Raw genomic sequence first — 57,281 nt, forward strand, 5'->3', positions numbered from 1 at the left:
CAAGCGTTCCATGCGGCTACTAACGTTGTAGATACAAGCGTCAGGAGCACGTCCGCTCGCTCAGTACCGGTTTGGCCATGACTCGCTCGCCTGCACGAGGACTGCGAACATAGATGTTGCAATCATCGGCGTACCTTGCGAACCGATGGCCGCGCCGTTCCAGTTCCTTGTCGAGCACGTCGAGCATCAGGTTTGAAAGCAGCGGCGAGAGCGGACCCCCTTGCGGGACTCCCTCATCCATCGGATCGACCATGCCGCCCACGAGCACACCTGCCGTCAGATAACGGCGGATAAGCCGGAGCAGAGATCGGTCCTGCACCCGTTTGGCCACCAGACCCATCAGAATGTCGTGGTTCACTCGATCGAAGAATTTCTCCAAATCAAGATCGACGACGATGCGGCAACCGTCAGCGATGAACTGCTGGGCGGCGGCCACGGCCTGATGCGCCGAGCGTCCGGGCCGGAACCCGTAACTCGACGGCGAGAAGGTCGAGTCCCAGTCCTCTTGCAGCACCTGCATCACCGCCTGCTGGAGGAAGCGGTCGAGCACCGTTGGAATCCCGAGGCCGCGAGTGCCTCCTGATGCCTTCGGAATCTCGACGCGCCGCACCGGCTGCGGCTGGTAGGTGCCGTTGAGAAGTTGAGCCCGGATCTCGGGCCAGTGGTCTTTCAGGTGGGCGGCCAGATCGTCGACGGTCATGCCATCGACGCCGGGCGCGCCTTTGTTGCGTCTGACCTGGGCCAGCGCCTTCTTCAGATTGTCGCGCGCGACAATCCTCTCCATCATCGGCCCAACCGGGGCCGCCGGGCTTTCGGGGGCGGGTGCCGCCGGCAGGACTTCGGCTCCTCCGGCGAGTGGGCTCGGGGCTTCACCCTCTGCCGCGCTGCCGAAAGCCAACTCGAGTTGGTGTTGCTGCCGCTTGGTCCGTCGAGACACCTGCTCTACTTGCCCTCTCTGACGTTCGGGCCTTCGGCCTTCTCGGCCTACTATGCCGTCTGCTGACTTCTCCACCACGATCACGGGTCTTGCGACCCGCTCAGTCCGGAAGCCCGGACATGGCGGAGATCTCCCGAGGTAAGTTCGACCGCCTTCCCCGCACACCTGCCGGATTTACCGTCTCGGTCCTTGATGACCGTGGACTTTGCAGCCTTTCGCCTGCTCGTCCGGCCGAGACGGCCTCATATCCGGTTCTTGTCCATCAGGTCGCGGTTTTGCTCCACGCTTCCTTCAGACCCCACCTCGCGGTGACGCCCTTGCGCTTCGCTAACCCTTCGCCGCCATCAGGCTGGGTAGAGGACTTGCACCTCCAAGCTGTCGAACATGCTCGGCACACGAAAAAAGCCGGGCCAAGGGCCCGGCATGAAGTTAAGGCCTGACAAAGTCAAAACCTTCCAGAGGGAACGGCCGACACGGCAGCGCGGGAGGAAAAAAGCGGTGCCGCGTTGAAATCAGCCGCTGCTCATATCGGCTGCATTCGACTTATTTGCAATGCAGCATGCCTCATAAGACCGCTGCGTCACATGCATGCGGCTGCTGTCGCAGCCAAAAAGGAGAAGAATTTTCTTCGTAGGCTTCACAACCCAATGCTGGCAGCACGCCGGCTACACGGGATGCCTATTGGAAACCACCCAAGCCGCAGCACGACGCAGACCTTCGAGCAAAGCGCCATCGGGTACCAGCGCGGCCATTTCATAAGACGCTGAAGAAAAGCCGCGATCCCGTTCCACTCCCTGCTTCTGCAGGCCAGGAGATGCGGGCATGCCGCTGTGCTGATCTATGGCAGTTGCGAGCATAAGTAGATAACGGCGAACGCAGACGAAGCGGTAGAGACAACGAGACAAAGATCAATGATCGTTCGCGGCCGATAGTTCGCAATGTGGTTCAACATGACATCGCTTCAAAGGTAAGGGTTCAACGGATACTCTCTCGGTAAAACTGCAGTTAAGCGCTGAAGCGCTCGCCTTCGGTGCCGCACGCTTCATGGTGCGGGTACGCTCTTACAAAAACAGCCCAGGGATAGGCTGTACGTCAGGCACGGTTCCGGTCTGCTTTCATCCGAGGTGCAGCCATGCGAGACGGGCCGATGAACTCCGCCGGTGACCTCATCTCTGAATGGGCAACTCCGACACTTCATGGCCTTTGCGGAGAAGCCGGACTGGAGCGCCTCCCAGCCACCGGCACACCTCCTCCAGAGTTTCGAATTCTTCCTCGACGGCTGTGAAGGGAGATGGACGTGGCACCTCCAGGCTATCCTCCAGAAGCTCAACGATCCACGTGGTGTTCTTGCTGCGGGAGCCGCTGCGGACCACGCTGCCGATGATCTCGTCGCCCAGCACGAGGTCATAGCTGCCGGGTGCCAGCTGCAGAAGATGATAGCCCCTCACCTCCTCCCCGCGATCCGCTGCTCGACCAGCTTGTGCGACTGCGCGAGCAGGGTTTCGCGATCCGTCGCGAGAACGATGGTCGGACCTTGGCCTTGACGCGCCACAAACGATATCCAACCGGTTTGCGTCGGGCCAAACCTGATCCGGTGATCCAGAAACTCAATCTCCTCGATCGCGTCAGGGTCCCGGAAGGCTTGTGACGTCAGGTCGGGTTGGACTGTCATCGGTCAAGTCCCCCAAGCAGCATTGCTGATCCTGCGCGCGATCTCTCATCGAGGGTTCCGCTCGAAGGTGACTGCGAGGTCGCAAACGAAATGAGACCGGAGGAAAACCTTTCCGTGACGAGCGCGAGCGCTGTCCCGGTAGCGCTGCAGATCACGGCTTTATGCTCCAGGATGATAGCAGGTTGCGACGGGCGCCCTGAGGCGCTGAGCTGCGACGGATCCTCGGAAGGATCAACGGTGAGAGGCTGAACACGGGCCATAAGGGTGCGGCGGGACGGATGAAGCGGCGCAATGACCGTTCCGAACGGGATCTCCGTCGTTTGCAGAAGGTCGTTCATCCCCGGAGCGAGGCGTTGCGGCACAAACCAGTTCTCGGCCATCGCGAGCGGCAGTGTGCCACGCATCAGGCGGACCCACCGGTAGTGAATGGCTTCACCGGAAGCGGGTTCTAGAGCGGTCAGGACGTCGTCAGGGACCACTGCAGGTGCGAACCTCTGACGGACCTCGGCCGTGACGGGTCCGTGCGAGAGCCCATGGTCCTCACACCAGGTCTGGAGGGTTTCCGTCGCGGTTGCGCCAGCGGCTAGCCGGGTGGTGAGATCCTGAACAAGGGCCTGAGGCCAGGATTGTGCCGTCATGACGATCGCGGCCCTTCCGCACCGGCCGTGGCCTGCCGGTCGATCGCATGCGAGACTACCTCCAACTCGTGATCGGACAGAGCTGTCGGCGGGGGGATCAGGAGCACATTGTCGATCAGGCGTGTGGCCCCGACAGTGGCGGCGACACACAGGGCGGCCGGCTGTTCGACCAGGCCTTGGATGGCCTCCAAGGTCCTGGCATCCCGCAGCTCGAGATACTGAAGCTGATCGACCTCGGTTATATGAGCCCGGGCGATCTCGATCAGCTGCTGGCTGTCTCGCTCGCCCTCGCGATATGCCGCCTGGGCAGCGAACAGGCCCCGGCTGAGGCAGCGGGCGCGCTCGCGATCGGCGGGGCTCAGGTAGCTGTTGCGGCTGCTCAGCGCCAGGCCGTCCGGCTCGCGCACGGTCGGCACCGTGACGATCTCAACGGCTAAGTTCAGGTCCTGCACCAGCTGCCGGATCACGGCGCATTGCTGGAAGTCTTTCTGGCCGAAGAAGGCGACATCCGGCTGGACGATGTTGAACAGCTTGGTCACCACGGTGGCCACCCCGCGGAAGTGCCCGGGCCGGACCGCGCCGCACAGCGGCTCGGCCACAGGCCCAGGCTCGATGGTGGTCTGGAAGCCCGGTGGGTAGATTTTGCTGGCATCCGGCACGAAGAGCAGGTTCACGCCGGCCGTGCGGCAGAGGTCGTGATCCTGTTCGAGCGCACGCGGGTAGCGGTCGAGATCCTCGTTCGGCCCGAACTGGGTTGGATTGACGAAGATGCTCACCACGGTGATGTCACAGCGGGCGACGCTCTCATCGATGAGCGCCCGATGGCCTTCGTGGAGGAAGCCCATGGTGGGCACGAAGCCGACCCGCAGACCTGAGGCGCGGTAGCCGCGCAGGCACTGGGTCAGCGACTTGATCGTGTGGAAGGTGAGCATCGGCGGGCCTCACGCGCTCGTGGAGGGGTGTGGTGCCCAGGCGGCAACCGCGGCCTGGGCCTCGGTTGGCAGGGCGTGGGCTTCGGCAGCAGACGGAAAAGCACCGCAGCGCACGTCCTCGACCCAGTGTGTGAGGGCCTGCTGCAGCAGATCGAAACCATCGACATAGGTGCGGACGAACTTGGGCCTGTGCCCCTGCGTCAGCCCGAGCACATCGTGCAGGACCAGCACCTGACCGGAGCAATGCGGCCCGGCGCCGATGCCGATGGTCGGAATGCTCAGGGTGGCGGTAATCTTTGCTGCGAGCTCGGTGGGGATGCCTTCGAGCACGAGCGCAAAGCAGCCGGCCTCCTGCAGCCGGTGCGCGTCCTCCAGGATCCGGATGGCATCCTGAGCTCCCCGGCCCTGCACCCTGAAGCCGCCCATGGCATGCACGCTCTGCGGCGTTAGACCGAGATGGCCCATGACCGGGATCTCGCACTCCACCAGAGCCCGGATCGTCTCGACACGCTTTTCTCCGCCTTCCAGTTTCACGGCCGCCGCTCCGCGCTGCAGGAAGCCGCCGGCATTGCACAAGGTGTCGTCGAGGCTGAGGTGATAGCTCAGGTACGGCATGTCGGCGACGAGCAGGGCACGTGGCCGTGTCCGTGCGACCGCTTCGAGATGATGGTTCATCATCGCCATGCTGACCGGCAAGGTGTTGTCGAAGCCGAGACAGACATTGCCGACGCTGTCACCGACCAGGATCATGTCCACGGCCGGATCAGCCAGGCGTGCCGTGACGGCATCATAGGCTGTGGTCATCACCAGCCGCTGGCCGTCACGCACCCGCTGCTGCAGCAACGGGATGCTGATCGGCGGCCTATCCGTTGAAGCGTGATGGCTCATGAGGGCTTGCTTTCCGCAACGGCTGAGCCGCTGAAAGGATAATCTCTGAACGTGAGATACTTCTTAGCCTGCGGGCGAAAGAACGCTTGATGCACCGACCGAGTATCAAAATTAACCTTGGTGCGTGGGCATGCTTCTAACTTGATCAATCGTCGTTGTTCAAGAGGACGAACTTCTATCTTCCAGCTGAAAGCGAGAAGATCGTTTTCCCTACAACATCCAAGCGACAGAAACCTCCTCATGAGAGACAAGAGCGTCTTGCGGGAGTGAGAATCATTTGCACACAATCATCCTTTAAGATGGAATAGAAGGTTTCGCTGCCCATCTGCCGAAAGTTCCAACGTTCTTCAAAGCAGACAAAATTTGTCACTCTGCCTACAGTAATCGGGCTGTCAGATATATCGCACTGGCTATACCGGCTAGTGCTATGACCAGATAAAGCAAGCGATACCCGATGGATGGTTTACGTCGGGCCCACTGATCTTCATCGACCTGCAGAAGATCGTCTTCGTCTGCTCTACGCATAATCAACCTCTGGGTTCTGTGCCGGTGAGAGTTGTTTTGACCGCTGACGCGCGATCTCATAACACCCGCACGTGATCTGTTCGAGACCAGAACGGTCGGTGACTGTGATTGCACCGCGGCCCTGGTGGATCAATCCGGATGCTTGAAGCCCACCCGTGACGAGACTGATCGTTGACCGTTGCACTCCTAACATTTGGGATAAATGCTCGTGCGTAAGTGGCAAGGTCGCCTGATTGGCGCGATCGAGCATGGTGAGGATCCAGCGGCAACAGCGAGCCTCGACACTGTGGACGGTGTTGCAGGCCATCGCTTGGAGAGTCTCCGCCAGCAGGACCTCCACATAGCGCAAGAAGGGTTCACGGAGCTTCGGCCGTTCCTCGAACGCGTGATGCAGGACATCAGTGTCAATGCGCGACGCAGTGCCCGTGACTTGCACCACAAAGCGCCCAAGCGATTGGCGGGTGGTCAGCGCACTGACGAGGCCAAACATGGCCTCACGCCCAAGCACCGCCATCTCGACAGTTCTGCCATCGGGGAGAACAGTCGTGAGCGAGACAATGGCGTCATGGGGGAAGTAAACGAACGGCATGCACTCGCTGGTCTCATAGATAACCATGCCCTTTTGCAGCTCGATTAGCTGGAGGTGTGGCTCAAGATGCGCGAAGTCTTCCGGCTGCAGTGCCGATAGCAACCGGTTCGTGCGATGGGATGGTTGGGGCGAGGACAGTGACATGGCAAGAACCCTTGGCCTATGGCCGCCTTATTGCCTGAGAGGCAGGCAGCGCTTGATGCCAAGAATTAGAACCCGCGCATTTACAGCTCGGAGGAATCGAGCCCTTCTCCCAACGTAGATTGAGCAGCTCCAATTTATGAGCAGGGTGGAAGGAAGAGATCAGCGTCTGGTCGGTCTTGAAACGTCTTTCCCCAGATGTAGAGCGCGGGCGCAACTCAGCGACGCCATCGCCCCCTCCGATCAGTTCGACTGAAGTATGGACGGGTGTCACGTCGAGCGTCTTATAGGCTGCATAGGAAGAACTGGCGACCGGATCCGCACCGGGCTCGATCGAGCACCCGTGTCCTTTCTGGTACAACTGCCATTGCGGTGCAGAATTCAGTGCTGTCGCAATGCGCGCTCCACCGTCGAACGCGTCTTTCGGAGCTCCAGTTTTCATTGTACTACCCCAATTCAATCAGCTGTGCCACTTCGCCTGGTCCTCGTACTATCGTGTTGGAACCGGCTTCTCGCCCCGGTAGTCGTAGAAGCCGCGCTTCGTCTTCCGGCCAAGCCAGCCGGCTTCCACGTATTTCACGAGAAGCGGGCAGGGGCGGTACTTGGAATCGGCCAAGCCCTCGTGCAGCACCTGCATGATCGAGAGGCAGGTATCGAGGCCGATGAAATCCGCGAGTTGGAGCGGACCCATGGGATGGTTCGCGCCGAGCCGCATGGCTGTGTCGATGTCTTCGACGGAGCCCACGCCCTCGTAGAGGGTGTAGATCGCCTCGTTGATCATCGGCAGCAGGATGCGGTTGACGATGAAGGCTGGGAAATCCTCGGACACGGTCGAGGTCTTGCCGAGCTTGCCGATGAATTCCTTGGCGGATTCGTAGGTCGGGTCCTCGGTGGCGATGCCGCGGATCAGCTCGACGAGCTGCATCACCGGCACCGGATTCATGAAGTGAATGCCGATGAACTTCTCCGGCCGGTCGGTGGCAGCGGCCAAGCGCGTGATCATGATCGACGACGTGTTGGTGGCGAGCATCGCATCGGGGCGCAGTGACGGGCTGAGATTGGTGAAGATCTTGCGCTTCACCTCCTCGTTTTCGGTCGCGGCCTCGATGACGAGGTCGCAAGCTGACAGATCGTCATAGGTGCGTGCCGGCTTGATCCGCTCGAGCGCCGCCTGCCGGTCGGCATCCGAGATGGCGCCCTTGGAGACCTGGCGCGCCATGTTGCCGTTGATCGTGGCAAGCCCGGCATTGATCCGATCTTCCGAGAGATCGTTGAGCCGGACATTGAACCCCGCGAGCGAGCAGACATGGGCAATGCCGCTGCCCATCTGCCCGGAGCCGACAACGCCAACCGTTTTGATAGGAACAGCCATTTTGACACCTAAGGTGTTTCGTTGCGTTTGAATGGCACGAGGGGGCAAAGCGGCGAACTCAGGCATCAGGCAAGCCCCTCCCGTCGGATGACGCAGTACGGCTTTTCAGGAGGATGGTGATCCACATCAGGCAGTCCTCTCAGGCGGCTTTTCCGGGCTTCGCAAATGAGGCTAACGGCGGTGGTCAGTTCGGACTCATCGAAGTCGAAGCAGCCGCAACTATCGAGGGTTGTGCCGGTGGCATGGGAGTAAACCTCCAGCCAAAATGGTGGAATACAACGCGACTTGTATCCCGGCTGGGTCAGCTCGGTGAGGCGCACCTCTACCGATCCGAACTTTGCCACCGTTGCAGTTCTCGCACCGTTGACCTGGTCCGGCATAACGGCTAGCTGCACGTAAGCGAGAATGATGTTTTGTTCGAGCTGATCTGGCTCAAGGAGCATGGCATCGGAGAGGCTTGGAGAGAATGATTTGCGCCGGGCCATCGGAATCTCCGTTACGCCACGTTCGACTGGGAGCCGCTCAGGGCGACCTTGAACTCGGCTTGGGTCTTGGCCTTGATCTCGTCGAAGGTGACGCCATCGGCGAGTTCGATCAGGGTCATGCCGGTGCTATCCTGCTTGTCGATGGCGAAGACGCCGAGATCCGTGATCACCAGGTTGCCTGTGCTGATGAGCGGCAGGGTGCAGGCTTTGAGCAGCTCTTCCGCGGCGAACCGGTCCAGGAACGCTGCCGCGTAAGAGATCCCGCCGAGGGCCTCGCTTGAGGGCTTGCCCTGCTGGGACGTCATGATAACAGCAAGATCCTCTGCTTGGGTGCGCATCAAAGCAGCCCATGAGCGGAGGATCGTGCCGCGAGCAACGGGTGTTTGGCCCCGCCAACGGAGGAATGCAGCGCGAGCTGATGTTACGGCTTGGTCCACGAGGTCTGTAGAGCAGACTGCGACATCCACGAGGTGCTCGCCCGTCGCCGGGTCAACACCCGGCAGAGTGGCTTCACAGTCGATCCACTCACCGGCGATGAACGCACGATGCTCTGGGGCGAATTTCAGCTCAGTGTCAGGTATAACCGCCATGCCGCAACAGCCTCTGGCTCTGTGCCGCATGCCCAATCAGCACACGGCCTTCCGATGGATTGGAACCCAGAATGAAATCGTTTGAATCTCCAGCAGCTGGATCCTGCTGCGACCCCTTATGCGGCAAGTCGCTCCTCGTCGCGTTCGGTGTGGCTCGGGATCTCCGACGCCTGGTTCTGGGCCATGATGCACCGCATGGTGTCGAGCACGGCAGCCGGTGACGGATCCTTGAGGGTGATATGCCCTTGGACCGAGACCCTCGCTTGCGAGGCGGCGATCACGGCCGCCCGATGGGGATGACTGTCATGATACTCATCGGCCAAAATCCAGCCATCGATCAGGCCAGGCAGAATGGCACGGGTGAAGAGCCAGTCGATGGGACGGTGCCCGTTCCTCAGGACGTGGAAGGCCTGCGCGCCGGACTCTGTCGCAACGACATCAAAGTTCCTGCCCCGTAGTTCCCATGCGAGTCTCTCCAGAAACAGCGGGTTGGCATCGACGACGAGGATGCGTTCCTGCTCAGTTGCACTCATAGCTACCTCCTGGCGCCAAGTCAGATGGCTGGCGCGCCCCGATAGAATTTCCGTAGAACCTGACAGTCATTGAAAATCGCCAATCCGGTTGTCAGATCTCCATTACACTTGCATACGCGTCGACACTCCGGAAGTTCAGGCGACCTATACTTTGAGTTACATTATTTAATACTATACAATGGCCAATGTGGCCTATGCTTGAGTCCTTGTTGATTAGCGGCGGTCCGCCCAACTTGGTTGGCCTCTACGAGGCCAACCAGTATCAGTGCCCGCCTGTCAATCACCCGCGAGTGCCCTTGGCGCAGCAGCAATCCGCTATCGCCGTGCGTTTGGTTCAAGCTCAGGCTAAAATCGCTTGAGTAGACTGGACCACTACAATTTAGCTGGGTACGGAGTACGAGTTATTGCAATATGAGGCGCCAACTGCTTCAAATCCTGCAATTCTAACCTCAATAACGCATAAAATGCGCATGTTGAGGATTGCGTACGTCGAATTCTGCAAAGCGGGGCAGCCGGTTCAGGCTGGCTAAGCGGCTTCGCGAAGCTGATCCCTTTTGTGCTCCTTCAGTTCCTCCATGTTGAGGTAGCGGTGCGCCTCAAGCCAGTTCTCATGGGTTTCGCCTTCCAGCGCTCGCACCAGCCGGCAGCAGGAGGCCGTATTGGGACTGACCTGCCATTGAAGTTTCATCCAGTGGCGTTTAGAGCCTCGGCCGGTGATACGCCATGTAGCGCGACAGGAGCAAGGGGCCAGCGCGCGGAGCCTGTCCGTTGCGCAGCGTGATGGTCCCTTGCGGTTCGTAGGGCGCTGGAGAACGCTTGCGGCGTCTGATAGCCCAAGGAAGAATGGGGCCTCGCCGTATTGTAATCCTCAACCCAGGACGCGATGAGCTCGCGGGCATGATCCAGTCCGAAGAACAGGCTCTCGTTCAACAGCTCATCGCGCATGCGGCCGTTGAACGACTCGATATAGCCGTTCTGCATCGGTTTGCCCGGAGCAATGTAATGCCACTCGATCCGGTGCTCGGCACACCAGGCGAGAATGGCATGCGAGGTGAGTTCGGTGCCGTTATCGGAAACAATCATTCCCGGCTTGCCGCGCCGCCCGATCAAGGCTGTCAGTTCCCTGGCAACCCGCTGGCCTGAGATCGAGGTGTCGGGGATCGCCGCCAGGCACTCCCGCGTCACGTCATCGACGATGTTCAGGATGCGGAAGCGCCGGCCATTGGCAAACTGGTCATGGACAAAGTCCAGCGACCAGCGCGCATTGGCCCTCGCCTCGACCAGGATCGGTGCCCGCGTGCCGACCGCCCGCCGGCGGGCCCGGCGCTTGCGCACGCTCAGGCCTTCCTCGCGATAGAGGCGGTAGACCCGGTTCAGCCCTGCTGTCTCGCCGTCCCGGCGCAAGAGTACGAACAGCCGCCGATAGCCAAAACGACGCCGCTCCTGCGCCAGCGCGCGCAGGCGGCTCCGCAAGGCGGCATCGTCCGGTCGGCAGGAGCGGTATCGGATCGTGCTCCGCTCGGCTCCGATGAGAGAACAGGCCCGCCGCTCCGACAGGCCGAAGCTGGCCTGCAGGTGCGCGACGGCTTCGCGCCGGGCGGCGGGCCCTACCACTTTTTTGAGAGCAACTCGCGCAGGGCCGAGGCATCGAGCATCGCCTCGGCCAGCAGCTTCTTCAGTTTGGCATTCTCGTCCTCCAGCGCCTTGAGGCGCCTGGCATCCGAGACCTCCATGCCGCCGTATTTGGCTTTCCAGTTGTAGAGGGTCGCTTCCGACATGCCGTACTTGCGGCACAAGTCGGCCGCCTTTGCCCCGGCCTCCTGCTCGCGCAGAATCCCGATGATCTGTTCTTCTGTGAAACGTGAACGCTTCATAGTCCGTCCTTGTGATGGGCCGGACTCTAACTCCAAATGGAGGGAAATCTCAGGGGCAGGTCAGGACAGTTCCGCGCCACGCAGGTGGGTCGGCTGAACTCCTCGTTGAGCCGCTCGAGCATGTTGGTAACCGGTATGAGATACGCGGTGCCAATATTCCGCCGTGGTCTCGATCATGGCGTATGCTGCGAGCATCCGGGACAGGGGCACCGGGAGCACGAAGGTACGGGCAGGCCGTTCGTATAAGCATGAGCTTCGAGCTCGGGTTAGTAGCTGGCCGCCTCTGCGACTCGCCCGGTTGCGCTGAGAGCGCGGATCCGTAGGTGTCGTGTTGCCCCACCGCTCCCGTCGACTTGGACGTCAGTGGAGGCTGGAATGCGACGCGTGATTGGCATCGACATCCACCGGACCTTCGGGGAGGTGGTGATCTGGGACAGCGGTGTGCTGCGGCACGCCGGCCGGATCGATATGACCCGGACTGGCCTGCATGGACTGGGCAAGGGACTGAAGCCAACGGATGAGGTGGTCATCGAAGCGACCGGGAACTGCATGGCGGTGGCGCGCGTGTTATCCCCCTTCGTCGCGCGGGTGGTGATCGCCAATCCGTTGCAGGTGAAGGCCATCGCCCATGCTCATGTGAAGACGGACAAGGTAGATGCCGGCACCCTTGCGAGCCTTCATGCTGCAGGCTTCCTTCCGGAGATCTGGACCCCGGACGAGGCGACCGAACGAATGCGCCGACTGGTTGCGCGGCGCTATCAGGTCGTGCGCCACCGGACCCGGATCAAGAACGAGGTGCATTCCATCCGTCATGCTCATCTGATCCCGAAGTGCCCCCATGCTGATCTGTTCAACACGCGCGGTCGGGACTGGCTGTCACGGCAACCGCTGCCGGACGACGAACGGGCTGCCATCGATCGGCATATCCGGGAGCTTGACAGATTGGAAGAAGACCTGGAGGGCCTCGACCGTGAGATCGCGCAGGGCTCTCTGGAAAGCCCCGAGGTGCACCGCCTTCTGACCATCACCGGCATCAATCTGGCCGTGGCGACTGGTCTCATGGCGGCGATCGGCGACATCCAACGGTTCAAGAGCCCGCAGAAACTGGTCAGCTACTTCGGGCTCAATCCCCGGGTTCGTCAGTCTGGCCTGGGCGCCGCCCACCATGGCCGCATCAGCAAGGCCGGGCGCAGCCATGCCCGGGCCATGCTGGTCGAGGCGGCTTGGGCCGCGGCGAAGGCTCCAGGACCGCTGCATGCCTTCTTCGTGCGCATCCGCGCCAAACGAGGGCATCAGATCGCTGCGGTCGCCCTGGCGCGGAAGCTGGTCGTGGCGTGTTAGACAATGGTGCAAAGTTTGCGATCAGCTTTGTCCATACAGTCGCTCGCGAGGCTCTCCGGCGTCACACAACAGGTCCTGCGTTAAACCCTTCAACGGCTCTGGACAAACCAGACCAATGACGGACGAGGACCGCCATGGCCAAGCTTTGCAAGCGGCGCCGCCCGCTGCGCCTTGAGGTCGGCTTCGAGGTCAGACGGGGCAGTCAGGAAGTTCTGAGCCGCGCCTATGAGCGCCTTCTGCCCCTGCGCACCTGTTCCCTGCCCTCAAGGGCACAGGCCGCCATTTCCGAGGGAGCATGCGATGAGAACTCAGCATCTGAGAGCCGTTTCGGCACCGCAGACCCTGCAGGTCGCCCTCTACGCCCGCGTCTCCTCCGACCAGCAGGCTGAGCATCACACCATCGACAGCCAGTTAGCGGAGTTGACCGCACGGGCGCAACAGGACGGCCATGGCATCCGGGACGATCTGCGGTTCATCGACAACGGCCACAGTGGCGCCAGTCTGATCCGCCCGGCCCTGGAGCGTCTGCGCGATCTCGTGGCGCTGTCGGCGATCGATCTCGTCTACGTCCAGTCCCCGGATCGTCTCGCCCGCAGCTACGCGCATCAGGTTCTGCTGCTCGAAGAATTTACCCACGCCGGCACGCAGGTGATCTTCCTCAATCGCCCGATCGGGACCACGCCCGAGGACAGCCTGCTGCTGCAGCTGCAGGGCATGTTCGCCGAGTACGAGAGAGCCAAGGTGCTGGAGCGCAGCCGGCGCGGCAAGCGCCACCGCGCCCAAATCGGAGCCGTCAGCGTCCTGTCCCGTGCGCCCTTCGGCTATCACTACATCACGCGCGAAGCTGGTGGGGGAGCCGCACGCTACGAGATCGACGAGGAGGCGGCGCGGATCGTGCGCCAGATCTTCACCTGGGTCGGGCACGAGCGCTTGACGCTGGCGGGGGTCTGCCGGCGCCTGCACGACAGCGGGCTTCCAAGTCCGACTGGACGGCCACACTGGAGCCGGGCGATGATCCACAGCATGCTGCTCAATCCTGCCTATGCGGGACAGGCCCTCTATGGTCGCCGCTTCACCCGCCGCGCGGCCACGATGGCCTGCCGCGGCGGCCGTGGCGGCAAGTGCTAGCCGCGCCCGAACGGCACATCAGCATCGCGGTCCCGGCTCTGATTGACGAAGACCTGTTTGTGAGTGTCGCCGAGCAGTTGGAGGAGAACCGCAGACGCAGTCGCGAGCGGCTTGCGGGCGTCCAGTATCTGCTGCGAGGCCTGCTCGTCTGCCAAAAGTGCGGCTATGGGTTCACGGGGTATCACCCGTACGGACCACAGCGGTATTATCGCTGTTGCGGCACCGATCGCAGCCGCTTCCATGGTGCGTTCCGGTGTGATGCCCGGCTGGTCGCCACGGAGTTGCTCGATGAGGCGGTGTGGAACGAGGTCTGCCGGCTGCTCGACGATCCGGCACGGGTTATCGCAGAGTATCAGCGGCGCCTGGACGCCGTGCAGACCACGCCGCATCGGCTCGAACTCGATGCCCTCGACCGTCAACTGGCCAAGGCCCGCCGCGCGATCGAGCGGCTGATCGACAGCTACACCGAGGGATTGATCGAAAAGCCTGAATTCGAGCCGCGCCTGGCCGAATTGCGCCGCCGGACAGCCCGGCTGGAAACTGAAGCCAAGGCTCATCAGGAAGCCGATAAACAAGTCCGCTCGCTGCACCTCATCATCGGGAAACTCGACCTGTTCGCCACGATGGTGCGCGAGCGGCTTGCGGGTGCGGATTGGACGACGAAGCGCGACATCATCTGTACTCTGGTCAAGCGCATTGAGGTTGCCGATGATGTTGTCCGGGTGATCTTCCGGGTCGATCCCGGCTTCTCAGGCCCACCTGAGACGGATCGAACTTTGCACCATTGTCCAACTCGCCGTTCTCTGCTGGCATCTGCTCACCAAGGAGGAGGACTATCTCTGGGCACGGCCTGCGCTGATCGCCAACAAGCGCCGGACCATGGAATTGCAGGCAGGCCTTCCGCAGAAGAAGGGAAACCAACGCGGTCCGGCCTATGCCTACAACGTCAAGGAACTACGCGATCAGGAACGGGCTGTGGCTGAGCAGGCCGAGCGGACCTACGAGCGCTTCGTGGAAAGCTGGAAGTTCCGGCGTCCTAAGGATGGGGTGCGCGAGCGCCTCAATCCGACAGGGCTCGAATGATCAGGCGGCCTGGCGAGGCTTGCAGTCGATGCCCCACTCTTTGCCACGAGGTCGCCCGCGCACAGAGAAACTACCACAATCGGCAGAAAGATGCTTGTCAATCCCATCCGTGCTCCTGAGGTGCTTATGATGCTGACGCGGCAAGCGTGAGACCAGTCAGCGTCTCCTCAACAACTCATCCAGCGTCCTCAGGCGTACCTCCACTTCGAACTTCTCAGCTATCTCGCGGAGCCAATCATATGGAATACGAGCCGGCGTTCCGCCGTAGAATTGTAGTTCGAGCTGACCAGCTTCACCGTGCTGCAGCCGAGCAACATCCTGGCCTTCCTCCAACAACTCAACGTCCAACTCATAATCCTTTCCAGGATCGTTGGTAATCTCTGCGCTCCCTCCCATTCGCATCACCCGCCGTATATCGTTCGAGGGACCCAATGAAGGAGCCATCCGCCTTCCACCAGTCCCCTGAGCCATCCGGGAACCGCCGCCGTACAACCGGCCCGTGTGTTGGATGCACAATCATCGTCTGCTGACCTCTGACAATGATTTCATCGATGATCTCTGCAGCGACCGCTGCGTTTTTCTGATGGTGTCCCCTGCGCCAGCCCCTCAAGCCAAGAGCCGGATCGGCTCGCATGGCGGCACCCGGTACCGCTGCTTGGGGATGCGGTGATGGCGAGCGACATTGGCCTTGAACGGCATGGCGGGATCTCTGCTCAGAAGCCAGACGGCCTCTACGTTATCCAGCCCTGGTTGCCAACTCGCTCATCCATACAACAAGGCGCCGCGCCGCCGCTGCCTTAGGTCCGGCTGCGGGCCGACGCCGGATAGCTGCGGGGCAGAAGATGCTCGAAGCTGCGGCGGATGCGGCCGTAGCACTCGCAGGCCCTCCGCTCGAGCCCGGCCCGATCGCGGACCGTGATCCCGCCCCGGCCCTGCGCAATCAGTCCGGCCGTATGGAGCGCCCGCGTGACGGTGCTCACGGTGGAGCGCTGCACGCCCAGCATCTCGGCCAGAACCTCGTGCGTCAGCGGCAGCCTGTCCCGGTCGACCCGGTCGTGCGTGCTCAGGAGCCAGCGGCAGCACCGGGCCTCGACGCCGTGAACCGCATTGCAGGCGACCGTCAGCAGCGTTTGGCTGATCAGCGCCTCGCTCGCGCACAGGAAGGTGTGCCGGAGGGTCGGACGGGTGGCGATCGCCGCGTGCATGCGCTCGTCGCGATCCGGGAGGCCGTGCCGGGCAGCTGGACGATGTAGCGCCCCAAGGCTTTGCGGGTGATCACCGCCGTCACGATGCCGACCAGGGCCTCGCGGCCGAACACCCCCATCTCGACCGAGTGGCCGTCGGCCATGACGGTGACCAGCGACACGATGCTGTCCTGCGGGAAATAGGTGTGGGTGAGCGGATCTCCCGTCTCGTAGAGAACGGTCCCGCGCGCGAGGTCGACGCTCTCGAGATGAGCCTCGAGCGCGGCATAGTCCGCGGGATCCAGGGCGGCGAGGAAGCGGTTGGCCCGGTGGTCGGAGGACGTCATGCCGGGGATCATCAGGGCCGCTTAGCGTGTCGTGGGATCGGAACCAGTCTGACGATGGTCGAGCTTAGCCGACAACTGTGACAGTTCTTCGAAATGATCCCAGTGAGAGATTGTCTGCCGTAAGGTGCCGAAGAGCCGGTGTCAATCGGCCTGGATCAGCTGAAACAGATAGAAGCCGTTGAACCGCACGCCGGCGGCGGCCGCTTTCGCGTGAAAGCCCGGCGGCGGAACATCTGTGGGACGGAGCGGCCACGCGAACAGCCAGCCCTCGTCGATGACGAAGCCGGGCACCGGATAATCCTCGGGGACGGCGCAGAGGAGCTCCGGCCGTTGCCTGTTGCGAAAGAGATTGTAGCCGCGATCTGGAGTGTCTCTCGGGGGTTGTGTCAGGCTGGGGGCGGTCATCGGGCGGTCTCTTAGTCTCGCTTGGTGTTCTAATCACGGCACGCATCTGATGCCTATCCTCAGCACAGGCCTGGCCGTCTGTGGCGTCGCGGATGGACCCTGGCATCACCCCTGCGGATGGTTCGGGGCGCACGGAGTGGTGGGGTCGGATCAAGCCGTGATGGAGACCAGTGCTTCACCCATTGGATTTCGGGCTCACCACCGATCACATCGGCCAGGCTGGCCCGGCTGTTGCTGAGCATGTTGGCGTGAGATTCCCGATTCTGGAGCAGCCATAGACATCTTAGCGTGAGATTCTGGGAGCGTGGAATCGCAAGTTAACCGCCCATGGAAGACGGCTTCGGGAATGCCCCTGCCCTGCTTCATTCCGGCTAACGCGATGCACTGCTTTGCAGTGATGCGCGATCAAACGCTGCGATTGGCTGTTGCCCCGCCAGGCTCACTCCCCTCCAAATCCAGACAACGTTCGTGAGCCGGAGTCCCAGGTTAACTGCTCAGTGACAGCGGGATTGCATGGTCGCGCGTCCCAATAACTGGGTATTTACCTGCCTCATCCAGAGTGTGAAGGTCCTAGATGGCCCCACCGCATTCATGAGTGTTGTTATTATTCATGCGTAAGATCTTCATGCCGAACGACTATCTTCCATCCACTATCCGGACTGAGGATGGCACCGTCAGGAGATCGCATGAGAGTGAGACCCTGCCGTTCCAGAGTTTGAACACCAGCCCCAGCACCAACTGGGAGGAGCCGTGGCTGGCCATGGGCCAAGCCGAACCCGGCTGGTGGCAGGCTTTCGCTCTTGATCACGGCGTGCGGTCCACGCGAACGCCTGACAAGTTCATCAGGAAGCCGCAGGACACGAACGTGTTCGACCTTCCAACGGGCGAACTGATGCGAGCGGATCGCTTGGCCGAGTTGGCGATGAACAAGCCCGAGGACGAGGTTCACAAGCGGATCGAGAGGCTCCGCGCCGCCATCGAGGCTCCCCCAACCAAGACATTTGCCCAGAAGGCCCAGAGCGCAGTTCAGCCGCCATCCACTCCCGTGGTGGAGCAGCCCAAGGCGGCAGATGTGCCAAGGAAAGCCGAGCCGCCTCCGGCAGCGCATGACGTTGAGATCCCGCTTTCCGAGGCCGTCGAAACGGTTTCCCAGCCCGTGCCGGAGACCCCGATAACTGCCCTCCCGATGCCATCTACGAAGTTCGTCCCGTCGGCCTTGCAATCGGCTCTGTACCGTATCGACGTCTCGCTGAAGCACTCCTTGCTCACACTCACTGACGCGGTCGCTGACGAACCAAAAGTCCCCGAAGCGCCCTTGCTGCAACTATCGGGGAGGCGTGCGGCTCCAAGTCCAGGGAGGCCGACGTCATCGTTCTCGACGGGTATTCGGAGCCGGAAGTGTTCGAGGGTGCCGCCGCCGAGTTCGTGGAGCTGCAATCCAGGGACGGAGCCATGGCCGCGTCACAGGAACTGGACCAGAAACCTGCGGAGGTTGATGATCGGGCCAACATAGGCATGGATGGCGAATCCGAGTTCGCGGAACCCGCAGGGATTGAGGATAGGATTCCGGAGGCTGTGATTCCAGCGGTCGCTATCGTTGCGCATGATGAGGATGGGACGGCAGAAATCATCCAGGTCGTCGCGGAGGTGAATCCCGAGAGGATGGATGGTCAGGAAGAGGATGTCGACCTTGGATACCTCGCCCTGTTCGGGGAGGACATCGCGCCTATCCAACCCCTATTGAGGATCAACGCGAAAATTGCCCCACAGTCGGTGCCGCACGCTCCCGCGGCCGAGAAAGCCGCCGTCATGGAGGAGCCAGCCTCCATGGAGAAGATCGCCTCGGCTGAGGATGAACTTGGCTCCTCAAGTGAGCTGTGGAAGCAGGTGCTGGAGGAAGAGCATCCTGGATTAGATGCTACCGCTGCTGTCGAGGTGATCGAAGCGACGCAAGAAATCCTGCATGGGGATGTGGTGCTTCCGGCCCAGGATGCGGAGATTGCCGCCCCGAGGGAGGAGACCATCATCGGGTCACAGGTCATTATGCTGCCCCCTCCCGCAACGCCCCAGCGCTCGAGGTTCGCCTTCTACCAGCTTCCTGACATCGAGCTGCTCGGGCGACCCCCCAAAAGCAGAGGCGCCATTCTCACCGAGGATATCCTCGAAGAGAGAGCCGGACGGGTCGAGAAGGTCATCCGCGACTTCGGTGTGAAGGGTCAGGTGATCCATGTTCATCCCGGACCGGTGGTCGCTCTCTACGAGCTTGAGCCTGCGCCGGGGACGAAGTCGTCGCGGGTGATCTCCTTGGCCGACGACATCGCGCGCTCGATGAGCGCGGTCTCGGCCCGCGTCGCCGTGGTCCAGGGCCGCAACGCCATCGGCATCGAGCTGCCCAACCACAAGCGCGAGACCGTGTTCCTGCGTGAATTGCTGGCCAGCCAGGACTTCGAGACCTCGAAGCAGAAGCTGGCGCTCTGCCTCGGCAAGACCATCGGCGGCGAGCCGGTGATCGCCGATCTCGCCCGCATGCCGCACCTCTTGGTCGCCGGCACCACCGGCTCGGGCAAGTCGGTGGCGATCAACACCATGATCCTGTCCCTGGTCTACCGGCTCTCGCCGGCCGAGTGCCGCCTGATCATGGTCGACCCGAAGATGCTCGAGCTCTCGGTCTATGACGGCATCCCGCACCTGCTCACCCCGGTGGTCACCGACCCGAAGAAGGCGGTGGTGGCGCTGAAATGGGCGGTGCGCGAGATGGAGGACCGCTACCGCAAGATGTCGAAGCTCGGTGTGCGCAACATCGACGGCTTCAACGCCCGCGTGGTCGAGGCGAAAGCCCGCGGCGAGACCATCACCCGCACGGTGCAGACCGGCTTCGACCGCGAGACCGGCGAGGCGGTGTACGAGGATGAGGTGATGGATCTCGATCCGCTGCCGTACATCGTGGTGATCGTCGACGAGATGGCCGACCTGATGATGGTGGCCGGCAAGGAGATCGAGGGCGCGATCCAGCGTCTGGCCCAGATGGCGCGCGCGGCCGGCATCCACGTGATCCTGGCGACGCAGCGGCCTTCCGTGGATGTGATCACCGGCACGATCAAGGCGAACTTCCCGACCCGGATCTCGTTCCAGGTCACCTCGAAGATCGACAGCCGCACGATCCTCGGCGAGATGGGCGCCGAGCAGCTCCTGGGGCAAGGCGACATGCTGTACATGGCCGGCGGCGGGCGGATCACGCGCGTGCACGGGCCGTTCTGCTCCGACGAGGAGGTCGAGAAGGTGGTGGCGCATCTCAAGCGCCAGGGCGAGCCAGTCTATCTCGATGAGGTGACAGCCGACGATGAGACGCCGGAGGATCTGGAAAAGCCCGAACTCCCCGCCGATGAGGACGATGTCGGCCTTGCATCGGCAGATGCCTACGAGCAGGCTGTCGGCATCGTCGTGAGACACAGGAAGGCCTCGACCTCCTATATCCAGCGTCGTTTGCAGGTCGGCTACAATCGGGCGGCGTCGATCATGGAGCGCATGGAGAAGGAAGGCATCGTCGGACCCGCCAACCATGCCGGCAAGCGGGAGATCCTGTGCGGGAGTTCGAGGATTAGGACAAATGAACGGTCTTGTCCCCGCACGATCAGGGTGCGAGGCTCCCTCTAGGACCTCAACTCCTCAGAGATGGCGGAGTGCAGGCCCTGGAGCCACCCGGCGATGTCGGATGAATAATGCGCCACCTCCATCACGAGCAGCGCAAGGTCCTCATCCGTCGGGGCTGGGGCACCCTTCAATCGCGAGAGGAGCTTCATGACCGCTTTATCACGCGTCGGTTCCGGCGGGTCTGCGGCCCAGCCGATACTGGCCTTGTTGATGGCGAGCTTGAAGCGCTCTCCGCTCTGGAAGCGGGCATCGACAAACCATCCGTTCCCGCTCGGGCTCAGGTCGACGACGGTAAACGATGGAGTTCTGATCCCGACCTCGGGCTCAGAGGGCTTGCCGGACACCTCCAGCACCTCCCGCAGCCCCGCGATGAAAAGTTCCACGCTCATCGCGGACCGGGCCAGTGTCTCCATTCCATAGATCATCTGGTTGAGGCTGGTGAACGGATAGCCCGGTTCGCCCACCCTGTCGGTGCTCCAATGGAAGATAGACGACAGCCTCTCGGCGATCTTCCCGTCGTTGGGAGCCACGCTGACGCTCTTGCCGTCCCTGCCGGCTGTCATCGTCGCCGTCCTGCCATCAGGGAACACGATCCGGAGCATGAGGAGGTCGCCATCGATGACCTTGGTTGTGAGTGCCACCGAATGCCTCCTTTCGCCTCAAGGTCCCGACAGCGACGGTTTAACAGGCAAGTGGGGCCTTGGACAACGCGGTTCATCTTGGGATTCGATGGCTTGCCCCCGATGCAAGCCGCGACAGAGCCATCCTCAGAATGACACCTGCTCAGAGCGGCCGCGGGCTCCGCTTTGGTGTGACAGGCCAAGTACGTCTCGATCGCCATGTGCCACGTGAGCTGCGCGTTCCAGGCGATACGTGAGCATGATGACCGATCCCATGCACCTGCCTGGGCGCCGTTTTGGACAGCGTACCAATCATAGGAGCGATCCGGCGCCGCCAGATCGAGACTGAGGAACCTCAGGGTCGAGACAGCTAGTTAGTCTGCCTTGCGCCTGAGGGCTTTACTCAGCAATTCCGTTGCGCAACAGGCGGTCGACCGCGTGGACGATCCGCTCGTGCTCCTCCTCGGAGAAGGGATTGAGGTCGTGCATCACCAGGCTGTTCAGGCCCTCAATGGCCAGCCAGCCCACCAGCGCCGCGTCCAGATCATCCGACGTGGCTTTCAGGGTCTCCAAGGTCGCCTTGATGACCGCGCGCACAGGCTCGAGCAGGCGCGGGTTCTCGGCCGAAGCGGCCAGCAGGCCACTGGCGACCTCCTTCGTCCGGCCCTGGCGCAGCTTGAGCAGCGCCGCCGTGCACAGGCGCGCTTCCAGGTTGCGCCCGGGCTCGGCTTGACCTCGGAGCGCCTCCCGCTCCGCCGAGACCTCGTCGACGAGGCGCTGGACCATGCCCTGAAGCAGCGCTTCCTTGGTGGGAAAGTTGTAGAGCAGACCGCCCTTGCTGAGACCTGCCCTTTCGGCGACGGCATCCAGCGTCAGCCGTCCCGAACCGATCCCGCTCACAAGCTCCGCAGCCGCGTCGAGAATTTTCTCGCGGGAACTCTTTCGGCCTCGACCACGTCCCACCATGCACCACTCTTGCGCTGACGCGTCCAGCCGAACATCCATTCGCCATATCAGCACCCGGGCTCCGTCGCAAATCCGGAGGAGGAACGAGGGAGTAGCAGGAGTTTTGTGAGGCGTTCATGCGGTGAGCAGGTGAAACCGCTCGGAGAGCGATAGCTGCCGATGGCAGGCAGACTTCTCCTGTTCTTTTCGCATCGTGTGAACCATTTTGATGCTGCCCCGCACGGCACGCGCACTGTCCATCGCCTTGAAGCTGAGCATGGGTCTGACCCGCCTCTTGATGGCGCGGTGGTCCTGCTCAATTCGGTTATTCAGATGGACCTTTGCAGGATGCGAATGGGTTGCAAACGACGTCTTGAGCGATCCTGCAAACGGCCCTCGGCATCGCAGGACAGGATCGCTTCCCGATTGGTCTGGCCGCCGTCGATCACAATCCGCTCGGGTCGGCCCTGCCGCTTGAGCGCGTTGCGCAGGAACCGTTTGGCGGCCGTGAGGTTGCGCCGCTCGCTGAACCAGAACTCAACCGGGTCGCTGTTTCCGGCATGCTGTGCGTAAGCATCCTTATGGAACTACCATTCCTCAGACCAGGTGCTGATGGGTTAGCCGGTGAGCTCGGAGATGGCCGTGGTGTCGCGGCAGTAGGTTATGCCGCTGGCTTGGCCGCCGACCGGCACTCTGCAATCTGGCGGTTGAGGGTAGCAAGAGCCGTGCCGGCACGGTCTCTGAAGCGCTCCCGCAGCCTTCCAGGAGCCTCGTGCCAATCGCCACGGTGCTCCGCCTCGTAGAACGTTCGCGCCACGTGCTCGACCTGCTCTCGGGTCATGCAAGTCCCCTGATTGCGCAACCTAAGATATCCAATTTAGGAGTTTTTCCACAATAGCCGCCGAGTTAAACCTTCGGAGAGCGAGATCGAATGGAGGCTGTGCCGAGGGTAGGGCACGAAGGGGTGAAGAGAGGGAGTCTCAGTCCACACGCCTCATTGACAGCGCCGAGACAAGAAAGGCCTCCTCACCCGCCGTTGCCCGGTCGATGAGGAGGCCCTGCGTGGACGGAAGCCGAGGATTCGCGGCCGGCTTCCATAGGATTAATGCCTCAAGCCGTTGCCGGTTTCAGCTTGGCTGGAAGGGGGTCATTGCGCCAAAAGAAAAGGCCCGGAGGTTTCAAAGGCCCAGTTGGAAGGTTGTAGGTGAATAAAGCCTTCAGGAAACTAGCCCTAAGAGGGGAGTGGCGTTCCAGCTTGGCGATATAAAAACCCCAGCTCGTGGCCGGGCTGCACGTGGGCGTAACCTATTTCGGTCGGACAGCGTCCGGAGCCCTTGCTCCTATGACGCCAGCATCAATCAGGCGGTTTCGCTGTCAGTGACCGATCATCGCATCGAGGCCAAGGTAAGCGACTATTACTGCGCAGACAGCAGTGAGAACGCCGGTGGCAGCCAGGAAGGGCCAACCAATTCCGGTTTCCGAGCCAAGCGCTGTCACCTCATGTCGCTTCTGATCTAGCGGTCACCCGGTCGGCAAAGGGCTTGCTGCCCGAGATTGAAATCACCAGAGGGCCGCTTCCTCAACATCCATGCCGGAATGAGTTCACAGGATCTTGGGGCAACACAAGATCCTGTGACGGATTGCTCGCCAGGGCCCGGAGTTTCATGGGCACACGATGAAGCTCCCCTCCCCTCTGAAGGCGTTCCAGATCTGTGGGTCCTTGTGCCGGGCCTTCAGGTCTGGGAGGCCACACCGGAGGATGATGCGGCCGCTCTGCGCGAACTGGCGCGCCGGGCGATCGGCTACTCGCCCGTGGTCGCGGTCGACCCACCCGACGGCTTGTGAATTGATATTGCCGGCTGAGCGCGCCTCTTCGGGGATGAGGAGACGCTGCTCGCCGACCTGCTCGGCCGCCTCACCCATCAGAGCATCGACGCCAAGGCGGTGATCGCGGACGCGTCCGGCACTGCCTGGGCCGTGGCCCGGTACCGCGGCGGCGTCATCCCGGTGGACCGCACTATCGAGGCCGTGGTGACGCTGCCGGTGGCGGCGCTGCGGCTTGTGCCGCACACGCTGTCCGCGCTGAACCAGCTTGGGGTGGAGCGGGTCGGACAGCTGGCGGCCATGCCGCGGGCACCGATGTCCGCTGTTTCGGCACGGAGGTGGCTGCGCCTCGACCGGGCGCTTGGCCATGCCTTCGAGCCGATCAGCCCGTTGATCCCCGAAGGGACGGCGATCGCGACAAGGGTGTTTGCGGAGCCGATCGGCCGCTTGGAGCATCTGCTGCATGTCGTCCGCCAGCTCGCGGAGGAGCTGTGCGCACAGCGCGCGCGGCGCGGCCAGGGCATTCGCCGGCTCGACCTGATCCTGCGCCGAGTGGACGAGAAAGGCACCAACCTGCGCGTGCGCACCGCGAAGGCGACGCGGGACGCTCCGCACTTGGCGCGCCTCTTCGACGAGCGCCTGCAAACCGTCAATCCCGGCTTCGGCATCGAGGAGATCGTGCTTGTCGCCAGCAAGGTCGAGCCGCTTGAGGAGGCGCAAACGGAGGTGCCCAGCACCGTAGGCGCTGACGCGGATGCCGCCGAGAGCCGCTTGGTCGACCGCTTGGCCGCCAAAGTCGGCACCGGCAACGTCTACCGCCTGGCGCCGGCCCAGCCCCTCATCCATGAGCGCATGACGCGCAAGGTGCCGGCGCTCGCCCCCCACGAACGCCAACTGGCCGAAGACGCTGCCGCGCCCGACGCGCCTGCTGAACCCGCCGGAGCCGATCGTGGCGATCGCGCTGCTGCCTGATCATCCCCCGGTCCAGATCGTCTGGCGCAACGTCCGTCGCAAGGTGATCAATGCCGACGGGCCGAAGCGCATCGCGCCGGAATGGTGGGCGGGCGATCAGGACGGCCCGCTGCGGGACTACTACCGCCTCGAGACTGATCATGCCGGCCGCTTCTGGGTCTTCCGAGACGCGCCAGCTGCTGACGGCGGACACTGGTGGCTGCATGGCTTCTTCGCATGACGAGAGGACATGTCCAGCCGATGTACGCCGAGTTCCAGGTCACAACGCACTTCTCCTTTCTGCATGGTGCGTCGAGCACAGAGGCGCTGTTCGTCCAAGCCAAGCTCCCTCGAATTGAGGCGATCGGCATGCGCGACCGGCTGCGCGAGGGATCGAAGGAGATTGTCGGCTCCGAGTCCGCGGAACTGCCAGAGAAGCGGGCAGAGACGCCCGTCCTCCGCGTCGCAACCCGAGACTTCCGTTGATTCAGCTAAACGTGCATCAGGTGTCCGTCATGCAACGGTCCGACCCCAAACAACACACAAAACTGCTCAAGATCGGATCGCGGCAGTGCCGCTACATTGTCTCCGACGATCCGCGCCGCGCCGTCTGCTGCGGGGCACCGACTCGTGAGGGCTCGAGCTGGTGCGATTGGCACCGGAGGCTCGTGTACGTCCCGACGCATCCCGTCAAAGTCCGCCCTGAGGCGCTGGCGTCGTGAGCGGGCCCTCGAAATACCCGCCTCATCGAGGAAGCAACGCACGAGGGACAGTTTACGCGCTGCACCCTCTCAATCGTCTCATTCTCCCGCTGTCGCTTTACTGGCTCCGCTTCCATTGCATCATCTTTTCGGCGGCCGCGGCCTTGCTCCGTCTCGGCTCGAGAAGCGATGATTTCAGGACATGGTCGCACTAACGAGTTTGACTTGTCTAAACTGCGCCTCACCCGCGTTGCGGATTGTGCATTTTCGTTGGCTTGGGTGATTGGGACTGATAGCCGGAAAGGCTCTTACTGGCTTGGTGTGACAACGCCCTCGTCGGCATAGACCACTGCTTGCGCGCAACTAAGGGCAGATCGGAACGAGAGGCCGAGCGAAAGTAGCGGCATCCATCGCATAGACACACATTGTTTACCGTGACCGCAACAAGATGCGTGTGCCGGGCGCGAGGTGTATCAGCCCGAACAGAGACTCTGGTGCCTTCGGATGGCATTGGGGCGGTTGGAGGGCCTCCTCTCCGCTGACGCCCTGGCTAAGGGATTCCAGACAGCACCCTTGGCCAGGGCACTTTGACGCGCAATCGGCGATGTCAGTTGACGGTCAAGACAGAACAGGGACTGGCCCAGAGGAGCGTGCCGTGGCCCGTTACTATTTCGATGTCCAGAATGGAAAGCCGCCCGTGCGCGATGACGAGGGCGCCGAGTTCGACAGCCTCGACGCTGCCGTGCAGGCGGCAGCCCGTTCGGCGGCTCAGATTGGAACAAGCCGGCTGGCAAGACGCGATACCAGCGATGTCGTCATCGAGGTGCGGGACGCGCAGAACCAGCGGGTCTGCACGGTAACCGCGTCGATGCGGATCGAGCGACACGGCCCATCGCATCAGGGGCCGCATTCCTGGAGCGCGTAAGCCCGAAAGGCCGTCATGGAAGGCTCTGATGAGGACTTCCACCAGAGGCTTTATTGATGAGCGCAGAAGGTAAGCCCGAACAGTGGCTCATGCGATCACGGGCATTGAGTATAGAACCCAGTGATCTGAGGAAAACTTGGCCGTATTGGCAACCAACTACGTTCTCTCGGATGTGTGACACACGGGGGTTCACTGGTGGCCCCGAAAGGATCGTGTTGCGCTTTGGGGACGCGTTGGACTTGTCCCGGTGTCTCTTGCCTTAATGGGTGGGATTTTGGCCGACCCGCTTCCCCGGCCAATGTGGCCTGCCCAGCGGTAGCGACAACCACCGATGAGAGACTCGGCGAGTTGAAGACGGATTCAACTGTTGTTGACGGTGCGGAGCCGTCGGTGAGCGTCTGGAAGACCGCCCTGCCCTGCGCGATCCTGGCCGAAATCGTCAGGGAAGACGATCAGGCCTAAGGACCAGTTACTGTGTCAGGTTGCTTTCACTGCGCGCTCAACCGTCTCCACCAGTTCTGTGAGGCGGTAAGGCTTGGCGAGAAAAGGCACTCCCACGGACTCGCACATACGATGGCAGATCCGCGACCGGCCTGAGGTGACGACAACGGACAAGAGCGGTTGGAGAGACAGGGCGGCCAGCGCCAGCGCAAAACCATCCTGACCGCCCAGATTGATGTCGGTGAACAAAACATCCACCGACACATCTCTCAGAATGATCTCGGCCTCCTCAGCGCTGGCTGCTGTGAATACCTCGTAGCCTGCATCCGTCAGGGCTTCAGCCGCAATCTCGCCGGTGATCAACTCGTCCTCAACGACGAGAACACGCTGGTGCAGGGATTTCGGGGCTGGCTTCTTCGCCGGCTCGCGGCGGGTCCACGGGGATAGGATCGGTGTCATATACGCAACCTCACTGAACGCATCCGTGTGCTTAACGGCCGATTGCGGCGAGCGTTCAAGGCACGATCCGGCAGGTATGGTTATGGTCAGCAAATCGTTAAGAGTCACTCCGGCGTTCTTGATCAGCGGGGCACCGGACAAACGACAACATGCTGCCCGAGACGGAAAGACTTTCCAGCCGTGTGAACAATGAAGCCATCTCTCACCGGGCTCTCAAGACCTCGATGGCCTCGCTGTGAGGCGCAGGGAGGCGTCAGCTCCTGTGACTTTCGGCTTGTCGAAGTTCAGGTTGCCGAGCTTCCACGATTGCAGCACGACAGCGGCTCCTCCAATCGATTTAGGCTTCACACCTCCCTCAGCCGCACGCTCAATAGTCAGAGCTTTCCCGCTCCAGTCGAGCAGCAGGCGGTCTTCCGGTCCAAAGCCAGTGCTGTCCCACAGCTCCCGTGGCAGGCGGATGGAGGTGTAGTACCGGTCCGAGCGCTTGGCGTCTGGAATAGACTTCACCACAATGGGCGCGGCTGCCGTCCTGCGAGCCTTCTCCCCGCTTCTCCTGGAGCGCAGCCCCTGCCTCACTGGCTCTTCTGCGCCCACTTCGACGTCAGGCTCTGCTTCCGCGCTGAGTGTCTGATCGTGAGCCTGAACAGGCTGTGACGTTGGCTGCTCTTTGTCATCGACAGGTTCTGCCGGCAGCAGTGGTGAACTCGGAATGGATCGGACAGCGCTGACAACGTCTCGCACGCTGCTACTGATCCCCTCTGCTGATTGGACCACCAGAGGTTCCAACCGTGCGATGGCGTCGATGTGCTGACCGCCAAGAGCGACCAGTTTGCCCACCTGCTCCGCCATGAGCTCCATGGCCGATCGGAGGCCCTTTAGATCTGCCGCCATTCCGGTGAGAGCCTCCTCCATCTCTGGAGGGAGTGCGGAGGCTGGTATGGGCTGCCACGGGGTGTCGACGGCAGATGGCCGAGCGGGCTGCACCTCTTTGGGGCGGAAGACCTCCGCGGCCAGAGCCTCGGGCTTGCCCAGGTGCCGGGCCAGGATATCGGCTGTATCCCGGTAGCGCTTGTTCGGTGTCACTGGACGATCCGACGGCCGTCCCGCCGCTTCAGGAGCAGTGCGGCGCGGTTGCTCACCGCTCCGTGGCTTGGCCAAGCAGGTTGAACACAGGTCATAGGAGCGCTCGCGTCCCAGCAGCCAGCCATGCTCCTTGAAGTAGCCTTTGACAACATCATCGTTGGTAGGCTTGCTGGCCTCGTAGGCGTCTGTCTTGTGGCACTGGGAGCACCGAACCGAGAACCGGTACTTCGAGGGTGTTCCACCGCTACGGGTGATCTGTGGCTCGAACTGACGTGCGATGCCGGGCATCCAGTTGTTCCTATGAATGTATGCGTGGTTCTCCCGCAGGACAGACCTCAGGCGGGCTTGACCTCAGGTACCTCGGGACAGTGGTGAGAATCGATTGACGAGCATGTAACGCCTGAGCCGGACAATTCCAAGCTTCGGCTGTTTCTGCCGCACTTGGGCTCGCTAAGATCATGTTGCTTCTCGGTTAGTCGGTGTCACGAAGGCCGGGAGGATCTGGGAATTCGACCGTCCATCAAGCCTGTGGGGACGCAGCGTCGACAGGCTTGATGGCGCTGAAGCCTCCTTGCAAGGGTTCATAGACCATCTCGCGGCACTCGCCTGAAATCGGGATTCGCAAGACGGTAAAACTCCGTTCTGTCCCCACGACCGAATAGGGTTTCGTTTGCCCAACAGCGTCTTAATGCTGCGGCATACCTCTTAAGAACGGTTCATTATCCTATGTTCTGGCCTCTAATCCTAACGGGAGAAGTGTAGCATAGGCGCTTGTACATCTGCGCAGTGTTGGATGACCGTCGGCTATCCTACAAACCGCCTTCTGGCGACCTTGAGTTCGGAAGACCTCGAGTGCTTGGAGCCTTATCTTGAACAGGTAGATCTGCCACGCGGGATGGAACTCGCCCATCAAGGTGAAACATTTCAGCATGTCTATTTTCCTCAGACGGCCGTTGTATCGCTCGTGCGGGACATGATTGATGGCCGAGTTGTCGAGATGGCAGCGTTCGGCCGTGAAGGAATGATCGGACTGTCGTTTGAGGGAATCCCGCTCGTCTCCTTTGGACGCTATTTGGTGCAGGTGCCTGGCGCAGCCTTGCGCATGGATGCCAGGATAATGCGCGAGGCAGTTGCTGTCCGGCCTGGCATTCAGCACATGATTCTAAAGTACACAGAGGTGTTGATGGCGCTTACCCTCCAGTCGGTGGCCTGCAATGCCGCTCACAGCGTCGAAGCTCGCTGTTGTCGCTGGATCATCGCCACAAGCGATAGAACAGGCCGCGAAGACGTACCGCTCACACATGAGTATCTGGCCGAGATGCTAGGCGTTCAACGGTCAACTGTGAGCGCGGTGACCAGGACTCTCCAGGAAAGTGGCTTGATCCAGCAAGGCCGAGGAAAAATCACGATTCTCGACCGTCGTCGCCTCGAAAAAGCGACGTGTGAGTGTTACGGCATCCTTCGCGCGAAGTACCTTCAGCTCTTGCCGCTCGCACAAACAGAGCCAGAGGAGTAAGCGCTTTGTATTCTATCTGATCAGGCCTCTTCTTGCTTGCCTTCTTAGTGGTGTGGCCTTGGCCTGTGGCGGCGGGGCCCACTTGCCAAGATGATTGGTTGTCAGGTTCTGAGTGTAGCTCCAGCCATTCGCCCGGCTTCGCTTTTCCCTCGCGAGGATGAAGCTCTCTATGGATCGCATGAGAGCGTCTTCCCTTTTGGACTTCCGACCCTTGGCGGCCGGATCGTCTGCCAAGGATTCTGCGAGGACTCGGACAGCATCCTTGAGGAGGGGCTTCCGCACATCCGAAAATGCACCGTCGAACTCCATGCACAGGCCTCGATCGAACAGGGCCCCCAGCTCCTCATGGTTGGTTGTCGCGGAATGCGTCGTGGTCTCGGCGGCATGGCGTAGGAACTCGTATAGGGCGTCAGCGACCCGCGAGCCTGCATCATCACCCGGGGGCGACCCCACAGAGCATCTCTACGGGGCCTGTGAATGCGTCACTGGCATGATGCTCCTGCCAGTCCTTGGACGCGGGGCCCTGCCCTCCTCCTTCGATCACCGTGAAATCAGGCATTGGACCCCCTGAGCGACGGGAATGACCACAGGCTAAGTCGGTCCGTGGGGACGTCAAGGAACCATCTGGACCACTCTCTCAAATAGAAAGGGCGGGGCTAATATCCGGCTCTGGCAAACCCATGGTCCGGCTTGATGATAATGCTAACCACATGGTCAGCCAGCATCCGCAGCTCAGCCCGCTCTCCCCGTGAGAATGAGCGCGGCTTCGTATCCAAGAGGCTCAAGGAGCCAAGGCGGACTTCCCCTCATAAATGAGTGGGGCCCCGGCGTAGAAGCGGAGGAAGGGATCGCCTGTCACAAGCGGGTTGTTTTTGAAGCGCTCATCAGCACGAGCGTCGGGGATGACGAGGATCTCGTCTTGAAGGATCGTGTAGGTACAAAAAACCAGATTGCGAGGGATCTCCGAAACATTGATATCCTGGCAGGACAGAACCAATGCGCGGTCAGCTTTGATGAGATTGACGAGACAGAATGCAACCCTGAAGTGGTCTCGGGCAAAGGCGGTAATCCGATCCACTGTCGCATCGGGGATGTACTTCTCAACATTCAGGTCCGCGAGAGCGTCGAGACGCAGCACCTCATTCGGATCAAGGATAAAATCCAATTCCACCTCCTGGGAACAGAGGCATCGTCCGAACCCATCGCTTCCACAAATAAGGAGATGCGCCAAATGTTCCGGATGGACATACCCGCGGCCCTCCTCCTTGCCCGCTGCCTCGCTCTGGGCTTGTTGACCATTGTGAACCTCCTAAGCCTCGCTGAAAGCTTCGACGGACACCCGCCAGTTGGATGAGCACCCACCTGCCCATCCAGCTGAGCTGGGTTCATGAAAGCTTGGCCAAAGCCGCTGAGACCCGTGGCAGCACTTGCGTCCACGGCATTTCACTAGGAACTTTCGACAATTGCTGTGAACCTATTCAGGCTCGCCGGGTTTATCCGTTCAGAGACCTTCGGGTGAATGGTTCTGTCATGTTGGCCAATGAGAGTATCTGGAGCAGAAGGGTTTATACCCCGGCGCCGATCGCCTATTCGGACCTCCTATCTCACCTTGGCCGAGAGCTCGCACTTTTGTACGGCGTCGCCTCGCAAGAGGCACTTCCGGAAGCCTGGTTTCCCCTGCTCCACCGGTTATCGCACCCTGAACCGTCAGCAGAATACGGCTAAGTTCTCCCGAGCTTCCTCTGGGTTCTTCGAAAAATATCATGCGCGAACTTATTCCTGCCCCAGTTGTAATAGATACGTAAGACAATATCCCTCGCAGGGATGATTCTACCGTATAGATGAAATGTACGTGCTGTCCAGCAGCGAGCAGCCAAGATTTGTATCGCTCTTGAGAAGAATAAAAAGAATTCCTATCTGCTTGAGATCAGCAAAATGAGCACACGTTATTCTCAAGCTGCCTCTGCGGAGGAGGCGTAGCGTGGCCGTTGCGCAAACTATTCTCGAATGAAACTGGATGGACTCATGCCTGCTGTTGTGACCTACAGCCCGACTGGCAACGCTTACATCGATGGCGTCCTGGGCGACCTGAAATGGGCGGTCAAGAGCTTCACCTACAGCTTTCCGGCCAGCGCCTCCTTTTATGGCAGCGCTTATGGAGCCGGCGAGCCCCTCAGTAACTTCGAGGCCCTGAACGCCGCGCAGCAGACGGCGACCCGCGCGGCCCTGAAGCTCTATGCCTCCGTTGCCAATCTCAGCTTCACGGAAGTTGCGGAGACTGCGATGCAGCATGCGGATTTGCGCTTTGCAATGTCCGATAAACCTGGCACCGCCTGGGCCTATTTCCCGACGACGAACGCTGCAGGCGGGGATGCATGGTTCAACAATTCCAGCGGCATTTATGACGCGCCGCAGAAGGGCAGCTACGCCAACCTGACCTTCATCCATGAGATCGGCCACGCGCTCGGGCTTGAGCACGCGCACGAGCATTTCGTCATGCCGCAGGATCGCGACTCGCTAGAGTACACGGTCATGAGCTACCGCTCCTATGTGGGCGCCTCGACGACTACCGGCTACGTGAACGAGAACGCCGGCTATGCCCAGTCGCTCATGATGTATGACATTGCCGCCCTGCAGCATATGTACGGTGCCAACTTTACCACCAACGGTTCCAACACCACCTACGCCTGGAGCCCGGCCACGGGCGAGATGTTTGTCAATGGCGTCGGCCAAGGCACAGCCGGGGCGAACCGGATCTTCCAGACACTCTGGGATGGTGGTGGCGCTGACACCTACGATTTCTCGCCGTATACGAGCGGCCTCAAAGTTGATCTTCGACCCGGGGAATGGACAACGACGTCGACAACCCAACTGGCCAAGCTCCATGACAACGGTTCGAAGGTCGCCACGGGCAACATTGCCAATGCGCTGCTCTACAACAACGACACGCGCTCCCTGATTGAGAATGCGGTCGGCGGATCCGGCAGCGACACCCTGATCGGCAATCAAGCCGCGAACACCCTGCAGGGTAGAACTGGTGCCGACATCCTGACCGGTGGCGCCGGAGACGACGTTCTGGATGGCGGTGTCGGCAGCGATACTGCGGTTTTCAGTGGCGAACGCGCGCACTACAGCGTCACGCAGCTCACAGATGGATCAACCCACGTTGTTGACCATCGGTCGGGTGCGCCAGATGGCAAAGACATGGTCTGGGGCACCGAATGGTTCCAGTTCGTGGACGGACGCTACTCTTTCGAGGAGCTTTTGTCCGGCACGACAATGGCCACTCTCAGCACCTTGACCGTCCCGGTCGAACCGACCGTCACTCCCCTGGTCGAACCAACAGTCACTCCTGCGGCGCTTATCACCCCGGATCTGAATGTATCGGGCGGAGCTGGCAACGATCGGTTGTATAGTGGGGTCGGGAATGACAAGCTCTATGGCCGCGGCGGGAACGACGTCCTGCAAGGTGGCGCCGGTGGAGACCGGCTCGACGGCGGAGCCGGCACCGACTACGCCAGCTACAGCGGAGCCGGTGCCGGAGTGCGGGCTGATCTTCTGTCGCGCTCGCTCAACACGGGCGAGGCAATGGGCGATATTTACGTGACCATCGAGAACCTGCTGGGGAGCACCCATGCCGACGCCTTGCGTGGCAACAATGCCGCCAACGTGATCAAGGGTGGCGCAGGAAACGACACACTTACCGGGCGGGGTGGTCATGACACCCTTGACGGAGGCGCCGGTGATGATCTCCTTCTCGGAGGAGCCGGGCGCGATAACCTCAGCGGCGGCACAGGGCGGGATACGTTTATCTTCAAATCGGCCAGTGAATCCCGTGGCCCCAGCATCGACACGATCAAAGGCTTCGTCCGAGGTCAGGATCACATCGACCTGCGTAGCATCGACGCCAACATTAAGATCGGCGGCAATCAGGCCTTCAAGTTCATCGGCAAGGCCGCATTCAGCGGAAAGGCTGGGGAACTCGAGTTTTCGGGCGGGGTGCTGTCCGGCGACATCAATGGCGACAAGGCTGCGGACTTCCAGGTCAAAGTGGTCGGACTCATCACGCTCGCCAAAGGCGATTTCTATCTCTGACCCCGCATCCGTGGCCGCAAAGAGGACGTGAAGATGAGCGACTGGATTGCATACGACCGCTGGCCGGAATGTTTCCGGATGGAGCGGCCGGGCTTCGTGTTTGAGGTCAAGAATGCCGAGGGGCAGAGCCTGTTCACGAACTGCACGGTTCCGTTGCAACTGCCGTTTGATTGGAAGTCGCCACCGCTTCACTTCCGTCTGGTTGCGGCTCCGCCGGCACGCCACTCTGGACCGATACCGAAGCCCCGTGAACAGCGTTAGACAGTGCGGACTGTTCTACTTTCAGGCTATCGAGCCCCGCATCCAGCGAACGGCATTGAGGCCAGGCGTAGGGCTCTAGCTGCATCGTTGTCGAGTCCTATGAGCGGATGCTGACGTTCTACGGCAGGGTCTGGCACAATGAGCTTACAGCTACGGGCCTATGCCATCGTCAGAAGACCACAGTCAATAAGGGTCAGCAGGTCGACGTGCGGGTGACCCAGCGCACCGTCGAGGCCTTCCACAAGGGCGGACGCGTCACGGCTCACGAGCGGCGCTATAAGGGCCGGGCCCACGGCACTCGGACCCAACACCGAGATGCTGATCGCGGCCATTCTGGCCGCGCGGCGCCATCCCGAGCAGGGCTTTCGCACCTGCATCGGGGTGCTCCAGCTCATGCGCGGGGTGCCCCGAGAACACGTCGAGGCGATCGCGGCAAAGGCTCTGGCGATTCGGGCGCTGACCTACAAGAGCATCGTCTCTGTTCTCGACACCCACCGCGACCGCGCTCCCGCCAAGGCCGCCGACAGTCTCGGCCATGCGGAGTGGCTCGGCTTGATCCTCAATCACGAGGTGACGCTGCGGCAGCAGAAGCGCTTCGAGGCCAGGGCCAAGGCGGCCAAACTGCGCCATCCCGCGTGAGGCCTTTCTTGTCTCAGTACTGTCATCAGATCTGGCTATCAGGCTTGTGCGGCTCGGTCCGCAAATCACACTCCAGACTTAGCCCCTCACATTGCGTTTGCGTGAGGGGCTTTTTCGTTGCGACTTCCGTAATTGAGCTGCTGCCTTTGCAGAACCTTCACCACACTTCTGTATCGGATGCCCCACCTGTGGCTCGTCGCATGATCGACGGAGATGCCCCGCTCGGCCATCATCTCTTCCAAATTCCGCAGACTCAGGCTGTAGGCGAGATACCACCGGACACACAGCAGGATCACCGAGCGGTCGAAATGGCGGCCTTTGAACATTATGAACCTCCGAAGCTTGCCGGAGACGTATGCCGAACTGAGTTACCGAAGGGTTTGCGACAGGTCCAGTTCAGGCGGCAGGCCTTGCATCTCGTAGAGGCGATTCACATACCCGGTACCGTCCGGGTCAACCCGCCGCGTTTTGAGAGGCGCCCTCCACGGCCTGCTGAATTCGATCACCTTGCTATCGGGGCCACGCCATCGGTTGAGATAGAATTTCGGGATGTAAGGGTGCTTTTTCGGCGTGCACAGGGATTTCAGAAACCTCATCCTTTGCAAGCCTCCTTGGCCCACCTCTCAACGCTGAATGGTGAACTCGCCCGGATTCGAATCGGGAACCAGACCGTAATGTGCGGCCGTCTCTAGCTATTGAGCGACAGGCCCCACCTACGACCCTTATGCCAATCTTGACGGAATTGGCAGTGCTTTTAGCAAATGCGCCGGAAGCCCTTGCCCTTGAGGGCGAGGATGGACAGGCGCACGCGGCGCCAGCCGCGTTTCCGGTTTGACAGGATTGGTCTTTGTTCCTAGTCTGTTCCCGTATGGATCCGGTCGCCCCAGCGCTCGCCTACAAGACGTTCAGCTTTCGTGTGAAGAACGTGACAAGCGGGAAGCACCTTGTTGCGTGGGGCAATGCGGTCAACCTCGTGTGGAATTTCTGCAACGACGTCAGCGCGAAATCGGCTCAGCGCGATCCCCGCTGGATCAGCAAGAAAGACCTTCGCGCCTTGACCAAGGGTGCCAGCCGGGAGCTTGGCCTGCCGTCGCAGGTGATCCAAGAGGTCATCGACGAGTTCCTGATCAAGCGCAAAGCCGTGGGACGGCCGAAGCTGCGCTGGCGGGTGAGCCGCGGTGCCAGGCGATCGCTCGGTTGGGTGCCCTTCACGAACCAGGATGTTGCGTTCAACGGATCGATTGTGTCGCTGCGGGGTCAGACGTTCCGGCTGTGGAAGCACCGGGAGATCCAAGGCAAGATCAAGTCTGGCAGCTTCTCGCAGGATGCGCGCGGGCGCTGGTACTGCAACATCGTCTGTGAGGTCGAGCGCGGCTCGACCAACCGCACGGCGGTGATCGGCATTGATCTCGGGCATAAGACAGCCGCCAAATGCTCCGACGCAGTGGAGCTAGAGCAGGCGCGGTTCTACCGTGACCTCGAGCCCAAGCTGGCCGAGGCGCAGCGGCGGGGGCGCAAGCGTCAAGTCCAGACGATCCATGCCAAGATCGGGAACCGCAGAAAGGACGCGCTTCACAAGTTTTCCCGCGCTGTGGTGAACCGCGCGGGCGCCGTGTTCATCGGCAATATCTCATCCATCTGGCAGATCGCATCCGGTGCTGCGAAAGCGACCCTGGATGTGAGCTGGTCGATGCTGCGCAACTTCCTTGAGTACAAGTGCGATCACGCAGGAGTTGCCTTTGCCCAGGTCGATGAGGCCTATTCAACGCAAACCTGTTCTGGGTGCGGTGCACGCAGCGGCCCACACGGTCGGGAAGGTCTTGCGGTCAGGCAATGGGTGTGCAGCGCGTGCAGGTCGGCCCACGACCGCGACCAGAACGCTGCCCTGAACATTGCCCGTCTCGGATGCGAGACGCTAGGCCTGAAGGGGCACGGAAGCCTCTGCCTTTAGGCAGAGGAGGCATCACCGTCACCCGCTCGAGGTGGGATTCTAGCCACCTGAAATCTTCAGGCTCTAATGAGGCCAACAGACGATTGGATTGGGCTGCTTCGTGGGGGGCATATACCAACCCACAACTGTCGGGTTCGGAAGAAGCGGCTGGTGCAGTCCTATTATGGAATGCATCTTCGCTCGAACATGAAGTAGAGGATGGGGCGCCTCTTCGGTAGATGCTATCTGAATTTGATCCATACACGAAGGCTGCAGGAAACCCAGCCCCGGGGCAGAGCTGAACGAGGTCCGTTGGAGCCTGATACGCAACGCACCCCGCATGTGTGTAGCAGCAGGAGAGACACGACCGGTTGCCCTCACCCACCTGATCACGCTTGCAGACCGCCCATAGTTCCCTAGCATCATGCCAAGGAAGGGCGAGGCCTTCAGCTATAACGATCTCGCACCATTGCGGGGGTCCCCGTTCGACCACGTCGGATCGTTTGTCCGTTCGGCTTCGATTCGTAAAGTTGGGCTTTCCCCGCTTCCTCGTCTGGAATGGAGCCGATGATGTCGGCAAAGGCTCTCAAATCGAGATTTGCCGCTTTGAGAACCTTGGTGAGAGACTCGGTCGATGGCCATCGCGCGCGGCCACTACGGTTAATCCGCTTCGAGGGATTGAATGAGGTCGCATCCAAGCCGGCGCTTTTGGCGAGAGCCGAGACTGATATCCCTTGCGAATCTGCAATTGCATCAAAGGCAGCCCAAATTTGGTTGTGAGTGAACATTCTTCTTTTCCTGCCAGGAGGAAAAAGAAACCCTACCCGGCCCGAGCAACTGTACGACGCTTCCTAGCGAATCTGCGCCGTGTCTTCCTAGTCACAGATTTCGCAGATATCAAAGACTAAATTCGCGTAATCGATTACATCATCCGAGACTTACTTCGATTTTCATCTGTAAATGTCAGGCATTTTTTTGAGTTGCACCTATCTCCGCGACGCACGAAAGAGGGCGATTGTGAGATATTAACTTAATTTATTGAAATGCACTGAGTGCATCACTGACAACACGGGCGTTGATGCAGCAAACCCTGAGGAGGCGGGCTCTCTTGCGTTAGAGGCGGTGAACGAGCTCTGGGAAGATGACCCCGAAGTCGCAATTGATTGGACAGGTTGGCAACTAGAAATAACAGATGAAACTGAGTGCGTTGTTGATGTGATTCACCTAAACGGTGGGCTTTCCTGATCTTTTCGCCGAATTTCCCTCTTTATCTCTCTTCCCTGATAACCTTCGCACCATGTCTTTGACATGTTGCTTAATCCGCTCCTTACGGAGCGCTACTTCCTGCTCACTGACTGGAGGCGGCCGTTCAACCATTGTAGGTTTCTCTCGGGACAGCCAGGAGCAGTGACCTGAAGTTACTGCAAACCAGAGCATTATCCATTGATGCAGGACGGGACCTAAGGTTTTCTCCAGATGGTTGCCTTCTTTTCTGCTTCCGACAGTCACACATTAGCAGAATCCATTTTCGGCATGGATAGAAACACCGCTAGCGTCCCGCGCCCCCTCGATCCAGTGACTTGAGGCAGCGCCTGTTCGCAAGGCGAACCGGAACCCCACCCGGCCTGAGCAACCGAATGGGTCTCTCTTCTTGGCGCAGGTAACGCAACACTTCCGCTCCTCAGGCAAACTGCACAACGGCGGTAAACGTACAGCTTACGCTGCCACCATCAGAGATTGGCGTTCATCAAGCCAAGCACCGATGTGGTCCGCCTCCTGAAAAGTGACCCTCCTTGAAGGATGGCGTTTGAGCCGAATGGAGGGCTGACGGATGAGCAAGAAGAGGCACACGGCGGAGGAAAATCGTTGCGAAGCTACGGCAGGTGGATGTGCTGACCGCACGGTCGGCCCGTCGCGCAAGCCATTCGGCCGATCGGCGTGACGGAGGTCACGTACGAGCGGTGGCATCACGAGTACGGCGGTCCCAAGAGCGATCAGGTCAAGCGGCTCAAAGAGGCGGAGATGGAGAATGCCAGATTGCGGCGGGCGGTGTCCGATCTCACCCTGGAGAAGCTGATCCTGAAGGAGGCGCCTCGGACCCGAAGGGCAGCGTCAGCAAAATTACTGAGCCCCGCCCGCCGTCGCGCCTGTGTGGATTACGTGACGAGTAAGTTTGGCATCTCGCAGCGGATTGCCTGCCGGGTTCTGGGCCAGCATCGCTCCACGTAAGCAAGACCCCCAGGCGGCCTGACGATGAGGTGGCTCTGACGGCCGACATCATCGCGCTGGCCGTCCCATATGGGAGCTCAGGCTATCGGCGGATCACCGCCTTGCTGCGCGAGGCTGGCTGGGTCGTGAACCTCAAGCGGGTCGAGCGGATCTGGCGACGAGAGGGGCTCAAGGTCCCACAGAAACAGCCGAAGAAAGGTCGCCTCTGGCTCAACGACGGATCCTGCATCCGGCTGCGGCCAGAGTATCCCAACCACGTCTGGTCGTATGACTTTGTCGTGGACCGCACCCATAATGGCCGCAAGTTCCGCATGCTCAACGGGATCGACGAGTACACCCGCGGGTGTCTGCCATCCGGGCGAGCCGGAAGCTCAAGGCCGTTGATGTAATTGACGTGCTCTCGGACTTGTTCATCCTGCGCGGCATCCCCGGCTATATTCGGTCCGACTACGGCCCGGACTTCGTGGCCAAAGCGGTTCGGGCTTGGATCAGCGCGGTCGGAGCAAAGACCGCCTACATTGAGCCGGGCAGCCCGTGGGAGAATGGCTCCTGTGAAAGCTTCAACTCAAAGCTTCGGGACGAACTGCTGAAAGGCGAGATCTTCTACACCCTGCCGGAGGCGCAGGTGATCATTGAGAGCTGGCGCCGACATGACAATACGGTGCGCCTACACTCATCCTTGGGCTACCGGCCACCTGCACCACAGGTCGTGATGCCAACTCACCCGCTGGCGCTCCGGCCCACCCTGAATGAACATCACATCCGGATCACCCACTCGGGGCAGACCAGCAAGGCTCAATGCGCAATAAACGAGATGTAAACGATTTCATTTGCGACATGATCTTGTGCAACCTCAGCCGCTCGTATAACGCCCGTGCTTGACGGTCAGGCAGCGTCTGGCCGTTCCCTGGAACAGAGCCGTTCTGCTCTGCGCCTTGGGCCGCTGTTCCCTGGCGGCTCCTTCCTTTTAAGGACAACCGGATTTTCCATGCCGCGTTACTACTTTGACGCTCATTATGGTGAGGAGGCGTGGTCGGTCGATCCCGACGGAACGGATCCGACCCATCCAACGGATACGGGCCGAGAGGCCCTCATGACCGCTGCTGAACTCGTAAAGGATGCAGTACGCCGACACCGTCGGATCTCTATAAGGGTAACAGACTCTCGTCCCGAACCACTCCTGACGGCGAACATTGCCGTGGCCGAGAAGAAGCGGGATCTTGGGACAGCATGAAAAAGGGGCCTGAATCGCATCCACCCAGCGTTGGCTTTTTCATGCTGACCGGGAGCGCTCTCGGTCTGATTGTTGGCACCCACTATCACCTTCATCATGGGTTCTCCCATCCAATTCCAGAGAACGTCGTCCATGTCCTCAGCGACCCCTTTCTCGGCGCATTTGGGGGCGCAGTCTTGGGCTATATCATCTCAGTCGTCTGCAAGTAACGTCGACAAGTCCGATCATTTCGGTTCCATTGAAAAGCTCCTTGGCGAGACGGATCGACGCTATAGAAGACCTGGACTCTCCTCCTTGAAGCAAAGCTCACCTGCTTCGGACGATCAATGCAGCTCGACTTCCCAACTCTTGGTGCTGTGTTCGTTCTGAACACGGCAATTCTCACGGCACTGCTTTTCTTCGCCTGGGCGCTCAATCGACAGGTCAAAGCCCTTGCTTGGTGGGGGCTTGCGTTCTTTCTCGTACTCATGGGGATGGGCCTTATGGTTGTTGCGCGGGGTACACTGACCCTCGCTATCCTGCTTATTGCGAACAGTCTCTTGATCGCGGCCTATAGTGTCCTCTACGGAGGCTGTCAGGCGTTCAATGCGCGACCGATAAGTCTGCCATCGCTCTTGGTGGGCGTGGTCCTGTGGTGGGTGGCATTCCCCTTCATCGCTGACAGCCCAACCATGAGATTGGTCCTTACCTCCGCAATCGGCGCTGGGTACGCGCTGATGTCGGCCTGGGAGCTCTGGTGGCATGCTCGTCATCGGCTGGCGTCGCAAGCCGCTGCCATCATTCTCCTGATTGGACTGGTGGGCTTTAACATCCTGCGAGGACTGCTTGGATTTTCGCTCGCGCAGTCTTTTTGGATCGCCGGCCCTGTCCCCCCATGGTCCGGTGCGATGGCAATCGGAATCGCGACCTTCATGCCGACCATAGCGTTCGTCTTTCTGTCCATGGCGAAAGAACAACTGGAGGATCAACACAAGCGGGCAGCCTTGATCGATCCGCTGACAAAGATCCCAAACCGCAGAGCCTTTCTCGAAGATGCCGCAGTGCTGATGTCACGGCAGCGCAATGCACCCACCAGTTGTTTGCTCTTCGACTTGGACAACTTCAAGCAGATCAACGATACCTATGGTCATGAGGTGGGAGATCATGTGTTGGAGATCTTCAGCTCTATCTTGTCCGACCACCTTCCGGGTGGTGTCTACGGCCGGTTGGGGGGCGAGGAGTTCAGCGCAATCGTTCCGCTCTCCGGGGAAGACGCCGGGAGACTGGCCGAGCAAATCCGGCATTCGTTTGCATCTGTTGCGAAGATTGTTCGCGGCCAGCGTGTGGATGTGACCGTCAGCGTCGGTTGTGCGACCAGTACAAGGTTAACCGTCAAAGACCTGCTCCGCCATGCAGACACCACCCTATACCGAGCCAAGGCTCAAGGTCGGAATGTGGTTGTCTCGGCATCGTCATTTGTGGACATCGGGTAATCGCAGGTGGCGCGGGAGCTCTGGCGGAAACGCTGATCAGGCGACAGTCTGATCAGCTTAACAGAGCTGGGGCTGACGATGCCTCACCATGCTCAGTGACACTCTCGCTCGCTCACTTTCTACCTCCCCTCACAGGTGCTGGCAAAGAATGCAGCATTGATGGTCATGTGGGCACGTCCTCACTTTTCACAGGGAACGGGATCACGACACATTTACTCCGAGATGGCGGCGCTATTGCCGAGCTTTCCCATTCTGCCCGTGCAGTCGACAGAGCCAGTGTCATTCCCTGTCCTATCGCCCTGGCGAGATCCTCATAGCCAGCCTGCACGGTGAAACCCCGCTCGTGAGACTCCTCGCCCTGAAGGACGAGGCATCTTGGGCTAGGCGGCAAGCCGCTTCATCCCTTGATCTTTTGTTCCTGCTTCACGGGCACGTCTCACACGGACGCCTCCACAGGCTGCCACCGGCGGTCGTCTTGGATGCCGACCAGTGATGGCGGCCCAGCGCGAGGATGTTCCTCGCGGCGTTGATGTCAGCATGGGCCTCATACCCGCACAACGGGCAAATGAAGCGGTCGCGTGTCACGCGCCCATGCGACAGGTGTTCGGTGCTTGCGTCGTCCTGCGGATGCCGGCCGCAATCCGAGCAACGCTGCGAGGTGTGGTGGGCGTCGACCTCGACGCATACCCCACCAGCCCACACTGTCTTGTACTTCGTCATCGACCGGATCTGGCCGGCTGACACATCCAGGATCGACCGGTTTAGGCCTGCCTTCGCGGCCACGTTCCGGCCTGGGTTCTCGACCGTGCCCCGGGCGCTCGCCGTCATGTTCGTCAGCCGCAAGTCCTCGAAGGCGATATGCGTGTGCCGCTTCGCGATCTGGCATGAGATCACGTGCGCCGCGTCCCTCCGGCGCCGGGCGAGCTTGGCCTGGAACCGGGCCAGAGCCCTGCGCGCCTTCGTCCTGTTACGCGAGCCCTTCTTCTTGCGGGCAAGGCTCTTCTGGCCCTCCCATCGTCTTCGCTGGGTAGTGTCTGAGATCATAATGAGCCCTACCAGCCTAAGCCAGTCGGGCACTAACCGCCGCCGAGCTCACCGGCGAGCCCGTCAGCGCTTGGTCTGAGGAATGGTAGGCCGATGCATGGCGCTCAGGAACTTCGGGCTGCCGCGCTCTGCCCGAAGTTGATCTTGACGTCTGTAGTGCCGAGCCACTCGCACAATCGCTGAAGTGTCGGGAAGGAATGCTCGATTTCGACGAAGGGAGCGGGCCGCTTGCCCTCGGGCAGATCCTCGATCAGTTCGGCCGTCCAGACCGTATCGCTGCCGCGCAATCCGCTACGCACAACGCTACCGATGATCTCGCCTTCGAGGAGAAGGTCATAGGCGCCAGGTGCGAGCTGGATGAGGCAGTAGGTCATGTGGAGCGCTCAGCGGACTGAAACTGGACCTCGATCCACGCGTGGGCTTTGACGAGCACAGCCTCACGGTGAGGAGCCATGATCAGGGTCGGGCGCTGCTTGGGCAATGCCACAAAGGCCATCCACTCCAGACCGGTCGGGCTCAGCCGGATCTGGTAACCGCAGTGCTCTAGGAGTTCAGTTTTCTGAAGTTGGATAGAATCAGACATAGGACAGTGTATCGCGATTGATCCTAAGGTCTTGATGATGCAACGCCGGGGCATTTCAGCCGCTGCTCTGCAACCTCTACCGGCTTCGCTCGGGTTCTGCTCTTGCAGGCCATTGACGGACTCCTGGCAGTTCGGAAAGGGTTGCCGACAACGGCAACCCAAGTTTGAGGGAGGAACGACACTCCTCAGAGTTGCGATCCATCAGGCACGGACCGCGCAAAGTTATTACCGCCGGCCGGAAGAAACGGAAATCCGATGTCGCCTATGTAATCGTTTACGCAGTTTTGTTTTTGACGTTGTGCCAGGAAAGCCACAGTAACCAGATGTTTAATACGTACTTGAATGCTTATTGATCGGCATTCGGCGCCTAATAGTGGTTGCGGAGATCACGGTGATCATGGATCGCCTCCAGAAGATCAGTGCTAACGCTCATGCCACCCAAATGGATCAAGAAGGAAGGGCTGAGGGTCGCCTCACCGACCAAAAGCCAGCGAGGCGACTGAAATATCTACGTACGATCAAAACGGTTTTCGTGATATTTTGTTACTCTACCGGAACGGCGCGAACCGTGACCATAAATCTTGGCAGGAAAGTGACGTTCTAAGTTCCTTGCCGGCGCCCTAGTCGTGAGCGCAGCCCCTCCGATCATGAAGACGGTGGAGAAGCTGATTTCCCAGTTGATTTCATGCTCAGGCACCCGCCTTCCTGCTGAATCGAGGTCTGAGCCCTGAAGCCAGCCGACCATAGACCGAGTAGGCCACACCGCCGATCGCGATGATCGCACCAAAGACCGAGACGATGGCGCCCCATCCATCAAGGATCTGCCGGCGGTCACATGAGCACGAAGCGCATTCGCGATCGAGAGCATTTCGCCAACAACCGGGTTCGTCGAGGGGCCGGTAGTGGAGAGGGGTCATTTCCGACGCCCTCTTGCCCCAATTTCATCGAGAAGTCGGTCGGATGCGTCCGCCGGACCGTTCCCCGCTTCTTCATCCCGCTGTCACAAACTGCTATGTCGGGCCTTAAGCGGACAACCAATTCCAGCCATCACGCCGGGGCGCAGGACCGGCGGGGTGCGATTGACATATCCGCGTCATCGACATCGACGCTCCTATCGTGATGCCGGGATTTGACGCACTTGGTCGGGAACAGGGCTAACCATCGCAGGGATATGGTCGATGGAACATCAATTCGCCCTCATCATTCATGCACCCTTCTCGGTTCGGTATGCCTTCGCCAGCTGTGTTCTGCAGGTCGTAGCTTGAACCGTTCTGGTCACGTGGGTTTCAGCAATTCACGTCTATTCGACTCCCCACAGCCAAGGCCCGACGCGGACCTTCGGGCGAGAAAGATGCCTCCGAGCTTCCGCTGACGACAGACTTTCCTTCGCGGGCAACTACGCCGTGTCGACATCGGCTGGTCGTTGGCGGCCTTGATCACCGAAACGCTCAACGCCGCGGATGGTGTATATCCGCCACGGTGCGCAATGTTCGACCCGCGGCTGGCCCGGAATACACATCAGCGTCCTGCACGACGTCCGCGAAGATGATGCCGGTGTCTTCGATAAGTTTCGCCACAGGTACTTGGAAATTCTGACCAGGTTTCGTGCTGTTCGGACCGACGGGTAGACGCTCGAAGGGGATGTCGAGCGCATAGTCCTGCTGACTGACCATGTAGGCGCTGGTATAAAGCTTGCCGTTCTTATCGGTGACAGCAATGACTTTCCAGAAAAACTGAGGAATCAGAATCCCCCGGTGCTCTTCATCGTCCGAACGGAAAAGCGGCCCCGAGAAGACGGACGCCTGAACATCCTCCTCGTCCGTGTTATAGAGCAGGAAGTTCTCCAGGCCCTGCCATAGATCGGCGCCTTGATTGAAACCCCAATATTGGGGCGAGCAATTTGTCCATTGGAAGGTGTCGTCATTGGCTTGCTTGGCGACACGGATGCCGCCCCAAACGGGATCGAGACGCCGAACGAGATGCCCTCGGTCGAAATAGTTCTTCGAGGGAACGGGTTCGTCGCCATAGAGCTCGTCGCCGTTTTGCAGCTCCTCGGGCACACGCGGGTCGTAAAACCACACATCGTTTCCCCGCTCCAGATTGGTCCAGCGGGCGCCATCGATGTTCACGGCGGTGTAAAACGCCATCTTGCGTTTAGGATTGGCGTTCAGAACCACCGAAAAATGCTGATAGCGCAGAACGTCATCACTTGCGCCGGCGACCTTCGCCGGCGAACCATGATGCAAAGCATTCGGCCCGAGTTCGGGCAGCGGAATTGCGACGGGCAGGAATGTTGGCAGATATCCTTCGCGTCCATCGAAGTAAGTGGCAGAGCGCGTGCGTCGCGTCGGCCGGCGTCTCGCTTCGGTGGCAGCAAGCCGCAGCGCTGGTGCAACGACGAGCGGCGGACCGATGATGCTCTCCCCTGGTGTCGTGCCGGCAAACGGCTTGACACCCGTGGCGTCGGCAACGAGATCCTCGACGAGGGTTGAGCGAGCGAAGCCCGGGACTGCAATCCGTTGTTCGACATCGGCGATAAGTTTGGAAATCCGAACGCCTTCGTTCGCGAGCCAACGCACTTTATCGACAGGGAGGTTGATGGCAATGTGGGCCGGCGCGGTTGTTTTGTCGGTCAGCATCCAGTGTTCCTCGCCGTCGATCATCCGGCGATCGGGAACGCCCGCGTGATGCAGGCAAACCACCTGCCAGGCATCCGTGAACACAGCCGCACCCGACGACCCATTGGCCGTATCGGATGAGTACCACAGGAAATGATCGCGCTCCGGGTCGGCATCATCCCCGTATTTGACGAACTTGTTTTCGCGCAGGGAGATCCGTTTGGTCTTCGCATCCGGATGTTGAATGATCGTCGCGTATTGACCGACTTCCGTCTTGCCCGTTCGTGCGTCGAGGCGGAGAAAGCCAAAGTCCGAAATCGGTGTGGCGCCGTCCTCGCTGCTTTCGGCAATCGCGACGATCGTGTAGTCGAGCGCGTCCTTGGGGCTCGTCACGAAACCGTCTTGAGGGGAAAGCCGGAAGCGCGTGGTGCGCTTGAGGCGCCCTTCGGCATCGAGTTCGTAGCCGAACTCGACTGTTGCCTTGAGAGCATCCTCAGGGGAGCGAATGACGTGATTGTTGGTCAACAACAGACGCGGCCCAACAAGAAAACCCGTGCCCCAATCGCTGCCATCGCCGACAGGCGCCGGAACAGTGATCCTGCACACGGCTTTGGCGGCCATCAAACCCCGTTCCAGATAGTTGATTTCAACGAGATCGTTTTCACCGATGAGGGATTCGAAGACATCGAAATCCACTCCTGCCCCGGCCCTGGCGCGGTGAACGACCTGCTCGATCAGGCGCACGGGGTCGACCTGGGGCGTGGCCTCACGGCCCGCTGCAATCTGACCAACAAGTTGTTCGTCAGCGAATTTCGAGATTTCCATGGCCAGCCCCTCCCCCCCAACGATGACGAGAGTGTATGGCGCAGAAAACAACAATACCGTGACAAGCTGGCACAATAGCGCAGGTGTCGATGCGCACGTCATGATGGGATCGGGCGATTTGGAGGCCAATGTGTGCACGTCATGTGAGACTGAGGAGGTTGTCGGTCTCACATGAAGTGCAAACCGTCACGAGAAGGCCGCCTCCTTGTCGACGGTTGGCCGGCAAGCCTCAACGGCCTCATCGGTGATCACTCTGCACCACTCCAAACGATTTCGTCGCAAACCCCTAGATCGGGTCGAAAACATGCCGGTGCGTGTTGCTTGACGCTTATGCCGCCAGCCGCTCAAACTGCTCGGCGAACGAGGGTTGAGACCTATGGACACCCTTCGCCTGCTGTTTGCGCATCATGTGTACCATCTCGACGCCACCAAGAATCGCCGAGCGCTGGGTATGGACTTGAACCCGAGCATTAGCCGTACCCGCTGCTTAATGGCCTGATGATCCTGCTCAATGCGATTGTTCAATATTGGCTTTGACGGATCCGGATCGGCTTCAGCTGACATCGTGATTGGTCTTATAGTTGGTCCGTCGAGTCGCAAGACAGGATCGCCTCACGATTGGTCTGGCTGCCATCGATCACGATCCGCTTGGGTCGGCCATGCCGATTGAGTGCCTTCACGAATCGTTTGGCAGCGGGCAGGTTTTGCCGCTCGCTGAACCAGAACTCAACCGTGTCGCCGTTGTGCTCGGAAACGGCGAAGGCCCCGGATGCCCGATATGGCTAAGGTCATCCGGGGCCTTGCCGGTGACAGGGCCAACGGGGGCGGTCGACCCTTCACAAGCTGCGGACCAATCCTTCATGAGTTGCGGAGCGAGATCTCTCGGAGGAGAGAAGCAAACCGCATCGAAGCGGTTTGCTGAAGTCAGGCCATGGAGGCTCGGACGGGCTCCGCGAAGTCGCCATACATCAAGCGACCTCACCCCATGAGGTCGGCCTTCGATTCGGGACGGGCGCCACGGCCGAGAGCTGTGACGCCCTTATGCCCTTAGTGGATTGAGAAATAGTCGCCCGGGTTGCTGTTCACGTCCTCAGCATCGACGTTGACAAGCGTGATCGTATCGCCGTGACCCAGGTCGATCACGGTGTTGTCGCCGACCTGCTGAACGCGACCGGCCAGATCGTCGGCCGTCGCGATATCGGTGCCGTTGATCCCCTTGGAGATCTGCAACAGATCCTGGCCCGGCTTGAAGTCCAGCACGACATCATTGCCGCCGCCGCCGGTGAAGATGAATGTGTCGCCGCCCGCCCCGCCGTCAAGGAGATCGGCTCCGGCGCCGCCGCGCAGGATGTCGTCCCCGCGCCGCCCTGCAACAGATCAGCGCCAGAACCGCCGTCAAGCGCGTCGTTGCGCCCCCTCCGAGGACGACGTCAGCGCCAGCGCCGCCGTCGAGATCATCATCGCCAGCGTCGCCGAGCAGGCTATCGGCTCCTGACCCGCCGATCAGGTAGTCGCCGCCCGCACCACCAGAGATCCAGTCCTCCCCGGCGCCGCCGTCAACAAGGTCCGCACCGGCCTCGCCGTACAGATCGTCGTCGCCGCTTCGGCCGAAGATCAGATCGTCCCCGCCATGGCCGAAGATAGCATCCGCCCCGGAGGCTCCCTGCAAGTGATCGATGCTCTCGCTACCGCCGATTGTTGCCATGTGTTTCTCCTGTGTTGTGCCTGCCCGGCGAGCGGGCGCGTACCGATGCGCCTGCTCGTGAGGATCAAACGGATTGAACAGTGAGAGCGCTCTGAGCGCGTGCCTGTGGAGCTGGATGCGATGTTTACTGCTTTTCGCGTCAACCAGCGGATCCTTGGATAGAAGAGATTCGGACCAGTGTAAATCCGCAGAGGGTAATTATTATTATTGCTTGCTAAGATCCATGAACTGGCCACACAAAAAACTCGAATAGTACAGAAGTAGTTCATGCAAAATAGAACGAATTTCGATATGAATTACTTGTAACATTTTCTGAATGGACGAGAAATTCTTACACTTTAACGATTTAGCATCGTGGTCGGAATGCGTCCCAGGTTACTGAGACAGCCAGAAGGGTCGGATCTGTCGCAACAATTTGTTTCAGAGTTTCAGCTAAGGGGACGGAACAAGGGTGCGCCGGGGCACTGGCAAGGAGTCGATGGTGCAAGTCCTTCACAATGAAGGCGTCGCGATCCACATCAGCCCCAAGTCATGCGCGGTCGGTCGTGAGGCCGCCCGTGAAGCGTTGATAGGGGGCACGTCGGCCAGCCATTGAGCCGCGAAACCGACGCTTCTCGGGTGCCCACGTTCGTCTTGTATGCGGAAGGCAACATGAACCGGCGCGGTCTTCGTCAAAGCTATGCAGTTTTCCTCGCACGAATAGCAGCCAAACTCAGCAGACATGGGAATGTGCGATGCATGATTGTCACAGGCTGCCGGTGAGCGGCCATAATCCAATCGAATGAAGCTCATCGGTTAAGCGGAAACACCTGCAAGCCTGCACAACAGTTCCTTTTCCAATCTGCACGAAATGTTCCGTGCGCGTTCCGCATAGGTCTTATTCCCCGACGGGTATACCGCGCTGCAGCAAACCCGCTCATTCTTCTCGCAACAACACGAACGGAAGCGCTCGGGATCATCCGTGTCTGACCGCACAGGAGATGGCCCATTGACGATCGCACTCTTCCAAACGGTGTATTCATACCCGCCGTGCTGGCAGGAGGCAGGTCGCGCAGCCGACCAGTCCAACCCCGGTCCGCCAAACCCGGATCAGACGACAGGAGGTCCGGCCTCGCGGCGAACGGGGGCCGGTCCGCGAGCCGACGCCTCGTGTGGAGCAACCCTCCTTTCCGAGCCAAGCTGATTAGGCATAGCCGTCCCCGTAGCCACTCCGTGGAGATCGTCGTGATTTTTCTCACGTTTTTCCGCCTGGCGACCCGCGTCTGGAGCAAGGCCACGCGGCCCAGGCGGAGGTGATGCCACACCATCAAACAATCTGGGCCCAGAGCCTGCCGTCTCTGAGATGCATTCGTTCAACTGAGCTTCTCTGCCCATGCTGATGTTGCTTGTTCTCAAGAGAGTTTATCAATGGCTCGGGTGCCATAGGACTGTTTGGGAGCTCGAAAGCCTCCCTGAGCGAACACTGACAGACCTTGGCATCAAGCGCGAGGACATCAGGCACTTCGCGCGCCAAGCAGCCCGATAATAGTCGACATCATGACCATCGCTCCCAGATACTGAAGCGCTCTGCCAATGGAGACTGCCGCATGACCCATGCTGTTCAAGAGCGGACTGCATTTTACGAACCACGGGGCCAACTGGCGTCCAGCACTCTGCCGATGCCGACTCACACCAATCCGCGGCGACCTGGCGAATACAGATGCGGTGCGTGGTTCACGCGCTGGTGAGGCAGTGAGATCCATCGCAAACTTGCCGACGGAACGTTGGTGCATGGAGATAGGAGGCGTCGCCCGCCATTGGCGCTTGCGCGCGAGGTCTCGGATTGTCGCCTGACATCAAAGATGCTTGCAATCCACGACGTGGCCAGAGCGCGACACAAATGTATCATGCCAACGCACTCGTCACCAGCACACGCCAGTCGGCACGCCGGCCCCTGCGTCTTCGTGGGGATCAACCGTCTCAGCCAGTTCGCGCGCGATCTCCGATCTATTTGATCCGAAGTATGCGTCAGTCCTTCGGTTGCCCATCCTATTTCGTATCGCAGAGCTCGCAGTGGAGAGCCGCTGCATTCCGCCGTGCCAAGACTAGCGGGGGCGGTCACCACTCCGTGATGACTGGCCTCCAAAAGGCTCTCTGAAGTGCGCAGGATTGCCCTAATCCAAGGCTCATCTTCCGCCTCCTTCCAAGCACGAAAGGGTTCGGGCATGGACACTGAGAAGGCGTTGCAGATCGCAAGCAAAACACCCATGGACGGAGCAACTCTGGCGGAGCTCAAAGAGGCGGTCAGTAACCTTCGAGCACTCGCACCAACCAGCGCGCTTGCAGATCTTGTCGAGGCTAAGATGGATGCGATCGAGCCCAAGATAGCGCGGTCTCGTGGATGTCGATCCGACCAGTAGGTCAATGTGTGGCAGTGACTTGAATGAGGCCATGGCAGACTCGCCGGAGGGCTGCTCATTCTGCATCAGGGTCAAACTGGTTGGGGGAGCGAGGTCGTGCAAAAGGTCCGCTTGCCGCTTGGAGCCTGTGTGGAAACTCAAACCAAGCTGATCGGGACGAACTATTTGTACACCTTCAATCCGCTGCACCGGGGATTTCCCGGCCAATCAATGATGACAAGACATAGAATCGCTTCAAGAAGTGGCCCGCCAGCGTTTTCACCCAGTCTCCGCCTGACGAGCGGATCCACGCGCTATCGCATCTCAGCCCCCAAGCGAGGAGCCAACAGTTGACCTCATTCCATACGTCGCAACTCGTCATTGAGGCTTTACCGATGGCGTTCTCATGACATGCGAGCCCATAGACTGGCGAAAGGACAGAAAGAGTTGCGACAAGGCCCGTCATCATGGTCTCCGAACCCGGTCATGGCCCAACCCTCTGGTGCAGGATTTCGGTTCTTGGCCATCTGTCTGAAGGTCAATCCCTCGCCGCCGCAGCTCTGTCGCGATCATCGACAGTTCGGGCCGCATCTCCGCGAGTTCCCTCTGAATATGCTCATGCTGATCGGCAAGACGATGGAACTTGGTCCGAAGCTCGGTGTCCGTCCATCGCTCCGCGCCATGTTCCTTGCGGGTGCCACGTGGGACGATGACTGCGTATATCCTGGCCAGCGTTTTCGGTCCCATCCCCGGAACCCTCAGCCACTCATGGTCAGGAATGCTGAGAACTTCCCTGGCGCTCGGGTTCCGACCGGAGAATTCGCCCAGGATCGCCTCCCTCACGGTCGTGGTGAATAAGTGTAACGGAAACGGGTCATCCAGCTCCATCGCGGTCCCTCATGGTTCTTGCTCCGACATGCTTGTTGGAGAACGGAACTCCCTGCGTGCCAGTTGAGCAGGGCCGACAGGGACTCCGCGTCCGGACCGAGCGAACTTCAACGCATCCCGCGACGATGCCACGGCCGGGATGGCCGCCCACGTGCGGCACATGCACTTGAAACTCGCCTCGTGCCCATGCCGCAGCTCCCGATCAAACCTCTCGGAAGCTGCGGCGGAAGGCGTCGAAGAATGGCTCGAACAGGTATTGGAACATCGTCCGCTCGCGGGTGACGATGAGGACCTCGGCAGGCATGCCGGGAACCAGCTCGAGATTCGGATCGATGCGCCGGAGCTGCTCGCGGTCCACCTCGACCCTCGCAAGGTAGTGGGCCTGACCCGTTTGCTCGTCGACGATCCGATCCGCCGACACGGAACGGACGGTTCCCTCGATGCGGGGCAACCCGCGGCTTGAGAAGGCCGACAGGTGGATCTGTGCCGATAGTCCCTCGTGCACGATGTCGATGTCCGTCGGGGTCACCCGCGCATCGATCAGCAACGCATCCTCGGATGGCACGATATCGAGGATCGCCTCTCCCTGGCGCACGATGCCGCCCTCGGTCGTGAACCGCATGTGCACCACGGTGCCCGAAACGGGTGCCGTCACCACGGTGCGCTTCAGGATGTCCTCGCTGGCCGCGAGGCGCTCGCGCACCGAGGCCAATTCCGCCCTGACCTGGACGAGCTGAGTTGCGATCTGGTCGGCCCGCTCCGCGTCGAGCGTCAGGGCTTCAAGCTGGGTTTCACCGATCTGCTGTCTCGCGCGTGCGATGCTGGCAAGGTACTCGCCGCGGCGCCCGTCGATCTCGGCCTGCATGCGCTGCAAGCGCAGGATCTCGGGCTTGGTGACGATCTGCTTGCGATGGAGCTGCTCCTTGCCCTCGAGTTCCTCGGCGATCAGCGCGAACTGGCGCGCTGCGCTTCCCGCCTGGGACTCGAAGCCCTTGATCTGCTCCTCGAGCTGCTCGATGCGCTGGGCCAAGACGCGCTTCCGTGCCAGGTGGGATTCCCTGCGCGCCAGGAACAGGTCAGTTTGCGCCCGAACCACCAGGGCCGTCCTCGCGTCCCTCATTTCGCCCTGGAATTCCGGCTGGATCACGAAAGTCTCGCTGCCGGCCTGTTCGGCCTCCAGCCGCAGGACGGTCGCCAGGAGTGTCCGGAATTGCGAGGCGAGCATGTCGTGCGTCGCCTTGGGCTGGATGTTCTCGAGCACGAGAAGCGGCCGGCCGGCCTTCACCTCGTCGCCGTCGCGGACGAGCAGCTTGCCGATGATGCCGCCTTCCAAATGCTGCACCGTCTTCCTGCTGCCGTCGGGGCTGATGACCCCCGGCGCCACCGATCCGCCCGCGATCGGCGCGACGGCACCCCAGGCCCCGAAGCCCGCGAAGTAGATCAGGCTTAGCGCGAAGGCGACCCTGATCGGTCGGCGGATGCTATCCCGCAACGATGCAGCATCGTCAGGGCGCGTGGACCGGAGCCACCTGACCTGCCGTCCGTCCGAGTTCGCAAGAAGCTGTCCTATGCTCATCCGTCATCTGCCTTGTACAACTCATTCTGCCATCCGATCCGTCTGCCGCCGCCTATGAGGCATCGCTGCGTACCGGGCCAGATTCATCCGGTGCCGATGGCAACGCGGCCGCCGCAGCCCCGCCGTGCCGGGCAACGACGGACGGCTTGTGCATCGGGACCGTCGACGACTTGCCGCCCGTGCTGGCCCCGCGCATGCGCTGAAGCACCTCGTCGCGGGGGCCGAAGAGCTCGACCCTTCCGTCGCGCAGCAACAGGACCTTGGTTGCCTGCGCCAGGGTGGAGGGCCGATGGCCGACGATGATCAGGGCTGCGCCCTGATCCTTCAGCTCGCTTACGGCCCCGGCGAGCGCGGATTCGCCAGCCTGGTCGAGGTTCGCGTTCGGCTCATCGAGGATGATCAGCCGCGGATTGCCGTAGATGGCGCGGGCGAGCCCGATGCGCTGGCGCTGCCCGCCCGAGAGCCGCGCGCCACCATCGCCGATCTGCGTCTTGTAGCCATCGGGAAGCTGCTGGATCAGCTCGTGGGCATGGGCCAGGGTCGTGGCGGCGATGATTGCCGCATCATCGGCCTCAGGATCGAAGCGCGCGATGTTCTCCGCCACCGTCCCGGCGAACAGCTCGACGTCCTGCGGCAGGTAGCCGATGTGCTGGCCGAGCTGGTCCGCGTCCCAGTGCCCGAGTTCGGAGCCGTCGAGGCGGATCTTGCCCGCGCTCGGCGGGGTGATCCCGACGAGCAGGCGGCACAACGTGCTCTTGCCGCTGGCCGAGGGACCGATCACGGCGATCGCCTCGCCGGGCTTGGCGCTGAACGAGACGCCTTGCAAGACCGGGGCCCTCGCGTTGCCGGCGCTGTAGCTGACGTGGTCGACGCTCAGGTGCCCGATCGGGGTCGGCAGGCGGATACGCTCGGTCTCGGGCGGCAGCGCCTGCAACCGCGCCTTGAGGCGGCCGTAGGAGATGCGCGCGCTGCCGAAGTGGCGCCACGAGGTCATCGCGAGCTCCACCGGGGCCAGGGCGCGCGAGAGCAGGATCGACGAGGCGATCATCGCACCGCCCGAGATCTCGTTCTTCAGGACCAGCATGGCACCAAGGCCGAGGATGGCCGTCTGCACGAAGTACCGAACGAACTTCGTCATCCCGAGCAGGATGCCGCCCCGCTCGGAGGCCCGCAGGGTCGCCGTCAACGCCGCCTGGTTGTTCTTGCGCCAGCGCTCCGTGAGCATCGGCAGCATGCCCATGGCGCGCACGACCTCGGCATTGCGGATCGCCGCCTCGGCCTGCTGCGATGCCACGATCTGCGCCGTGTTGCTGGTGAGGTTCGGCTTCCGGGTGACGTACTCGTTGGCGATGCTCAGGGCCAGGAGAACCACGGCCGAAGCTGCCGCCATGATCCCGAGCATCGGGTGCAGGGCCCATATGACGAGCAGGAAGACGGGCGTCCACGGGGCATCGAAGAAAACCGTCAGTCCCTGCGACGCGATGAAGGCCTGGATCTGGGAGACGTCGCGCAGTCCCTGCCCGCCCGACCCGTCGCCGAGCAGCTTGGCGCGGACGCCGTTCTCGAGGACCACTGGACCCAGGCGGTCGTTGAACCAGATGCTCATCCGTGACGTCACGCTCGACCGCAGCGTGTCGATGGTGGCGAGCAGCATCAGGGAAGCCGCCGCGAGCATGGTGATCATGGCCAGCGTCTCGAGCTTGCCCGACGTCAGCACCCGGTCGTAGACCTGGATCATGTAGAGCGGGGACGTCAGCATGAGCAGGTTGATGACGAGGCTGAAGCCCGCCAATACCCACACAGTGGATCGGCAGGCGGCGAGCGCCTGCTGTAGGTCGGTCGCGCGGCGACGCTGCGCTGCAGGTCGTTTCATCGCCATGTGGTCGTCTCCAGAACCATTCCGCTTTGGCCTCAGGCGATGAAGTCCGGATCGACGAAGACATCGTTGTTCAGGATGAAGTTCGCATATGCCGAGGCGCTCGCCTGGTTGGCTTGGCTGACGGCGATGCCCAGGTTGACCAAGGCGACAAAGTCCGGTCCCGACAGCCTGAGCGCGTAAACTCCGCTGACTGAGGCAAGCCCAGCACTGAAAGCGGCATCCACCACGATGTTCTCGCCCTGCTGGTAGTCGACGATGTAGCTAGTGCCAGCAAGAATCGCGAACGTGTCCATGGCTGGAGTTCCGTTGCCGTCGATCCCATCCCCGTGCAGAGACCTGAGTCCGGTACCAGTCGTTTGACCGTTCGCGACGAGAAGGTCCGACCCGCCGCCGCCCCGCATAACGTCGTTGCCGGCCCCGCTGACGAGCCTGTTGCCAAGATGGTTGCCATGCAGCGTATCCGCATGGGCGGATCCGATGACGTTCTCGATCGTGTTCGAGATGAAATCGTTCGCGGCATCCCCGCCGGATGCCCGTACTCCGACGCCTTGGTTCATGTTGCTCGTGAGTCGGACGTCGACGGCGGCTGTGGATGTCGAGTAGTCGACCGTGTCAATGTTGTTGCCTCCGACCAGGGTGTCGGCACCCGCACCGCCCACCAGGATGTCGTTGCCATCTCCACCCTCGAGTCGATTGTCGCCTGCGTTTCCGATGAGAAGGTCGTTGTAGACCGACCCGATCAGGCTCTCGATCGTGCTGAGCATGTCACCCGCGGCATCCCCGCCGCTGACCTGTGGCCCCGCGAGGCTCAGGTCGACGGTAACCCCAGCCCCGGACTGGGCATAGCTCGCGGTATCAACCCCGTCCCCGCCGTCGAGGGAATCCGCCCCGCCGCCGCCATGGAGCAGGTCGTTGCCGCCTCCACCATCAAGTCGGTTAGCGGCTTCCGTCCCGGACAGGAGGTCGCCGAAGGCCGTACCGATCACGTGATCGACCCCGCTGAGGATGTCGATCACGACGTTGCCAGGCCCCACCCTCGCCAACGTCGCCGGTCCCGCCGAAAGCACGTTGATACCGCTTCCGAATCCGGAGTAGTCGGCCGTGTCGATACCCTCACCGCCGATCAAGGTATCCCCGCCGAGGCTTCCGATCAGGAGGTCGTCGCCCTTGCCGCCGTCCAGTCGGTTTGCGGCAGTGCTGCCGCCCAGCGTGTCGTGGTGGTCCGACCCGATCAGGCTCTCGATCCCGGTCACCTGGTCCCCCTCCGCATCCCCGCCGATGCCGACGGTCGTTCCGGCGGCATCCAGGGTGACATCGACGCCCTCTGACGAGGTGGAATACTCCGCCGTGTCGCGCCCGCCGTTGCCGTTGATGACGTCCGCCCCCGCGCCGCCGACGAGGGTGTCGTTGAGTTCGCTGCCGAGCAGGGTATCCGCGAAGGCGGACCCCACCACGCGCTCGATGAGCTGCAACCGATCCCCTTCCGCGTCCCCTCCGTGGCCGGTCCCGACGGCGGTCGGATCCGCCGCCGTGCCGTTCAACTGGATCATCACGGCCGCCTCGGATCGCAAGTAGTCCGCGGTGTCCAGGCCGCCTTGGCCGATCAGTTGGTCCGCCCCGGCCCGTCCGGTGAGGAGGTTGGCATTGGAGTCTCCGACCAGGATGTCGGCACCGGCACTCCCGATCAGGTTCTCGATGCCGCTCAGCACGTCGCCGGCCGCTGCCCCAGACGTGGTCCCGCTCGTCAGGTCGATCCCGACGGCCCCGCCTGCCGAATAGTCGGCCGTGTCGATTCCGGCGCCGCCGTTGAGGGTGTCGGCACCCGAACCGCCGTCCAGGATGTCGTCCCCGTCGCCGCCGTCCACGCTGTCATTGCCCGATCCGGCGGCAATCGTGTCGTTGCCGGCCCCGCCGATCGCGGTGTCGTCGCCGTCGCCGCTGTTGAGGTCATCGGTTCCCTCGCCGCCGTCGAGGCTGTCGTTGCCCCCGGCACCGTTGAGGGTGTCATGGCCCTCGCCGCCGATCAGCGTGTCGTGGCCGGTGCCGCCGAAGAGCTGGTCGTTCCCGGTGCCGCCATCGAGCAGGTCGTTCTCGTTCGCGCCGTTGAGCAAGTCGTCCCCGGCTCCGCCATGGAGCCGATCGTCC

At 61.1% G+C, this 57,281-nt stretch carries 48 protein-coding genes and 11 pseudogenes (1 of these 59 only partly in view); 23 read left to right on the plus strand and 36 right to left on the minus strand.

Translation table 11 applies throughout. The annotated features are described in order from the left end of the window. Positions 1-40: 40 nt before the first annotated feature. Positions 41-775 carry a group II intron reverse transcriptase/maturase gene (gene ltrA, locus ACS5Q1_RS02770; protein WP_473096823.1) on the minus strand — a complete coding sequence of 245 codons (735 nt, stop codon included), beginning with the start codon at positions 773-775 and terminating at the stop codon, positions 41-43. On the opposite strand from ltrA, the gene ACS5Q1_RS02775 reads away from it, so the two are divergent. Further along, the gene (locus tag ACS5Q1_RS02775; RefSeq protein ID WP_473096828.1) at positions 662-1,003 is read left to right on the plus strand and encodes a hypothetical protein; all 342 of its coding nucleotides are present in this window, start codon (positions 662-664) and stop codon (positions 1,001-1,003) included. The two genes, ltrA and ACS5Q1_RS02775, sit on opposite strands and share 114 nt — an antisense overlap. A gap of 1,100 nt (positions 1,004-2,103) precedes the next feature. Here the strand turns inward: ACS5Q1_RS02775 and ACS5Q1_RS02780 are convergent. From ACS5Q1_RS02780 to ACS5Q1_RS02835, 12 genes and pseudogenes are all read right to left on the minus strand, one after another. Next, complete coding sequence (locus ACS5Q1_RS02780; protein WP_473096766.1) at positions 2,104-2,385, minus strand: hypothetical protein; 282 nt, start codon at positions 2,383-2,385, stop codon at positions 2,104-2,106. Next, positions 2,382-2,609 carry a hypothetical protein gene (locus ACS5Q1_RS02785; protein WP_473096767.1) on the minus strand — a complete coding sequence of 76 codons (228 nt, stop codon included), beginning with the start codon at positions 2,607-2,609 and terminating at the stop codon, positions 2,382-2,384. The genes ACS5Q1_RS02780 and ACS5Q1_RS02785 overlap by 4 nt, the downstream gene beginning before the upstream one ends. Further along, a complete protein-coding gene (locus ACS5Q1_RS02790) occupies positions 2,606-3,247 on the minus strand; it encodes a hypothetical protein (protein ID WP_473096768.1) in 642 nt (213 codons plus the stop codon). Before ACS5Q1_RS02790 ends, ACS5Q1_RS02785 begins: the two co-directional genes overlap by 4 nt. Further along, positions 3,244-4,179: a pantoate--beta-alanine ligase gene (panC, locus tag ACS5Q1_RS02795; RefSeq protein ID WP_473096769.1), complete on the minus strand. Its 936-nt coding sequence runs from the start codon at positions 4,177-4,179 to the stop codon at positions 3,244-3,246. The genes ACS5Q1_RS02790 and panC overlap by 4 nt, the downstream gene beginning before the upstream one ends. A 9-nt stretch (positions 4,180-4,188) precedes the next feature. After that, the gene (gene panB, locus ACS5Q1_RS02800) at positions 4,189-5,067 is read right to left on the minus strand and encodes a 3-methyl-2-oxobutanoate hydroxymethyltransferase (RefSeq protein WP_473096770.1); all 879 of its coding nucleotides are present in this window, start codon (positions 5,065-5,067) and stop codon (positions 4,189-4,191) included. Positions 5,068-5,584: 517 nt separating this feature from the next. Continuing rightward, positions 5,585-6,325: a Crp/Fnr family transcriptional regulator gene (locus tag ACS5Q1_RS02805; protein ID WP_473096771.1), complete on the minus strand. Its 741-nt coding sequence runs from the start codon at positions 6,323-6,325 to the stop codon at positions 5,585-5,587. A gap of 487 nt (positions 6,326-6,812) precedes the next feature. After that, the gene (locus ACS5Q1_RS02810) at positions 6,813-7,694 is read right to left on the minus strand and encodes a 3-hydroxybutyryl-CoA dehydrogenase (RefSeq protein ID WP_473096772.1); all 882 of its coding nucleotides are present in this window, start codon (positions 7,692-7,694) and stop codon (positions 6,813-6,815) included. A 65-nt stretch (positions 7,695-7,759) separates the two neighbouring features. Then, positions 7,760-8,179, minus strand: coding sequence for a hypothetical protein (locus tag ACS5Q1_RS02815; protein WP_473096773.1), 420 nt, complete (start codon positions 8,177-8,179; stop codon positions 7,760-7,762). 11 nt (positions 8,180-8,190) lie between these two features. Then, the gene (locus tag ACS5Q1_RS02820; RefSeq protein WP_473096774.1) at positions 8,191-8,769 is read right to left on the minus strand and encodes an aldehyde dehydrogenase family protein; all 579 of its coding nucleotides are present in this window, start codon (positions 8,767-8,769) and stop codon (positions 8,191-8,193) included. Between the two features lie 116 nt (positions 8,770-8,885). Further along, on the minus strand, positions 8,886-9,302 hold the full coding sequence (locus ACS5Q1_RS02825; RefSeq protein ID WP_473096775.1) for a response regulator: 417 nt from the start codon (positions 9,300-9,302) through the stop codon (positions 8,886-8,888). 526 nt (positions 9,303-9,828) lie between these two features. Then, positions 9,829-9,975: pseudogene (locus ACS5Q1_RS02830) on the minus strand (IS256 family transposase); the annotation flags it as partial. Positions 9,976-9,986: 11 nt separating this feature from the next. Continuing rightward, positions 9,987-11,176, minus strand: a protein-coding gene (locus tag ACS5Q1_RS02835; RefSeq protein WP_473096776.1) for an IS3 family transposase whose coding sequence is annotated in 2 segments (ribosomal slippage) — positions 9,987-10,924 and positions 10,924-11,176 — 1,191 coding nt in all. Because the reading frame shifts where the segments join, the coding sequence is not laid out codon by codon here. Positions 11,177-11,551: 375 nt separating this feature from the next. Between ACS5Q1_RS02835 and ACS5Q1_RS02840 the strand changes: the two are divergent. The 4 genes and pseudogenes from ACS5Q1_RS02840 to ACS5Q1_RS02855 all read left to right on the plus strand — a co-directional run. Beyond that, positions 11,552-12,514 (plus strand): annotated as a pseudogene (locus tag ACS5Q1_RS02840) (IS110 family RNA-guided transposase); the annotation flags it as partial. Positions 12,515-12,817: 303 nt separating this feature from the next. Then, positions 12,818-13,645, plus strand: coding sequence for a recombinase family protein (locus ACS5Q1_RS02845; RefSeq protein WP_473096777.1), 828 nt, complete (start codon positions 12,818-12,820; stop codon positions 13,643-13,645). A gap of 59 nt (positions 13,646-13,704) precedes the next feature. Next, positions 13,705-13,896: pseudogene (locus ACS5Q1_RS02850) on the plus strand (recombinase zinc ribbon domain-containing protein); the annotation flags it as partial. A gap of 628 nt (positions 13,897-14,524) precedes the next feature. Next, positions 14,525-14,728: a hypothetical protein gene (locus tag ACS5Q1_RS02855; protein ID WP_473096829.1), complete on the plus strand. Its 204-nt coding sequence runs from the start codon at positions 14,525-14,527 to the stop codon at positions 14,726-14,728. Positions 14,729-14,884: 156 nt separating this feature from the next. Here ACS5Q1_RS02855 and ACS5Q1_RS02860 read toward each other — a convergent pair whose 3' ends face one another. From ACS5Q1_RS02860 to ACS5Q1_RS02875, 4 genes are all read right to left on the minus strand, one after another. Beyond that, positions 14,885-15,124: a hypothetical protein gene (locus ACS5Q1_RS02860; protein WP_473096778.1), complete on the minus strand. Its 240-nt coding sequence runs from the start codon at positions 15,122-15,124 to the stop codon at positions 14,885-14,887. Between the two features lie 401 nt (positions 15,125-15,525). After that, complete coding sequence (locus ACS5Q1_RS02865) at positions 15,526-15,933, minus strand: Crp/Fnr family transcriptional regulator (RefSeq protein WP_473096779.1); 408 nt, start codon at positions 15,931-15,933, stop codon at positions 15,526-15,528. Then, positions 15,867-16,259 carry a Crp/Fnr family transcriptional regulator gene (locus ACS5Q1_RS02870; protein WP_473096780.1) on the minus strand — a complete coding sequence of 131 codons (393 nt, stop codon included), beginning with the start codon at positions 16,257-16,259 and terminating at the stop codon, positions 15,867-15,869. The genes ACS5Q1_RS02865 and ACS5Q1_RS02870 overlap by 67 nt, the downstream gene beginning before the upstream one ends. A gap of 141 nt (positions 16,260-16,400) precedes the next feature. Continuing rightward, positions 16,401-16,664 (minus strand): hypothetical protein, encoded by a 264-nt coding sequence (locus ACS5Q1_RS02875; protein WP_473096781.1) that lies wholly within the window; start codon positions 16,662-16,664, stop codon positions 16,401-16,403. 610 nt (positions 16,665-17,274) lie between these two features. On the opposite strand from ACS5Q1_RS02875, the gene ACS5Q1_RS02880 reads away from it, so the two are divergent. Continuing rightward, complete coding sequence (locus tag ACS5Q1_RS02880) at positions 17,275-18,177, plus strand: hypothetical protein (protein ID WP_473096782.1); 903 nt, start codon at positions 17,275-17,277, stop codon at positions 18,175-18,177. A 575-nt stretch (positions 18,178-18,752) separates the two neighbouring features. After that, positions 18,753-20,318: pseudogene (locus ACS5Q1_RS02885) on the plus strand (DNA translocase FtsK); the annotation flags it as partial. Here ACS5Q1_RS02885 and ACS5Q1_RS02890 read toward each other — a convergent pair. From ACS5Q1_RS02890 to ACS5Q1_RS02905, 4 genes and pseudogenes are all read right to left on the minus strand, one after another. Beyond that, positions 20,315-20,956: a hypothetical protein gene (locus ACS5Q1_RS02890; protein WP_473096783.1), complete on the minus strand. Its 642-nt coding sequence runs from the start codon at positions 20,954-20,956 to the stop codon at positions 20,315-20,317. The pseudogene ACS5Q1_RS02885 and the gene ACS5Q1_RS02890 overlap by 4 nt on opposite strands. Before the next feature lie 378 nt (positions 20,957-21,334). After that, complete coding sequence (locus ACS5Q1_RS02895) at positions 21,335-21,901, minus strand: TetR/AcrR family transcriptional regulator (protein ID WP_473096784.1); 567 nt, start codon at positions 21,899-21,901, stop codon at positions 21,335-21,337. 114 nt (positions 21,902-22,015) lie between these two features. Then, positions 22,016-22,434 (minus strand): annotated as a pseudogene (locus tag ACS5Q1_RS02900) (DDE-type integrase/transposase/recombinase); the annotation flags it as partial. 107 nt (positions 22,435-22,541) lie between these two features. Continuing rightward, positions 22,542-22,721 (minus strand): hypothetical protein, encoded by a 180-nt coding sequence (locus ACS5Q1_RS02905; RefSeq protein WP_473096785.1) that lies wholly within the window; start codon positions 22,719-22,721, stop codon positions 22,542-22,544. 881 nt (positions 22,722-23,602) lie between these two features. Here ACS5Q1_RS02905 and ACS5Q1_RS02910 point away from each other — a divergent pair. The 6 genes and pseudogenes from ACS5Q1_RS02910 to ACS5Q1_RS02935 all read left to right on the plus strand — a co-directional run bounded on the left by ACS5Q1_RS02910 (position 23,603) and on the right by ACS5Q1_RS02935 (position 26,281). Continuing rightward, entirely contained in the window at positions 23,603-23,725 is a 123-nt protein-coding gene (locus ACS5Q1_RS02910; protein ID WP_473096786.1) for a hypothetical protein, read from the plus strand. 99 nt (positions 23,726-23,824) lie between these two features. Further along, complete coding sequence (locus tag ACS5Q1_RS02915) at positions 23,825-24,676, plus strand: DinB/UmuC family translesion DNA polymerase (RefSeq protein ID WP_473096787.1); 852 nt, start codon at positions 23,825-23,827, stop codon at positions 24,674-24,676. Beyond that, positions 24,654-24,896: a hypothetical protein gene (locus ACS5Q1_RS02920; protein WP_473096788.1), complete on the plus strand. Its 243-nt coding sequence runs from the start codon at positions 24,654-24,656 to the stop codon at positions 24,894-24,896. Before ACS5Q1_RS02915 ends, ACS5Q1_RS02920 begins: the two co-directional genes overlap by 23 nt. Before the next feature lie 20 nt (positions 24,897-24,916). After that, positions 24,917-25,036 (plus strand): annotated as a pseudogene (locus ACS5Q1_RS02925) (DNA polymerase III subunit alpha); the annotation flags it as partial. 116 nt (positions 25,037-25,152) lie between these two features. Continuing rightward, on the plus strand, positions 25,153-25,377 hold the full coding sequence (locus ACS5Q1_RS02930) for a GcrA family cell cycle regulator (RefSeq protein WP_473096824.1): 225 nt from the start codon (positions 25,153-25,155) through the stop codon (positions 25,375-25,377). 634 nt (positions 25,378-26,011) lie between these two features. Next, entirely contained in the window at positions 26,012-26,281 is a 270-nt protein-coding gene (locus ACS5Q1_RS02935; protein ID WP_473096789.1) for a DUF6894 family protein, read from the plus strand. 477 nt (positions 26,282-26,758) lie between these two features. Here ACS5Q1_RS02935 and ACS5Q1_RS02940 read toward each other — a convergent pair whose 3' ends face one another. Continuing rightward, the gene (locus ACS5Q1_RS02940; RefSeq protein WP_473096790.1) at positions 26,759-27,181 is read right to left on the minus strand and encodes a response regulator; all 423 of its coding nucleotides are present in this window, start codon (positions 27,179-27,181) and stop codon (positions 26,759-26,761) included. Positions 27,182-27,394: 213 nt separating this feature from the next. Further along, a complete protein-coding gene (locus ACS5Q1_RS02945; protein ID WP_473096791.1) occupies positions 27,395-28,552 on the minus strand; it encodes a hypothetical protein in 1,158 nt (385 codons plus the stop codon). A gap of 505 nt (positions 28,553-29,057) precedes the next feature. Here ACS5Q1_RS02945 and ACS5Q1_RS02950 point away from each other — a divergent pair. Next, a complete protein-coding gene (locus ACS5Q1_RS02950; RefSeq protein ID WP_473096792.1) occupies positions 29,058-29,780 on the plus strand; it encodes a Crp/Fnr family transcriptional regulator in 723 nt (240 codons plus the stop codon). Positions 29,781-30,561: 781 nt separating this feature from the next. On the opposite strand, the gene ACS5Q1_RS02955 is transcribed toward ACS5Q1_RS02950, so the two are convergent. Next, positions 30,562-30,945 (minus strand): GAF domain-containing protein, encoded by a 384-nt coding sequence (locus ACS5Q1_RS02955; protein ID WP_473096793.1) that lies wholly within the window; start codon positions 30,943-30,945, stop codon positions 30,562-30,564. 860 nt (positions 30,946-31,805) lie between these two features. On the opposite strand from ACS5Q1_RS02955, the gene ACS5Q1_RS02960 reads away from it, so the two are divergent. From ACS5Q1_RS02960 to ACS5Q1_RS02970, 3 genes and pseudogenes are all read left to right on the plus strand, one after another. Next, positions 31,806-33,875 (plus strand): M10 family metallopeptidase C-terminal domain-containing protein, encoded by a 2,070-nt coding sequence (locus ACS5Q1_RS02960; protein WP_473096794.1) that lies wholly within the window; start codon positions 31,806-31,808, stop codon positions 33,873-33,875. Between the two features lie 33 nt (positions 33,876-33,908). Continuing rightward, positions 33,909-34,136, plus strand: a complete 228-nt coding sequence (locus ACS5Q1_RS02965; RefSeq protein WP_473096795.1) for a hypothetical protein — start codon at positions 33,909-33,911, stop codon at positions 34,134-34,136. 519 nt (positions 34,137-34,655) lie between these two features. Then, a pseudogene (locus ACS5Q1_RS02970) lies at positions 34,656-34,772 on the plus strand (AAA family ATPase); the annotation flags it as partial. Positions 34,773-34,945: 173 nt separating this feature from the next. Here the strand turns inward: ACS5Q1_RS02970 and ACS5Q1_RS02975 are convergent. Both ACS5Q1_RS02975 and ACS5Q1_RS02980 read right to left on the minus strand, forming a co-directional pair. Next, positions 34,946-35,101: pseudogene (locus tag ACS5Q1_RS02975) on the minus strand (IS6 family transposase); the annotation flags it as partial. 42 nt (positions 35,102-35,143) lie between these two features. After that, positions 35,144-35,371 (minus strand): hypothetical protein, encoded by a 228-nt coding sequence (locus tag ACS5Q1_RS02980; RefSeq protein ID WP_473096796.1) that lies wholly within the window; start codon positions 35,369-35,371, stop codon positions 35,144-35,146. Between the two features lie 251 nt (positions 35,372-35,622). Here ACS5Q1_RS02980 and ACS5Q1_RS02985 point away from each other — a divergent pair, with 251 nt between their 5' ends. Next, complete coding sequence (locus ACS5Q1_RS02985) at positions 35,623-36,726, plus strand: RNA-guided endonuclease InsQ/TnpB family protein (protein ID WP_473096797.1); 1,104 nt, start codon at positions 35,623-35,625, stop codon at positions 36,724-36,726. 425 nt (positions 36,727-37,151) lie between these two features. Here the strand turns inward: ACS5Q1_RS02985 and ACS5Q1_RS02990 are convergent, their stop codons facing one another. After that, positions 37,152-37,493: a hypothetical protein gene (locus ACS5Q1_RS02990; protein WP_473096798.1), complete on the minus strand. Its 342-nt coding sequence runs from the start codon at positions 37,491-37,493 to the stop codon at positions 37,152-37,154. 250 nt (positions 37,494-37,743) lie between these two features. Here ACS5Q1_RS02990 and ACS5Q1_RS02995 point away from each other — a divergent pair, with 250 nt between their 5' ends. The 4 genes and pseudogenes from ACS5Q1_RS02995 (at position 37,744) to ACS5Q1_RS03010 (ending at position 41,640) form a co-directional block, all read left to right on the plus strand. Continuing rightward, a complete protein-coding gene (locus tag ACS5Q1_RS02995) occupies positions 37,744-37,950 on the plus strand; it encodes a DUF6894 family protein (protein WP_473096799.1) in 207 nt (68 codons plus the stop codon). Between the two features lie 586 nt (positions 37,951-38,536). After that, positions 38,537-39,754 (plus strand): annotated as a pseudogene (locus ACS5Q1_RS03000) (IS3 family transposase). 168 nt (positions 39,755-39,922) lie between these two features. Next, complete coding sequence (locus ACS5Q1_RS03005) at positions 39,923-40,168, plus strand: DUF6894 family protein (RefSeq protein WP_473096800.1); 246 nt, start codon at positions 39,923-39,925, stop codon at positions 40,166-40,168. A gap of 326 nt (positions 40,169-40,494) precedes the next feature. Further along, a complete protein-coding gene (locus tag ACS5Q1_RS03010) occupies positions 40,495-41,640 on the plus strand; it encodes a GGDEF domain-containing protein (protein WP_473096801.1) in 1,146 nt (381 codons plus the stop codon). Positions 41,641-42,063: 423 nt separating this feature from the next. Here the strand turns inward: ACS5Q1_RS03010 and ACS5Q1_RS03015 are convergent, their stop codons facing one another. The 6 genes and pseudogenes from ACS5Q1_RS03015 to ACS5Q1_RS03040 all read right to left on the minus strand — a co-directional run bounded on the left by ACS5Q1_RS03015 (position 42,064) and on the right by ACS5Q1_RS03040 (position 48,415). Beyond that, entirely contained in the window at positions 42,064-42,684 is a 621-nt protein-coding gene (locus tag ACS5Q1_RS03015) for an RNA-guided endonuclease InsQ/TnpB family protein (protein WP_473096802.1), read from the minus strand. Positions 42,685-42,788: 104 nt separating this feature from the next. Next, positions 42,789-43,058, minus strand: coding sequence for a hypothetical protein (locus ACS5Q1_RS03020; protein ID WP_473096803.1), 270 nt, complete (start codon positions 43,056-43,058; stop codon positions 42,789-42,791). Beyond that, complete coding sequence (locus tag ACS5Q1_RS03025) at positions 43,055-43,267, minus strand: hypothetical protein (RefSeq protein WP_473096804.1); 213 nt, start codon at positions 43,265-43,267, stop codon at positions 43,055-43,057. Before ACS5Q1_RS03025 ends, ACS5Q1_RS03020 begins: the two co-directional genes overlap by 4 nt. A gap of 1,448 nt (positions 43,268-44,715) precedes the next feature. Beyond that, on the minus strand, positions 44,716-46,839 hold the full coding sequence (locus ACS5Q1_RS03030; RefSeq protein WP_473096805.1) for a DNA/RNA non-specific endonuclease: 2,124 nt from the start codon (positions 46,837-46,839) through the stop codon (positions 44,716-44,718). A gap of 199 nt (positions 46,840-47,038) precedes the next feature. Beyond that, positions 47,039-47,459, minus strand: a pseudogene (locus ACS5Q1_RS03035) (DDE-type integrase/transposase/recombinase); the annotation flags it as partial. Positions 47,460-47,757: 298 nt separating this feature from the next. After that, positions 47,758-48,415 (minus strand): annotated as a pseudogene (locus tag ACS5Q1_RS03040) (calcium-binding protein). A gap of 1,378 nt (positions 48,416-49,793) precedes the next feature. Here ACS5Q1_RS03040 and ACS5Q1_RS03045 point away from each other — a divergent pair. Further along, positions 49,794-49,940 (plus strand): DUF1127 domain-containing protein, encoded by a 147-nt coding sequence (locus ACS5Q1_RS03045; RefSeq protein WP_473096825.1) that lies wholly within the window; start codon positions 49,794-49,796, stop codon positions 49,938-49,940. A gap of 1,943 nt (positions 49,941-51,883) precedes the next feature. Here the strand turns inward: ACS5Q1_RS03045 and ACS5Q1_RS03050 are convergent. The 3 genes in view from ACS5Q1_RS03050 to ACS5Q1_RS03060 are tightly spaced (at most 52 nt apart) and all read right to left on the minus strand, a layout consistent with a single transcriptional unit that may run on beyond the window. Beyond that, positions 51,884-53,257, minus strand: a complete 1,374-nt coding sequence (locus ACS5Q1_RS03050; protein ID WP_473096806.1) for an HlyD family type I secretion periplasmic adaptor subunit — start codon at positions 53,255-53,257, stop codon at positions 51,884-51,886. A gap of 52 nt (positions 53,258-53,309) precedes the next feature. Beyond that, positions 53,310-55,136 carry a type I secretion system permease/ATPase gene (locus ACS5Q1_RS03055; RefSeq protein ID WP_473096807.1) on the minus strand — a complete coding sequence of 609 codons (1,827 nt, stop codon included), beginning with the start codon at positions 55,134-55,136 and terminating at the stop codon, positions 53,310-53,312. Between the two features lie 32 nt (positions 55,137-55,168). Further along, on the minus strand, positions 55,169-57,281 hold the 3' portion of the coding sequence (locus ACS5Q1_RS03060; RefSeq protein WP_473096808.1) for a beta strand repeat-containing protein. Its footprint extends 800 nt past the window's final position; only the last 2,113 of its 2,913 coding nucleotides appear in the window; its start codon lies beyond the right edge, outside the window — the gene reads right to left on this strand; its stop codon occupies positions 55,169-55,171.

The sequence above is a fragment of the Microvirga sp. GN3 genome (genome assembly GCF_055792825.1).

Bases quoted from the DNA above. Each gene is read 5' to 3' on its own strand.
- ACS5Q1_RS02945 (WP_473096791.1), bottom strand. From the start codon at position 28,552: ATGCCCGGCATCGCACGTCAGTTCGAGCCACAGATCACCCGTAGCGGT.
- ACS5Q1_RS02865 (WP_473096779.1), bottom strand. From the start codon at position 15,933: ATGCACGCGGCGATCGCCACCCGTCCGACCCTCCGGCACACCTTCCTG.
- ACS5Q1_RS02895 (WP_473096784.1), bottom strand. From the start codon at position 21,901: ATGGTGGGACGTGGTCGAGGCCGAAAGAGTTCCCGCGAGAAAATTCTC.
- ACS5Q1_RS02905 (WP_473096785.1), bottom strand. From the start codon at position 22,721: ATGACCCGAGAGCAGGTCGAGCACGTGGCGCGAACGTTCTACGAGGCG.
- ACS5Q1_RS02790 (WP_473096768.1), bottom strand. From the start codon at position 3,247: ATGACGGCACAATCCTGGCCTCAGGCCCTTGTTCAGGATCTCACCACC.
- ACS5Q1_RS03050 (WP_473096806.1), bottom strand. From the start codon at position 53,257: ATGAGCATAGGACAGCTTCTTGCGAACTCGGACGGACGGCAGGTCAGG.
- ACS5Q1_RS02805 (WP_473096771.1), bottom strand. From the start codon at position 6,325: ATGTCACTGTCCTCGCCCCAACCATCCCATCGCACGAACCGGTTGCTA.
- ACS5Q1_RS03055 (WP_473096807.1), bottom strand. From the start codon at position 55,136: ATGGCGATGAAACGACCTGCAGCGCAGCGTCGCCGCGCGACCGACCTA.
- panC (WP_473096769.1), bottom strand. From the start codon at position 4,179: ATGCTCACCTTCCACACGATCAAGTCGCTGACCCAGTGCCTGCGCGGC.
- ACS5Q1_RS02965 (WP_473096795.1), top strand. From the start codon at position 33,909: ATGAGCGACTGGATTGCATACGACCGCTGGCCGGAATGTTTCCGGATG.
- ACS5Q1_RS03005 (WP_473096800.1), top strand. From the start codon at position 39,923: ATGCCGCGTTACTACTTTGACGCTCATTATGGTGAGGAGGCGTGGTCG.
- ACS5Q1_RS02880 (WP_473096782.1), top strand. From the start codon at position 17,275: ATGCGTAAGATCTTCATGCCGAACGACTATCTTCCATCCACTATCCGG.
- ACS5Q1_RS02940 (WP_473096790.1), bottom strand. From the start codon at position 27,181: ATGACACCGATCCTATCCCCGTGGACCCGCCGCGAGCCGGCGAAGAAG.
- ACS5Q1_RS02810 (WP_473096772.1), bottom strand. From the start codon at position 7,694: ATGGCTGTTCCTATCAAAACGGTTGGCGTTGTCGGCTCCGGGCAGATG.
- ACS5Q1_RS02860 (WP_473096778.1), bottom strand. From the start codon at position 15,124: ATGGGAGGGAGCGCAGAGATTACCAACGATCCTGGAAAGGATTATGAG.
- ACS5Q1_RS03015 (WP_473096802.1), bottom strand. From the start codon at position 42,684: ATGATCTCAGACACTACCCAGCGAAGACGATGGGAGGGCCAGAAGAGC.
- ACS5Q1_RS03020 (WP_473096803.1), bottom strand. From the start codon at position 43,058: ATGACCTACTGCCTCATCCAGCTCGCACCTGGCGCCTATGACCTTCTC.
- ACS5Q1_RS03010 (WP_473096801.1), top strand. From the start codon at position 40,495: ATGCAGCTCGACTTCCCAACTCTTGGTGCTGTGTTCGTTCTGAACACG.
- ACS5Q1_RS02870 (WP_473096780.1), bottom strand. From the start codon at position 16,259: ATGACGTCCTCCGACCACCGGGCCAACCGCTTCCTCGCCGCCCTGGAT.
- ACS5Q1_RS02825 (WP_473096775.1), bottom strand. From the start codon at position 9,302: ATGAGTGCAACTGAGCAGGAACGCATCCTCGTCGTCGATGCCAACCCG.
- ACS5Q1_RS02980 (WP_473096796.1), bottom strand. From the start codon at position 35,371: ATGAGGTTTCTGAAATCCCTGTGCACGCCGAAAAAGCACCCTTACATC.
- ACS5Q1_RS03045 (WP_473096825.1), top strand. From the start codon at position 49,794: ATGTTGCTTGTTCTCAAGAGAGTTTATCAATGGCTCGGGTGCCATAGG.
- ACS5Q1_RS02960 (WP_473096794.1), top strand. From the start codon at position 31,806: ATGCCTGCTGTTGTGACCTACAGCCCGACTGGCAACGCTTACATCGAT.
- panB (WP_473096770.1), bottom strand. From the start codon at position 5,067: ATGAGCCATCACGCTTCAACGGATAGGCCGCCGATCAGCATCCCGTTG.
- ACS5Q1_RS02820 (WP_473096774.1), bottom strand. From the start codon at position 8,769: ATGGCGGTTATACCTGACACTGAGCTGAAATTCGCCCCAGAGCATCGT.
- ACS5Q1_RS02990 (WP_473096798.1), bottom strand. From the start codon at position 37,493: ATGTTCACTCACAACCAAATTTGGGCTGCCTTTGATGCAATTGCAGAT.
- ACS5Q1_RS02785 (WP_473096767.1), bottom strand. From the start codon at position 2,609: ATGACAGTCCAACCCGACCTGACGTCACAAGCCTTCCGGGACCCTGAC.
- ACS5Q1_RS03025 (WP_473096804.1), bottom strand. From the start codon at position 43,267: ATGTCTGATTCTATCCAACTTCAGAAAACTGAACTCCTAGAGCACTGC.
- ACS5Q1_RS02815 (WP_473096773.1), bottom strand. From the start codon at position 8,179: ATGGCCCGGCGCAAATCATTCTCTCCAAGCCTCTCCGATGCCATGCTC.
- ACS5Q1_RS02855 (WP_473096829.1), top strand. From the start codon at position 14,525: ATGGAATTGCAGGCAGGCCTTCCGCAGAAGAAGGGAAACCAACGCGGT.
- ACS5Q1_RS02845 (WP_473096777.1), top strand. From the start codon at position 12,818: ATGAGAACTCAGCATCTGAGAGCCGTTTCGGCACCGCAGACCCTGCAG.
- ACS5Q1_RS02950 (WP_473096792.1), top strand. From the start codon at position 29,058: ATGACCGTCGGCTATCCTACAAACCGCCTTCTGGCGACCTTGAGTTCG.
- ACS5Q1_RS02875 (WP_473096781.1), bottom strand. From the start codon at position 16,664: ATGACCGCCCCCAGCCTGACACAACCCCCGAGAGACACTCCAGATCGC.